Source organism: Embleya sp. NPDC059237 (genome assembly GCF_042754105.1).
GTDB lineage: Bacteria > Actinomycetota > Actinomycetes > Streptomycetales > Streptomycetaceae > Embleya.
In genome coordinates, this window is record NZ_JBHZAE010000011.1 from 227683 (window position 1) to 285353 (window position 57671).

48 protein-coding genes and 2 pseudogenes (1 of these 50 running past the window's edge) are annotated in these 57671 nt (G+C 69.7%); 21 read left to right on the forward strand and 29 right to left on the reverse strand.

The features are described from left to right. The 4 genes from hisC to ACFXKZ_RS31610 all read right to left on the reverse strand — a co-directional run. A protein-coding gene (gene hisC / locus ACFXKZ_RS31595) for a histidinol-phosphate transaminase (protein WP_380004798.1) crosses the window boundary here: on the reverse strand, positions 1-192 show its beginning. The gene continues 909 nt to the left of window position 1, outside the view; only the first 192 of its 1101 coding nucleotides appear in the window; the start codon lies at positions 190-192; its stop codon lies beyond the left edge, outside the window. A gap of 229 nt (positions 193-421) precedes the next feature. After that, complete coding sequence (locus ACFXKZ_RS31600; RefSeq protein WP_380004801.1) at positions 422-907, reverse strand: ABC transporter permease; 486 nt, start codon at positions 905-907, stop codon at positions 422-424. Beyond that, the gene (locus ACFXKZ_RS31605; protein WP_380005024.1) at positions 904-1596 is read right to left on the reverse strand and encodes an ABC transporter ATP-binding protein; all 693 of its coding nucleotides are present in this window, start codon (positions 1594-1596) and stop codon (positions 904-906) included. The genes ACFXKZ_RS31600 and ACFXKZ_RS31605 overlap by 4 nt, the downstream gene beginning before the upstream one ends. Before the next feature lie 452 nt (positions 1597-2048). Further along, positions 2049-2447, reverse strand: a complete 399-nt coding sequence (locus ACFXKZ_RS31610; protein WP_380004803.1) for a hypothetical protein — start codon at positions 2445-2447, stop codon at positions 2049-2051. 967 nt (positions 2448-3414) lie between these two features. Here ACFXKZ_RS31610 and ACFXKZ_RS31615 point away from each other — a divergent pair. Beyond that, the gene (locus tag ACFXKZ_RS31615) at positions 3415-3693 is read left to right on the forward strand and encodes a hypothetical protein (protein ID WP_380004805.1); all 279 of its coding nucleotides are present in this window, start codon (positions 3415-3417) and stop codon (positions 3691-3693) included. Positions 3694-3715: 22 nt separating this feature from the next. Next, positions 3716-3946 carry a hypothetical protein gene (locus tag ACFXKZ_RS31620; RefSeq protein ID WP_380004807.1) on the forward strand — a complete coding sequence of 77 codons (231 nt, stop codon included), beginning with the start codon at positions 3716-3718 and terminating at the stop codon, positions 3944-3946. A 197-nt stretch (positions 3947-4143) separates the two neighbouring features. Here ACFXKZ_RS31620 and ACFXKZ_RS31625 read toward each other — a convergent pair whose 3' ends face one another. Together ACFXKZ_RS31625 and ACFXKZ_RS31630 are read right to left on the reverse strand one after the other, a co-directional pair. After that, positions 4144-4449: a Gfo/Idh/MocA family protein gene (locus ACFXKZ_RS31625; protein ID WP_380004810.1), complete on the reverse strand. Its 306-nt coding sequence runs from the start codon at positions 4447-4449 to the stop codon at positions 4144-4146. Between the two features lie 833 nt (positions 4450-5282). Next, the gene (locus ACFXKZ_RS31630) at positions 5283-5600 is read right to left on the reverse strand and encodes a hypothetical protein (protein ID WP_380004812.1); all 318 of its coding nucleotides are present in this window, start codon (positions 5598-5600) and stop codon (positions 5283-5285) included. A gap of 13 nt (positions 5601-5613) precedes the next feature. On the opposite strand from ACFXKZ_RS31630, the gene ACFXKZ_RS31635 reads away from it, so the two are divergent. The 4 genes from ACFXKZ_RS31635 to ACFXKZ_RS31650 all read left to right on the forward strand — a co-directional run bounded on the left by ACFXKZ_RS31635 (position 5614) and on the right by ACFXKZ_RS31650 (position 9597). Then, the gene (locus ACFXKZ_RS31635; protein WP_380004814.1) at positions 5614-6090 is read left to right on the forward strand and encodes a hypothetical protein; all 477 of its coding nucleotides are present in this window, start codon (positions 5614-5616) and stop codon (positions 6088-6090) included. A 575-nt stretch (positions 6091-6665) separates the two neighbouring features. Further along, positions 6666-7721, forward strand: a complete 1056-nt coding sequence (locus tag ACFXKZ_RS31640) for a helix-turn-helix domain-containing protein (RefSeq protein ID WP_380004817.1) — start codon at positions 6666-6668, stop codon at positions 7719-7721. 347 nt (positions 7722-8068) lie between these two features. Further along, a complete protein-coding gene (locus ACFXKZ_RS31645) occupies positions 8069-8515 on the forward strand; it encodes a hypothetical protein (RefSeq protein ID WP_380004819.1) in 447 nt (148 codons plus the stop codon). 104 nt (positions 8516-8619) lie between these two features. Further along, the gene (locus ACFXKZ_RS31650; RefSeq protein ID WP_380004821.1) at positions 8620-9597 is read left to right on the forward strand and encodes a hypothetical protein; all 978 of its coding nucleotides are present in this window, start codon (positions 8620-8622) and stop codon (positions 9595-9597) included. Positions 9598-10261: 664 nt separating this feature from the next. Here the strand turns inward: ACFXKZ_RS31650 and ACFXKZ_RS31655 are convergent. Next, positions 10262-10582: a carboxymuconolactone decarboxylase gene (locus ACFXKZ_RS31655; protein ID WP_380004823.1), complete on the reverse strand. Its 321-nt coding sequence runs from the start codon at positions 10580-10582 to the stop codon at positions 10262-10264. 502 nt (positions 10583-11084) lie between these two features. On the opposite strand from ACFXKZ_RS31655, the gene ACFXKZ_RS31660 reads away from it, so the two are divergent. After that, on the forward strand, positions 11085-11414 hold the full coding sequence (locus tag ACFXKZ_RS31660; RefSeq protein WP_380004825.1) for a hypothetical protein: 330 nt from the start codon (positions 11085-11087) through the stop codon (positions 11412-11414). A gap of 182 nt (positions 11415-11596) precedes the next feature. On the opposite strand, the gene ACFXKZ_RS31665 is transcribed toward ACFXKZ_RS31660, so the two are convergent. Further along, positions 11597-12538 (reverse strand): DUF1838 family protein, encoded by a 942-nt coding sequence (locus ACFXKZ_RS31665; RefSeq protein ID WP_380004827.1) that lies wholly within the window; start codon positions 12536-12538, stop codon positions 11597-11599. A 698-nt stretch (positions 12539-13236) separates the two neighbouring features. Here ACFXKZ_RS31665 and ACFXKZ_RS31670 point away from each other — a divergent pair. Further along, entirely contained in the window at positions 13237-13884 is a 648-nt protein-coding gene (locus ACFXKZ_RS31670) for a hypothetical protein (protein ID WP_380004829.1), read from the forward strand. 40 nt (positions 13885-13924) lie between these two features. Then, positions 13925-14518, forward strand: coding sequence for an RICIN domain-containing protein (locus tag ACFXKZ_RS31675; RefSeq protein WP_380004831.1), 594 nt, complete (start codon positions 13925-13927; stop codon positions 14516-14518). Positions 14519-14786: 268 nt separating this feature from the next. On the opposite strand, the gene ACFXKZ_RS31680 is transcribed toward ACFXKZ_RS31675, so the two are convergent. The 3 genes from ACFXKZ_RS31680 to ACFXKZ_RS31690 all read right to left on the reverse strand — a co-directional run bounded on the left by ACFXKZ_RS31680 (position 14787) and on the right by ACFXKZ_RS31690 (position 21534). Next, complete coding sequence (locus ACFXKZ_RS31680; protein ID WP_380004833.1) at positions 14787-17267, reverse strand: hypothetical protein; 2481 nt, start codon at positions 17265-17267, stop codon at positions 14787-14789. 1084 nt (positions 17268-18351) lie between these two features. Next, entirely contained in the window at positions 18352-19452 is a 1101-nt protein-coding gene (locus ACFXKZ_RS31685) for a PP2C family protein-serine/threonine phosphatase (protein WP_380004835.1), read from the reverse strand. A gap of 747 nt (positions 19453-20199) precedes the next feature. Further along, positions 20200-21534 carry a GH1 family beta-glucosidase gene (locus ACFXKZ_RS31690; protein WP_380004837.1) on the reverse strand — a complete coding sequence of 445 codons (1335 nt, stop codon included), beginning with the start codon at positions 21532-21534 and terminating at the stop codon, positions 20200-20202. A 61-nt stretch (positions 21535-21595) separates the two neighbouring features. On the opposite strand from ACFXKZ_RS31690, the gene ACFXKZ_RS31695 reads away from it, so the two are divergent. Beyond that, positions 21596-22231, forward strand: coding sequence for a TetR/AcrR family transcriptional regulator (locus tag ACFXKZ_RS31695; protein WP_380004839.1), 636 nt, complete (start codon positions 21596-21598; stop codon positions 22229-22231). A 161-nt stretch (positions 22232-22392) separates the two neighbouring features. Here the strand turns inward: ACFXKZ_RS31695 and ACFXKZ_RS31700 are convergent, their stop codons facing one another. Then, complete coding sequence (locus ACFXKZ_RS31700) at positions 22393-23781, reverse strand: glutamate decarboxylase (RefSeq protein ID WP_380004841.1); 1389 nt, start codon at positions 23779-23781, stop codon at positions 22393-22395. A gap of 762 nt (positions 23782-24543) precedes the next feature. On the opposite strand from ACFXKZ_RS31700, the gene ACFXKZ_RS31705 reads away from it, so the two are divergent. From ACFXKZ_RS31705 to ACFXKZ_RS31715, 3 genes are all read left to right on the forward strand, one after another. Beyond that, the gene (locus ACFXKZ_RS31705; RefSeq protein WP_380004843.1) at positions 24544-25518 is read left to right on the forward strand and encodes an ATP-binding cassette domain-containing protein; all 975 of its coding nucleotides are present in this window, start codon (positions 24544-24546) and stop codon (positions 25516-25518) included. 89 nt (positions 25519-25607) lie between these two features. Then, positions 25608-26369: an ABC transporter permease gene (locus tag ACFXKZ_RS31710; protein ID WP_380004845.1), complete on the forward strand. Its 762-nt coding sequence runs from the start codon at positions 25608-25610 to the stop codon at positions 26367-26369. A gap of 323 nt (positions 26370-26692) precedes the next feature. Beyond that, on the forward strand, positions 26693-29539 hold the full coding sequence (locus tag ACFXKZ_RS31715) for a SpoIIE family protein phosphatase (protein WP_380004847.1): 2847 nt from the start codon (positions 26693-26695) through the stop codon (positions 29537-29539). 116 nt (positions 29540-29655) lie between these two features. Here ACFXKZ_RS31715 and ACFXKZ_RS31720 read toward each other — a convergent pair whose 3' ends face one another. The 4 genes from ACFXKZ_RS31720 to ACFXKZ_RS31735 form a co-directional block, all read right to left on the reverse strand. Next, entirely contained in the window at positions 29656-30942 is a 1287-nt protein-coding gene (locus tag ACFXKZ_RS31720) for a sugar ABC transporter permease (protein WP_380004849.1), read from the reverse strand. After that, positions 30939-31733: an ATP-binding cassette domain-containing protein gene (locus tag ACFXKZ_RS31725; RefSeq protein ID WP_380004851.1), complete on the reverse strand. Its 795-nt coding sequence runs from the start codon at positions 31731-31733 to the stop codon at positions 30939-30941. The genes ACFXKZ_RS31720 and ACFXKZ_RS31725 overlap by 4 nt, the downstream gene beginning before the upstream one ends. A 24-nt stretch (positions 31734-31757) precedes the next feature. Continuing rightward, on the reverse strand, positions 31758-32885 hold the full coding sequence (locus ACFXKZ_RS31730) for a substrate-binding domain-containing protein (protein WP_380005026.1): 1128 nt from the start codon (positions 32883-32885) through the stop codon (positions 31758-31760). Between the two features lie 83 nt (positions 32886-32968). Next, a complete protein-coding gene (locus ACFXKZ_RS31735) occupies positions 32969-35521 on the reverse strand; it encodes a SpoIIE family protein phosphatase (RefSeq protein WP_380004853.1) in 2553 nt (850 codons plus the stop codon). A gap of 415 nt (positions 35522-35936) precedes the next feature. Here ACFXKZ_RS31735 and ACFXKZ_RS31740 point away from each other — a divergent pair. After that, positions 35937-37209: pseudogene (locus tag ACFXKZ_RS31740) on the forward strand (PP2C family protein-serine/threonine phosphatase). Between the two features lie 103 nt (positions 37210-37312). On the opposite strand, the gene ACFXKZ_RS31745 reads toward ACFXKZ_RS31740, so the two are convergent. The 3 genes from ACFXKZ_RS31745 to ACFXKZ_RS31755 form a co-directional block, all read right to left on the reverse strand. Then, positions 37313-38437: an FAD-dependent oxidoreductase gene (locus ACFXKZ_RS31745; RefSeq protein ID WP_380004855.1), complete on the reverse strand. Its 1125-nt coding sequence runs from the start codon at positions 38435-38437 to the stop codon at positions 37313-37315. A gap of 108 nt (positions 38438-38545) precedes the next feature. Next, the gene (locus tag ACFXKZ_RS31750; RefSeq protein ID WP_380004858.1) at positions 38546-38827 is read right to left on the reverse strand and encodes a hypothetical protein; all 282 of its coding nucleotides are present in this window, start codon (positions 38825-38827) and stop codon (positions 38546-38548) included. Between the two features lie 191 nt (positions 38828-39018). Next, positions 39019-39597, reverse strand: a complete 579-nt coding sequence (locus ACFXKZ_RS31755) for a hypothetical protein (protein WP_380004860.1) — start codon at positions 39595-39597, stop codon at positions 39019-39021. Positions 39598-40016: 419 nt separating this feature from the next. Between ACFXKZ_RS31755 and ACFXKZ_RS31760 the strand changes: the two genes are divergently transcribed. After that, positions 40017-40217 carry a hypothetical protein gene (locus ACFXKZ_RS31760; protein ID WP_380004862.1) on the forward strand — a complete coding sequence of 67 codons (201 nt, stop codon included), beginning with the start codon at positions 40017-40019 and terminating at the stop codon, positions 40215-40217. A gap of 221 nt (positions 40218-40438) precedes the next feature. On the opposite strand, the gene ACFXKZ_RS31765 is transcribed toward ACFXKZ_RS31760, so the two are convergent. Continuing rightward, on the reverse strand, positions 40439-40885 hold the full coding sequence (locus ACFXKZ_RS31765) for a hypothetical protein (protein ID WP_380004864.1): 447 nt from the start codon (positions 40883-40885) through the stop codon (positions 40439-40441). Between the two features lie 497 nt (positions 40886-41382). Between ACFXKZ_RS31765 and ACFXKZ_RS31770 the strand changes: the two genes are divergently transcribed. Then, positions 41383-43464, forward strand: a complete 2082-nt coding sequence (locus tag ACFXKZ_RS31770; RefSeq protein WP_380004866.1) for a SpoIIE family protein phosphatase — start codon at positions 41383-41385, stop codon at positions 43462-43464. A gap of 406 nt (positions 43465-43870) precedes the next feature. Here ACFXKZ_RS31770 and ACFXKZ_RS31775 read toward each other — a convergent pair whose 3' ends face one another. The 4 genes from ACFXKZ_RS31775 to ACFXKZ_RS31790 all read right to left on the reverse strand — a co-directional run bounded on the left by ACFXKZ_RS31775 (position 43871) and on the right by ACFXKZ_RS31790 (position 47818). Beyond that, positions 43871-45364 (reverse strand): carboxylesterase/lipase family protein, encoded by a 1494-nt coding sequence (locus tag ACFXKZ_RS31775; RefSeq protein WP_380004868.1) that lies wholly within the window; start codon positions 45362-45364, stop codon positions 43871-43873. A 22-nt stretch (positions 45365-45386) separates the two neighbouring features. Then, positions 45387-46301 carry an MBL fold metallo-hydrolase gene (locus tag ACFXKZ_RS31780; RefSeq protein WP_380004870.1) on the reverse strand — a complete coding sequence of 305 codons (915 nt, stop codon included), beginning with the start codon at positions 46299-46301 and terminating at the stop codon, positions 45387-45389. Positions 46302-46496: 195 nt separating this feature from the next. Then, the gene (locus ACFXKZ_RS31785) at positions 46497-46682 is read right to left on the reverse strand and encodes a hypothetical protein (RefSeq protein ID WP_380004873.1); all 186 of its coding nucleotides are present in this window, start codon (positions 46680-46682) and stop codon (positions 46497-46499) included. Between the two features lie 80 nt (positions 46683-46762). Next, entirely contained in the window at positions 46763-47818 is a 1056-nt protein-coding gene (locus ACFXKZ_RS31790; protein ID WP_380004875.1) for an FUSC family protein, read from the reverse strand. Between the two features lie 967 nt (positions 47819-48785). On the opposite strand from ACFXKZ_RS31790, the gene ACFXKZ_RS31795 reads away from it, so the two are divergent. The 3 genes from ACFXKZ_RS31795 to ACFXKZ_RS31805 all read left to right on the forward strand — a co-directional run bounded on the left by ACFXKZ_RS31795 (position 48786) and on the right by ACFXKZ_RS31805 (position 51043). Next, positions 48786-48908, forward strand: coding sequence for a hypothetical protein (locus ACFXKZ_RS31795; protein ID WP_380004877.1), 123 nt, complete (start codon positions 48786-48788; stop codon positions 48906-48908). Continuing rightward, on the forward strand, positions 48905-50035 hold the full coding sequence (locus ACFXKZ_RS31800) for a protein-L-isoaspartate(D-aspartate) O-methyltransferase (RefSeq protein WP_380004879.1): 1131 nt from the start codon (positions 48905-48907) through the stop codon (positions 50033-50035). Before ACFXKZ_RS31795 ends, ACFXKZ_RS31800 begins: the two co-directional genes overlap by 4 nt. Before the next feature lie 468 nt (positions 50036-50503). Then, positions 50504-51043 (forward strand): hypothetical protein, encoded by a 540-nt coding sequence (locus tag ACFXKZ_RS31805; RefSeq protein ID WP_380004881.1) that lies wholly within the window; start codon positions 50504-50506, stop codon positions 51041-51043. A gap of 285 nt (positions 51044-51328) precedes the next feature. Here the strand turns inward: ACFXKZ_RS31805 and ACFXKZ_RS31810 are convergent, their stop codons facing one another. Next, positions 51329-52282: a DUF2716 domain-containing protein gene (locus ACFXKZ_RS31810; RefSeq protein ID WP_380004883.1), complete on the reverse strand. Its 954-nt coding sequence runs from the start codon at positions 52280-52282 to the stop codon at positions 51329-51331. An 886-nt stretch (positions 52283-53168) separates the two neighbouring features. On the opposite strand from ACFXKZ_RS31810, the gene ACFXKZ_RS31815 reads away from it, so the two are divergent. Continuing rightward, a complete protein-coding gene (locus tag ACFXKZ_RS31815; protein ID WP_380005028.1) occupies positions 53169-54407 on the forward strand; it encodes a phosphatase PAP2 family protein in 1239 nt (412 codons plus the stop codon). Between the two features lie 139 nt (positions 54408-54546). On the opposite strand, the pseudogene ACFXKZ_RS31820 reads toward ACFXKZ_RS31815, so the two are convergent. The 4 genes and pseudogenes from ACFXKZ_RS31820 to ACFXKZ_RS31835 all read right to left on the reverse strand — a co-directional run. Beyond that, a pseudogene (locus ACFXKZ_RS31820) lies at positions 54547-54891 on the reverse strand (transposase family protein); the annotation flags it as partial. Next, positions 54773-55396, reverse strand: coding sequence for a transposase (locus tag ACFXKZ_RS31825; RefSeq protein WP_380005030.1), 624 nt, complete (start codon positions 55394-55396; stop codon positions 54773-54775). The pseudogene ACFXKZ_RS31820 and the gene ACFXKZ_RS31825, both read right to left, overlap by 119 nt. Before the next feature lie 28 nt (positions 55397-55424). Next, complete coding sequence (locus ACFXKZ_RS31830) at positions 55425-56132, reverse strand: hypothetical protein (protein ID WP_380004885.1); 708 nt, start codon at positions 56130-56132, stop codon at positions 55425-55427. Positions 56133-56440: 308 nt separating this feature from the next. Continuing rightward, a complete protein-coding gene (locus ACFXKZ_RS31835; protein ID WP_380004887.1) occupies positions 56441-56812 on the reverse strand; it encodes a hypothetical protein in 372 nt (123 codons plus the stop codon). Positions 56813-56845: 33 nt separating this feature from the next. Here ACFXKZ_RS31835 and ACFXKZ_RS31840 point away from each other — a divergent pair, with 33 nt between their 5' ends. Continuing rightward, a complete protein-coding gene (locus tag ACFXKZ_RS31840) occupies positions 56846-57100 on the forward strand; it encodes a hypothetical protein (protein WP_380004889.1) in 255 nt (84 codons plus the stop codon). Positions 57101-57671: the final 571 nt, after the last annotated feature.

Consider the following 57671-nt stretch of genomic DNA (forward strand, 5'->3'; position numbering starts at 1 on the left):
GAGGTGCTCCGCTGCCGCGACGGCACGCTCCAGAACGCCGGGCAGGGGCGGGTACGGGTTCTCGTTGGATGAAAGCTTGTACGACGGTTTCCCCGACTCGACCCGAGCCGGCCTGCCGGGCGTGTAGGCGGGAAGCGCCGCAAGCGCGTCCTTGAGCCGAGGGCCGCCTGTGTCCGCGTTTTCGAGCGCCACGTGCGTTCTCCTGAAGGTGGTGGGTGGTCGGCGAGCCGAAGCGTCGGCCTGGCAATCGGGGCGAAACGAGCCGGCGGACAACCAACTGCCGAGTGGTGCGGCAAGTCGGTCATGACGACTCCCGAATGTGGAAGAGGGATCACAAGCGGCAGGGGCCCAAGCCGAGGGCCTGAGCGTCATGGAGAGTGACAAATTGAGCAAGTGTTTCTTTTTAAACTGTACAAATCGCCTAGTAATTCTGCGATTTCAGTCGCCGATTTGTGCAGTCTGAACAGTCGCATGGGTGACAGAGGCGCGAGGTGGGGCGGCGCTGTACAGTCCCGCCCAAGCAGTAAAAGGTTTGATTACGGCCTGCTACCAGCGACCGGGATCGTTGCCGGGAGGTCACCGGGCCGATCCGGCGCACCATGTCGACGGCGTCCTCGGGCAGCGGCACTTTGTCGCCGAACATCGAGTCGCCGGGGCCGACCGAGAGCATGTTCGTGCCCAGGCTGCGGATCTGCTCCATCAAGCGAGCCTGGCCGGCCGTGCCGATCCCGAGCATCGCGACCATCGCGGCGATTCCGATCGCGATGCCCAGACCGGACAGGATCGCGCGCATCGGCCGACCGCGCACGCCGAGCAGGCCCACCCGCACCACGTCGGCCGGTCCCAGCCGTGCGGTGTCCGGCAACGATACCGGGGTCGGCCGGATTCGCCCGTCCGTTGTCGTCATCCGGGCGCCCCCGCCGGCTGGGCGGTCGGCGCACCGCTGTCGGCGTGAATGCGGCCGTCCAGGATCTCCACCCGGCGTGGCAGCGACCGGGCGATGCCCGGGTCGTGCGTGATCACCACGATCGTGGTGCCGTCCGCGTGCAGTTCGTGCAGCAGCCGCATCACCGTCGCGCCGGAGCGCGAATCCAGCGCACCGGTCGGCTCGTCCGCCAGGACCAGTGCGGGACGGGCCACCAGGGCGCGGGCGATGGCCACCCGCTGCCGCTCGCCGCCGGACAACTCCCGCGGCACGTGGTCGAGTCGACCGCCCAGGCCCACCCGGGTCAGTGCCTCCGCCGCGCGTTCGCGCCGCTCGCGCACCGGGATCCCGTGGTAGTACAGCCCGTTGGCGACGTTGTCGACGGCGGTGAAGTGTTCGGTGAGGAAGAACTGTTGGAACACGAAGCCGATCCAGTTCGCCCGTACGCCGGAGAGTTGACGATCCGTCAAGCCGGCGATGTCGTGCCCGAGCAGGCGCACCACACCCTCGGTCGGCCGATCCAGGGTGCCCATCAGTTGCAGCATCGTCGACTTGCCGGACCCCGACGGTGCCACCACCGCGAGCAGTTCACCCGCCCCGACGGTCAGGTTCGTGCCCGAGGTCCCGCCGAGCGTGGCGGTGACCTCGCCGACCCGCACCGAGTCGGGCAACACCACCGCGTCCCCGGGATCGAAGCGGCCGGTCTGCTTGTGTCCCACGTCCTTCTGCCACTTCCCCACCGCCGCGGCGGTCGTGTCGGTGAACTTGTCGTCCACGGTGAACCCGCCGTAGCCCAGCGCCTGGCGGTCCTCTCCAACTCGCGCACGTCCACGCCCTTTTCCACGCCGACGTACAACGCCCGCCAGAACGGCGTCTCGCCGTTGAACAAGGGCACCTTGGTCCCGTCCCGGCCGTACACCCGATCACCACGCGAGAACGTGTCGCCCGCCGCGGGCGGTGTCCGGGGGCGAACCGCCTTGCCCGCCGGTCCGACCGGAGCCGCTGCCCGGGCCCTGTGACGGTCCCGGGGTCGTGCCGGTCTGCGGTTTGTTCCCGCCCGCGCCGCTCCCGTTGCTTCCGCTCGGTGGCGGATTCTCCTTGTCCGGGCCCGGTGCGGCGGCGTTCACCGTGTACGTGCCCGCAAACCCGAGCTTGCCGTCCACGTTCTGCCGCCGGCCTGCCACTCCTTGAACTTGGGGTCGTTCGGGTCGAAGTCGCTCTTCGGCTGGAACCTCTCGCACGCCTTCATCGCATCCTCGGCCTTCGACGACCCCTCGTCCGCAGGCATCGCCCCGATCCGCCTCGCACCACCCTCGCCGGGCACCGGGTCGGGCATGTCCACCCCGTGCTCACGCATACAACCCGCGAACTTCACCATCAGCTCCCGCCGTTCCGCGTCGTCACCCTTACCCGAACCCGAACCACCGCCACTGCCCTCGGCCTTCGCAGCACCACCACCGCCACCCGACGCCACCTTGGACTTCGTCGAGCCGTCGTCGTCGCCGCAACCGACCGTTGTCACGGCGAGACCACCCGCCAGAACCACCCTCACGACGAACCGCAACATCAGGGGCGCCCCGAACCCACGCACCCCCGCGACCTCGTTCCTGGTCGGCTGGTGGATGTCCGGTCGCGTACTGCGTCCGGTTCACAGGATCCCGGGTCGGGCCCTCCCTCACCTGCACCTCGCATCGGCAATCGAGGCCAAGACGGCCACGCGCAAGCTCCTCCGGCGTCCTGGCCGCCCACCGCCGCGAACGCGCCGGCATCCACAGCGGGAAGGCAACCCTTTGACCTCAGGGTCCGGCGCGGCCAACCCGGAGCCGGGCGCCTAGAGCGAGCCGACGACCTTGCGCGGGGTGACGCGGACGACGACGCGTCGGGCCTCGTCGGTCGTCGTCGAGTTGTCGCACGTACCAAGGTCCCGGAGTTGCGGCGGCGGCGAATTCCTCGATCTCGGCGAGGCCCTCGTCCGTCAAGGGCTCGGGAGTGCTCATCGGGATATCGGTGCCTTGTATTCGAACGTAGTTGCGTGAACCATGCCATGGCGTGAACCGCGTCGACCAGCGGGAATCCGCGACACGGACGGGACGGGGGCAGATCGGGTGATACCCGCTCCCCGGCGCGGAGGTCACCCATGAGATCAGGTGCGTAAGTCGGCGGTTGTACATCTCGCAGCGAGACAGGGGTCCGGGCTCCGAACGCCGTCGTGTAGTCCCCCGACGGCGGGCCCGAGCACGGATTCCGCACGGCCGGACCTTCGGACCGGCGCCCGGAGCCCGCTTGGTGCGCCCGCTGTCGGGACCCGTCGCAACACCGCCGAGCCGTGGATACCCCACGGATGTTTGCGTGACCTCGGGCTCAGTCTGAGTTCAATCACCCAGACGAGTAATATTCATAGCATCCACGTTCACGAAACGCCCACGATGGGGAAGCCTCTTCCTGCAGAGGGTTCCCCATCGAATAATTGAACGAGGAATGGATGAAGCATGGCAAATGTCGAGCTTATCCGCAGCGGCCTCCTGTTCCTCGCAAACGGCCAGCAGCAGCTATACGAATACGACTTCGGCAAGAACCCGAACCAGTTCTCCTGGATTCGACCGAATGCGTACTTCCACCCCTTCACCGACGCACTCTCCAGGCTCCAGTATGTGACGGAATACTCGTACTGGGAAGGAAACAATCCGATTCCGCCTTACTGGGGCCTGGAACTTCGGGCATTCGGAAACACGCAGTTCGTCATCGTGCTCATGCTTGTCACTGCGTAAAATAGAGAGGACGGTCCGGCTCATGCGGGTCCAAGCGTCATTCGGCGAAGACGGCAGCATCATCGCACTTGCGGAGATCATTGAAGAGGGTGACGATCGCGTCAGGGTTCGCCTTCGCCCCAGCGAGGACCGCAAGATCGCGGAACTCGAAGTACCGCCCGAGTACGCTGACCGGCCCTTCGCGGATCTGGCTGCCCGGTTCAAAGTGACAGAATCTCCTGACGGGCCGGCATTTACCCCCAACGTCTCGTGATTGCGTCAGAACCTTGCAGGGTTTGTTGATGCCGGCATGGATCCCTCCACGGGGACAGGCCGCCGAGTTGCCCGGAGTCGACGATCAGTCGGGATAGGCATGCGGATTTGCCCGTCAGGCCCGATCGTAGACCAGCGATTCCGACCACCCGCGAGCTCATGGGACTTGCCGGAGCCGGTGCTCGGCGGCATCGAGAACTACGAGCGCGAGCACCCCGACCACGTCCTCGTCGAGTCCCCCGTCGGCAAGGTGGCCGCAGGGGCGCTCGCCCCCGGGGACGTGGTCACACCGATGCCCAGCCGCCCGGCCTCCCGACGTAGAGCCGGGAACCGGACTCCCACGCGACGCAGCACGGCGTCGGCGTCGGCGTCCTCCACCGTGGTGACCATCGGCTTCTCGAGGTAGACGGCCTTGCCGGCCCGAAGAGCGTCGATCGCTATCGGGGCGTGGGTGTGGTCGGGAGTCGCCACGAGCACCGCGTCGATGTCGTCGCGGTCCAGCAACCGGCGAGCGGGTGCAGTGCGATCAGCATGTTCGACTGTGCGCGATTCGGCAAAAGTCACGTATTTTCAAGCATGCGTCGACGGGGTCCCATGCGGTCCTTCCGCACTGTGATTTCCAACCCGTCGGTCCACCCAGCAGGCCGGTTCGCGGAGGGTTGCATGGATGTCGGCGCGGATCTCGAAGCGGGTCCGTAGGCGGCGGACGCCGTGGATCCGGGCGTGGGTGCGTTCGACTCCCCGGCAATTGGGCTCTAGCCCGAACCGTGGGGTGTGACGCGGCATCCGATGACCGGGATGGACTCGTCGCAACGGACCTCCGCGCTGCGGCCGATGCCACGTGGGTCGAATCCCACGATGTCGAAACGCTCGCGCAGGGCCGGGGAGTATTTCGATTCGGCGTATATCGCGCCGTCCGCCCCGGGGTTCCCGGGACCACCCGGGTTCGTCATCAGGACACCGATGCGCCGGGCGGGGTCGGTGGCACGGTGGCGCGCCACGAAGACGCCCGTCTTCGGACCTCTGGGGCGCGACCAGTCCACCGGCACCTCGACCGTCGCGCACTCCACCTGCGGACCGGGCTCGGGCAGGGGCGGGTTGGCGGGACACGGACCCCGGCGAATCTTCGAGGGGGCGGCGGCTTCGGCAGTCGTCTCCCGGTCGCCCCCCGTGTCGGCGGCGGCCGTCGCGGTGGGAACGGCCACCGTGGCGGAGACGAGGAAGGCAAGGAGTACGGGCGTAATGCGCCGTCTCCTCTTGGAAACCAAGATCGTTTTCACTTGCGCCGCTGTGGTCGTCCCACGTGAAGACGCGCCGGCCACATCGTCACGACCTCGTCACGCCACCAGCCATCTCCGCAGTGTCACACCAGAGTTCGTCGAGGTGAGCCGCGGCGGGCTCTCGCGCAGGTGCCGCTGCCGGAAGTCGTGGCCGTAAGGGCCCCGGAACGGCCACCGCCCGGTGGGCAGTTCATAGCCGATCACGCCCGACGCGTACACGTCCGCAGCGATCGCCTCCCGCTCCGACGTCCAGATCTCGGGTGCCATGTACGCCACGGTGCCCCAGCCCTTCCGGGTGTTCGTTGCGGTGGCGGCGACGGATTTGGTGCGGGAGGTATCCGTGGGGTCCGTGTGTTCCGCGGACGGCACGGTCATCGGGTACCACACCGTGGGCACGGGCCCGGCGCTGTTGATCGTGCCCGGCGCGCCGGCCGTCGCCGCCGACTACGACGCTCTGGCGGCCGCGCTCGCCGAGCGGTTCACGGTACACACGGTGGAGCGGCGCGGACGCGGCACCAGCGGGCCGCAAGGCGACGCCTACGGCGCGGACGCGGAGGCCGCGGACATCGAGGCCGTGCGCGCCGCGACGCGGGAGACGGCCGCGGGCGACCTCCGCATCCGCGGCGACCGGGTCGTGGTCGTCTGGGCGGCAGCGGCGGCTCGGGAGAACGACATCGGCCCGTGGCCGCCGACCGTGCTCTCGGCCCGACCCGGCTGGTACGCGGTGACCTGCGGATGGCACGAAGGGGCTCGCGGACGGTACATGTCCGAGGCGGAGATCCACACCCCGTCGCCACCGTCTGCCGAGGAGGACTGGTCCTGCTTCTGGATCCGCCTCATTTTCTCCGGGATCCCGAAAACCTGACCCTCCAGGACGACTCACCACACCCCCGGGCCCGGGAAAACCCGAGTGCCCATGACGGGGCGCCCCTTGCCGCGTTTTCGGCCCCGCCCGCTGCCGAAGCGCCGCGCCGCCGGGCTGTGACGAAGACGGACGTGTCGGGCTCGCTGGGCCATGCCACGCACGTCCGGTGCTCTGTGGGATCGCCTTTTCCCGAGCGGCATCACCATCGCGCACTCGGTATTCCACACGAAGGCGAGCGGCCGTCCGGACGAACCGATCGACCACGTCTCGAGCCGCCGTCGATCCGCGACCGAAGCGCCTCCGGCGTCACCGCGAGGGAGGGGTTTTCCGCGGGGCGGGTGGCGCCGCCGCCGGGGGCGTGTGCGCAAGGCGGCTGTTCGGGTCGGATGACCCCGCAGGCATATCCGGACGAATACCCGTAGAACGCGACGCCGACTCTGTCCGGAACACGTCCCGAACAGGCCGCGCCGTGTCTCGGGGGTCCTCGTCGGGTCAGCCTTGCCACATCGATCCCTGTCCCTGGGCCCGGGCGGTGTGCACGAACGCCCCCACCCGAACGAGGAGGAAGCACAGGTATGCCCGAACCATGTCCATCCGCCGTACCGACGCCGGGTGATGCCGTACCGCCGGGCACCGCCGCCCCCCGTGGTGAACCGCATCCACCGCACTGTGCGGCGCCGGCCGAGATCGCCGAGCTGTGGCACCTGCCGGACCTGCGGCCCGGCCGGCCGACTCGGCCGGGGGCGTGCCTGCGGGTCCTGCACCTCGGCGACGTGCGGGTCTGGGTCCTGGTCTGTCCGCGGACCGGCTTCGCCCGTACCGCGCGGCTCATTCACCGACGCGACCCGCAGGCCTTCCACATGCTGCACATGCGCAGAGGGTCCACCAGCCTGGCCATCGGCCGACGGGAAACCCGGGTCGAAGCCGGGCAGTTGGTCATGGTGGACAGTTCCAGCCCCTACCGTGGACGGTTCGACGACCCCGCCGGGGTGCACTCCTTCGTCGTCATCCAGTGTCCGCGCGCCCTGCTGCGCCTGCCACCGCACATCGTGCAACGCGTCCATGCCGTCCCGGTGTCCCTGCGGACGGGGACTGGCGGCGTGTTGGCGCGCTGGCTGACCGATATCACCGCCCGTGCCGACGAGTTCACCCCGACCGACGGCCCCCTCCTTGCCGAGATCACCACGAACCTGCTCGCCTCGGTACTCGGCGGGGCGGCCGACACCATGGCGGACCGGGACCCCCCGGGCAGTCGCCAGGCATTACGAACGCAGATCCGGCAGTTCATCCGGTGTCACCTCACCGATCCCTCCCTCACTCCCGACAACATCGCCGCCGCACACCGTCTGTCGCGGCGCACGCTCTACTCCCTCTTCGAAGAGGACGGCCGGACCATGGCCGCCTGGATCCGGCACGAGCGGCTGGAACGATGTCGACGCGACCTGATCGATCCCCGGCTGGCGGGACGGGCGATCCACACCATCGCCGCCCACTGGTGCTTCCCGGACAAGGCGCACTTCAGCCGGACGTTCCGGTCCGCGTACGGGGTCTCGCCCCACGACTTCCGTCGACGGGCGACGCTGCACGAATCGACAACCGACGTGCACGCGGGGACAACGACGGCCGCGTAGCCGGCCGGCACTGTCGTGTACGGGGACGGTTCACGGTGAGCGACCGGGAACCCGAACCCGGCCGTCCTCCGGTTGTGGCCGCGTCGCCTTGCGTGCAGGGCGGTCGTGTACAGCCGACGGGACTGCCGTCGAGCCGAGCCACGACGGATCCGAGCACCTCGAACCGCATTCCCACCCTGGTTCCCCTCCGCTGTCGGAATCGCTGCGGCAACCGCGCGGTGCACCTGTGATCAGCCTATTCAAGAAGTATTCGAGGACTGCTCACAACGTCTTCGCCACAGTCGTCCGTGCAACGGAAACCGTCGCACGACGACCGAAATCGGATACCTCGAAGGAAAGGAAGCAATATGGGCAACAAGCTCCTGACAGCGGCGCTGGTGGCCGGCCTGTCGGCCACCGCCATGATCGTCGCGCCCTCTGCGGGCGCGGCGGACTCGCCGACGTGGTGCGGCAGTTGGCTGGCGAACCCGGCCAAGGCCACGAACGTCTCGCCGGTCTCGGGTACGCAGACAAACGTGGGTGGATCCACCTACATCCGCGTCAACCAGGGCACTTACAACGGCAAGTGGTTCGCCTGGGCCAAGATGTACAACGAGGGCGCCGACGTGGTCGCGTTGATCTGGGTGAACCAGGCGGACAAGGCGATCTACCAGTGCGGTTCCCGGGACGGGTCGAGTGGCTGGAGCGGCGACTCGTACACCGCGGGTGTCGATGACGCGCACGCGTACAAGGTCCAGGCCAAGTATCGGCACAGCCAAGTAGTGGTCTACGGCCCTGCCGTCGTGTGGCGCTGAGGATCCATCCGGGCACACGCGGTCGACGCGATTCCCGTGTCGCCCGTCCGTACGGGGGCGGGCGGGTGACACGGTACGGAGCGGTTGTGGACGTGGAGGAACACATGCGACTTCCCCGAGTGACGGTCGTGCGGGCCGTCACGTTGTCGATGCTCGTGGTTTCGGCTGCCGACGGTTGTGCGTCGCACGACGGGCGTCCGGACCCGCGGCCGCCGGTGGCCGCGACGGTGGCCCAGGCTCCGGGAGCGGCGGGTGAACTGGGGCTGCCGCTGGACGCCTACGAGCCGACGGCGCAGGAGTACCAGATGATCCAACTGGCAACGAGGCGATCGTTGCGCGCCTGCATGAAGTCCTTCGGCCTGGAGCTCGACGCGCCCGATGTCGGGCCGGTGAAGTACCCGCAGAACGCCACGATCCTGAGCTGGCTCGGCTCGCACGAAGTGGAGCGGTACGGGTACGCGGGGCCACCGGGGTTCGCCGACGAGATGGCGGCGGTGGCCATGCGAGGTACGCGGCCGATTGTGATCGGCCCAGAGCTCGTGCCGATCTTCGAAGGCAGTGTCCGGGAGTTCGCCGGCAAGGTGGTTCCGTCCGGAGGATGCGACGCGCAAACACGCCGCGCCCTCGACGCCGGAGCCGCGCCCGTGCGCAGCGACGATCTCGCACCGGACTCGACACCCGAGCGAGGCATCCGAATCCTGGCCCAACAGGCGGGCGAGCAGGCCCGGGCCGACGCGCGACTTCGCCCGGTGGTCAAGGCGTGGAGCACCTGCATGAAGCGCGCCGGTCATCGATACGCAAACCCCGATCAGGCCCAAGGCGACCGGCGTTGGACGGGCACCGAAGCTGCGGGTGACGGCTCCGCCGCGGTTCCGGTGTCCGCGGCCGAGATCGCTACCGCCGTGGCCGACCGCCGGTGTCGGGAGGAGGTGAATTTTTCGGGGATCCTGAGGATGCTTGTGTCCGAGCGTGAGAGCGAGCTGATCCGAACCAAGGGCGACGTCGTGCGCGCCGTCTCGACCCTGTTGCGCACCAGGGTCTCGAACGCCGCCGCGATCCTGCGCACGTCCCCGCCGACGTGAGCGAACCGAGCGACTGTTCCTCGCTCGGTCGCTCGCCGACGACCGGTTCCTTCGCCGAAATGCACCTGCTCGGCGAACGCGGGAAGACCGCGCTCGGCTACTACCACTACGCGTTCCAGCGCTCTGGATCTCGGTCACTACGACGCCCCGGATGAGGGCACAGGGGAATTCCGGCAACGGTAGTGCCGGAATTCCCCTTCGTGTCATCACCATCCCGAAGCCCCTGTCGGCGCCCGCCGCCGCCCTGTCCATCAGCCGCTCGTCACCTCGCCCAACACGACCGGAAGGGCACCTGTCAGGGCAGGCTGCGCCGGCATCCATCGCTGCCGGGCTCGGCGGTTTCGCTCAAGATGCGCCGCACCGCCCCGGCGAACGCGTCCGCGTCCGCGTCGTGAGGGAGAGACAGTCCCAGACCTCGGCGCCCGCACGCTCCCGGAGCCGAGAATTCCTCCGCTCGCCGAGCGCCGTGATGGTCGGGGCGAACAGGGGCCATCCTGATCCGGTCGGCGTCCCGGCCCGAGAACCGACGCATGGGCGGTCGTCGTGCGGCGGGCTTCGGCGGTCCCGGAGAGCCGCAGCGCCGTGTGTCCGGTCAGGCGGTGGGTACCAGGAGTCGGCCGGGGGCGAGATGGCACGTCGGCCACCCGAAGCGTCCCACCGCAGTTCAGACGTCGGACTCGTGGGCCGAGGCGGTGATCTCGATCCCGAGAGCCTTGGTGATGTGACCGGCCGCCGCCATCACTCGGGCCGTGCCGACCACAGGTGCGATCGCCACGAGGACGTCCTGAACCTGCTCCGGCTGTAGATCGGTCGCCGCGCCGGCCTCGAAATGGGCCACGTAGGACAGCGGAGGGGCGTCCATCGCGACGAGGGCGGCGATGCGGGTGAGGATCAGGGCCTCCGGTGTCAGACCGCATCGCTCCATCGAATCGAGGGTCATGGCGGCCAGGGTGTCCAGGACGGGTGTGTCGTGCGCAGTGGTCATGACGAGCCTCCTCGGCTGATTTCTCATACCCGAGGTGTGCCGCACGCCCGCGTGGGAGAGCCGACACATGTCGGGCTTCTCGCCTCCCTTTGAGCCTAGAACCGCCTGCTCCGGAAAGCACCTCGGCCGGAGACGCCGAGCAAACACGCGATGTCCCGACGGCGGGACACGTGCGAGGACGGGCACCACCGCTGCCGGAACACAATCGCGTGCCGCATGACCGCCCCGGGAATCCCTCCTCGTGTAGTACCTCGAACCGCAACCGCCGGATCCGGGGGCGAGGGCCACGGCGGCCGACCTGTCGATTCCCGGCCACCGGGGTGGCGACCAACGCGTACCCCGCCCACCCCACGCAGGAAGCGGACCATGCCCAGCCCACAGACACAATCCGCCGGAACGACACTGAGTCGGCACCGCTTCGAAAGCCGTACGCGGCGCGGCGGCCGCTCGGTGCCACGATGGAGTGGGGGCCTTTTCAGCCCGGCGATTCAGGAGGGCGATCATGAGCCGCGACCATCACTTTCACTGCGAGCACGCCGGCTGTTCGATCACCGTGGGCATTCGGACGGGCCGGACGCGGGAACTGGAACTCCTCGTGGACGGGAAGGAGGTCGCCGCCGCCCGCGTCCACGGCCACCACGCCCGGACGCACGTCATGACCGCGACCCTGCCCACCGACCCACCTCGCGACATCGAGGTCGAAGTGAGGCTCCCGGGCGCCCACGGCGGCGACCCGGTGAGCACTCTGCTTGTGGACGGCGAACGCAGGACGATGCCCGCCCGGGAGATCCCCCGACGATCACGACCGACGGAAGCCTCCTGGTACTCCTGACAACGTCGGGACACCGATGGGAGCAACACGGCATCTGGTCGCTGTGGCTGGATCCACGCATTCCGCGAGACGAACACGACCCGCACGAACACCGCCGTCGATCAGGCCGACATCAGCTCTGCCCGGCTGCGAGAAGACACCATGTTCCTCGATCCGATCCGATCCGAGCCGATCTCGGCCGATCAGCCGGACGTGTCGCGCCATTGCCGCCAGGTGAGGCCGCGGGGGGCCAGTACGTCGGTGTGGAACGCGGTCCAGGTGGTGGTGTTGGGTCCCGTTCCGGGGGTGTCGGGGGCGCTCGTGTAGAGCGGGTGGCGGGTGCGCACGAGGTCGGCGAGCCACGGTTCGAGCGCATCGAAGTCGTCCAGTGTCCAGGCGCGCGCGTGGTAGACGAGGTTGCCCGGCGTCTCGCTCTCGGCGATGCCCATCGCCGGCACGTAGGGGCAGATCCGGGTCCAGCAGTTGGTGACCGGCAGCGCCGGCGTCGGGGGGCCGGCCTCGGTGTCGGAGTGGGCGCGGGCGTCGTCCTCGTGCACCAGGAAGTCGAACAACTCCCAGGAGGCGTAGGTCGAGTTCGCGAGCCCGAAGTCGTCGTCGATGCCGTATCGGTCGGCGAGGCGGTACACGGGCGGCACGTCCAGGGTCCACACCAGGTTGCGGCGCACGCGCTCCGGGGTGACCGAGCCGGCCAGCGGCACCTCGGCGGGCCCGAACACCGCGTACAGGGCACCCTCCCGGACGCGGTACGACAACTGCACGTGGTCGTTGGCGATCGGTGGGAGGGGGCGGGTGCGCCCGTCCAGCGGGTTCGTCCACTCGGTCAGGACGGTGCCGTGCTTCGGGTCGGTGTAGAAGACGATTTCGCGCGAGACGAGGTGTAGATCCTCGGTGCCCGGCGGGTTGATCAGCCGGCGGATGTTGTAGCCCTCGACGCCGAACACCGCCTGCCCGTGCGGGAACACTTTGCCGTGCACGTCGCCGGGCACGTGGTTGTGCACCGTTCCGCTGATGCGGTACAGCATGTCGTGGCCGTCGGGGCGGCCGAGCAACCGTACGAAGAGCCGGGCGTTCGCGTCGTCGAGCGATGCGATCAGGGCCTCGGGCGATGCCTTGCCGGATTCCATGCGCGGTGTCCGTTCGTCGGTTCGGTGCGTAGCGGTCGTATCCACCGGGGCGTGGTCTCCCGCCCGTGTGGGTGCATCGGGCGAACTCCGGGGCTCACCCCCGTCGTCCGTCCTCCGCCCGGCAGCCTACGCATCGCCGCGGCGCCGCACCGGTCGATGCACGACCTGCCGACGCCGGCGGCCCATACCACCTCGAAAGGTCGTATGTGCCGCCAGGATTGTGAGCGGGAATTTCGGCGCGGCCACCGGCGAGGAGCCCTGCACGGCCCCCGAGTTCGAGTCCGTGTCCTGGCACGCCGTCCCCAGCGGAACAGCGCCGGGATGAACAACGCCAGGATGCGCAGGCAACGCTCCGCGGTCGGCTCCCAGGGCGCGTGAGTGCTACGGCGCGCACATGCCCCACAAAGCGCACATACCCTACAAAACGCGCGTGACACGCAAGTGGCGAACTGTGCCCACAAGATCGCATGATTCGACAATCCTCCGACCGGCTGACACCGCATCCGCATCGTGGTCTCACCGACCACCGACGCATCCTCCGGCGGAACGTCTCCCGCTCCCCTTCCCCGTGCTGATGGGTGACGCCGGTCACCGATGCCAGGCTCACTGCGGGCCACCGACCGCGACGACACGCTCCTACGCCGACGCGGAAAGGTGGTTCCGTCTGTCGCACGTCCGCCGAGAAAAGGAGCCGATCCGTGAATACGCACGTTCCACGTCAGGTCCTCCGCCCGATCTTACGGCGCCCACTCGCCGCCTCCGCCGCGCTCGCGACGCTCGCGTGCCTGGTGGTGGGCCTGCAGGCCGCTCCCGCGCACGCGGACCCGGCCGACTGCAACCCGAACATCACCCGCTACCGCGGCACCCCGGTCACGGCCGTGCTCAGCCCGATCATCACCGAGTGGGACAGCTTCTCCGTCGCCCCGGGCACCACGATCGACGAGACCCACACGCTCAACGAGGTGAACTCGGTCAGCACGTCGGTGAACAACAATCTCGAGTTCTCCTCCGAGGACAAGACCACCCTGGGCAGCGTCGGTACCAAGTTCGGGATCAGTGTCGCCACCAACGTCGGCAGCACCAAGACCACCACCCAGACCCGGACCGTGCACTTGAACCAACCCGGCGTCTACGGGCTCTACCGCGGCACCGAGCGCGTGGAGGGCGAGTGGATCATGGAGATCTGCGGTCGCACCGGCATCAATACCGGCAAGTGGGTTTGGGTCAACGGCAGTTCCGGCACCTACGTCACCTACACCTCCCCCGATCAGGGCACCGTCTCGTGTGCCCAGGCCGAGCCTGCGGGCACCCTGCGCGCGACCGCTCGCGCGCGTCTGCACTGCTAATTCCGGACCGTCCCACCAACCCCGAAATGGTAGGGAACCGATGAAGCGCACCAATCGAACCCTGTTACCGATCCGACGCCTCGTCGCGGCGCTCACCACGACGATCGTCGCGACCGCGATGCTCCTCACCGCCTCTCCCCCCGCCCAGGCCGGCCCGTCGTGGCCGTCGGACATGGATTGCGGCGGCGTCTACGTCTTCCACACCGGCAGCGGCATGATGCTCGACTTCGACCAGAGCGACGACCCCTGGCACGGCCGAGTCATCCAGATGCCGTGGAACGACTGGGACGACGAGAAGTGGACCATGTGCCGCAGCAGGCCGGTCTTCGGCGATCCCGTCTTCGAGTACGAGTACACGTTCGTGACCAGGTGGGCCGGTGGGCCGTGGTGCATGGGCGTGACCGGTGGCCTTCCCGGCGAGGGCGCCATCCTCAAGGTCGAGGACTGCAACAACCTTCCGCACCAGCGGTTCAAGCTGTTCTTCAGCGTCGGCCCCATGGTGTACCCGCGACCGTTCGTGATGCAGGTGCAACACACCAAGATGTTCGTCGGGATGTCGGACTTCACGTCCGTCGGCGCCGTCGCCAAACAATACCGCTACCAGGCCGACATGTTCTGGCTGGAACAGGTCTGACGAGCACCCCGGCCTCGTCGAACCACGCGGGGCGCCGAACCCGGCGCCACTCTAGGCCGAACACATCGCCGAGATGGATGTGCTCGGGGTGTGGTTGACGTGGCGGGGGCAGGGCGGGCCGGGAACCGAACGACGCGGCACCGGCGTTCGGGGTCCTGGTGGGTGAGGTCGAAGCGGTATCCCGCTCGACGAAGAGCTCGGAACCGACGTTCCCTCCCCGTCCGGCTGCCGGTCGGACGGGGAGGGAACGAGGGCGATCAGAGGCGGATCAGCCCTTGTCGGGTACCGCCAGGATGCACAGCAGCGAGCAGGCCACCGCGGCGGACGGGGCGGTGGTGCTGCGAGGGGTGCCGGCGGGCGAGTTCGCGGCGACGAAGCTCGCGGACGCGGTGTTCTTCAGCGGCAGCGCCAGCAGCAGGGAGTCGCAGTGAACCTGGCGACTGCTCCCGGCGGCGAGGGTGAAGGTGCCGGCGGCCTGCCGACACGAGGGTGTGGTGGGGTCGTTGACGGTGACGGAAGCGGCGTCCACGGGGCCCGCGTTGGTGACGGTGATCCGCCAGTGCGCGGTGCCGAGCAGACCGAGTAGGCCGACGGGACTGGTCTTCGCCCAGGGTCCGGGTCCGCCGGGTGCGCAGTCGTGCGAGTTGGGGGAGCCGCAGATCTCTTTCTCCACGCTGACCTTGGGTTGGCAGCCCGCACCGGGCGCGACGGCGGTGGTGACGGTGTTGGACGTGAAGGTGCCGGTCGAGTCGGTGCCGGTCGCCGTGTTGCCGATCGAGGTGGTCGCGCAGTCGGCGGTGACGGTGGTGCGGAAGCAGATCTGTGGCGCGTCGCCCCGATACTCGACGACCAGCGCCGGGTGTTTGTTCGAGCCGAAGTCGTCCGCCGTGGTGAGGACGAGTTGGGCGGTGACCGTGATCGCGGGATGCGCGACGGGATCGATGCCGGTCAGGTCGACGGTGCCGTCGCCGGCCAGGCCGGGGGTGGCGATCGTGGTGCCGTCGGGGTCGGTGACGGTCGCCCGGGACGTGGCGAAGTCGATGTGTGTGAGGTCGAGGCCGGTCAGCCGGGCCCGGGTGTAGCCCTGGATGTTGCCGCTGCCGCCGTCGCAATAGAAGTCGGTCGGCTTCAGCGTGACGCTGGCGCCGCCGTGCACGCAGGGGCTGGCACCGGTGGTCGGGTCGAGGGAGAACAGGTAGCCGGCGTCGCCCAGGCCGATCAGGCAGCGGGAGGTGGCGTCGTAGGTGTAGCCGTAGTCGCGGGTGGCGCCGCCGTTGACGCCGGGGTGAGTGGCGGGCAGCGGGAAGCCGGCGCAGGGCGCGGCGAGCGTCCAGTCGTGGCAGATCGTTCCCCCGGCCAGGCCGCCGCCCCAGGCGGGGAAGTAGCTGCGGGTCCCGGCGGGGGTGGTGACGGTCTCGGGACTGAAGGTCAGGGTGTTGCCGCCGAGGGAGGAGAGCGTGGCGGGCGCGGCGTGCGTGGAGCCGTCCAGCCCATAACAGGTCGTCAGGACGTTGGGTCCGCCGGATGCGCTGGTGCACACGCCGTCGGCGTGCCCGGCGGTGTCGTAGGAGGCGAAGGCGTCATAGGTGTAATAGGCGCTGCTCGGGCCGGCGGTGTGCGGGGTGGTCCAACCCGCGCAGGTATTCGCGGTGGCGGTGTCGAAGCAGCCGAGAGCGGGCGGGCCGGAGACGGTGGAGCCGCCGCCCTGCGGCGAGGAGGAGGCGAACACGCGGTTGCCGACCGTGGTCAGGCCGCCGAGGTAGAGGGCGGCGGGGGTGTTGGGCAGGTCGTGGTTGGCGGCGACGATCGGCGCGTACGGCTGGCCGGCGCACGGGGTGCGGGTGGCCAGGGTCAGGCACAGCACCTGCCCGGTGTTCGCTACGCCGTACAGGTTGTCGCCGACCCGGACCAGGCCGGCCAGGTTGTTGGCGCTGCTGGGCGATCCGCCCATGGTGGCCAGTGGGACGAAGCCGCAGTTGGCGTGTGCGGCGAGATCCAGGCAGCCGACGCCGACGGCGGACGTCGTGACCGCCGGGTAGAGCAACTGGTCGGGGTGGAGCGGGTCGAGGACGTACTGCGGGGTCAGCGGGCTCCCGATGTCACCGGTGGCGCCGCTGCCGAGTGGTCCGGGCGTGGTGTTCAGCGGGCGCGGCCACGGGCCGCCGGTGCAGGGCTGACCGAGCGTCAGGTTGAGGCAGACGGCCTGTGGGGCGTTCGGCGCGGCGTGGTGGTAGATGTTCCAGGACTCGATCTCGCCGCCCCCCGTGCGGTGCAATACGGGCGTGAACCCGTCGCCGCCGGTGGGTTGGGGGGTCGGCTTCACCGGACCGAGGGCCAGGGTGGCAAGCGAGGTGCCGCCGGCCAGGGCGAGCGAGTTCTCGGCGCGGACCGCGGTGGTGGCCGTCCCCGGGTCGGCGCCGGTGAAGGTACTGCCGTCGGTGGACCAACTCGGGGTCCACCCGGGCGGGACGCGCAGCGAGCCCGGCACATAGGTCTGGGAGCCGCCCGCGCCTGCCAACGGGTCCGTCACGGAGGCCGGGGCGGGAGTGTCGCCGGCGGTCGCGTTCCGGTAGCGGACGGTCCAGTCGAGGGTGTCCCCGTGCTCGACGGCCGCTGCCCCCGGGTGGGTGACGTCCCGAACGCTCTTCACCAGCGTGGACGGGGTATCGGCGGCGCCGGCCGGGGCGGGGGCGCCCAGGCCGAACATCAGCAGTCCGGCGGCGATCAGGGCGGCCGTGGCGGCGCGCACCGGGCGGATCGCGGCGGACGAGCGGGTCAAGGTGAGCCGACGGGTCGGAACGGGCGGATGTGGACGCGGGCTTCTCGGCACTGGTTCCCCACCTCGGATCGACGAAGGGCCTGACGGAAGGTCAGGCGGCCGTCGATCAGGCTAGGACGGCGAACTGTTCGCACCGGGGCAAGTTTTTCCTATTGGTCACATGATGAAGGAATATGATTCTTTATCGACCGACTGTACGAATCAGCAAGCGGCCACCGGAAGCCGGCGGGCGAAATGCGCCCCGAGCCCTCTCCGCCGACCGGCACGACGGGCGGGTGGCCCCGCCGGGACCAGGTCCGTGTCTTCGGCGGACGCAGCGTCCGTCCCGCCTCGTCCGCGAAGCACACCCAGGCACCCCGGTCCCTCACCGTCCTTCCACGCGCGGCCACGTCTCCTTGTCCAGCCCCCGGCGGGCACCGCCAGGCCGATCGTGGCGTTGTTCACCGCGCCGGTACTGGTGTTGGTGTAGCCGGCAGTCACCGTCTCGGTGCCGCCGGGCCGGACCTGCTCCGGGCCGTCGACCGTGACCGGGGCCCTGACCTGTTCCGGCCGGCCGTAGCCCTGGAAGTCGATCTGCGACGTGCCGCCGGAGCCGGTGGCGGTGGCGGTGGCGGTGGCGGTGTAACGATGCCCGGAACCGCTTCAGCCGGGCGAAACACCTTTTCCACGACGTTGCGTTCGCCGTACACCTGCCGGTCGAACGCCGGCGGACGCCCGCCGACGCGCCCCCCTGCCCCGGGGCGAGACGATCGACAACGGCAACCCCACCCGTCCACCGCGAGATGCGGCCTGGCGCGGGCTTGGGAGCGGGAGGTGGTGTGGCCGCGTCTGCCGCACCCGGTGGTGGGCGAGGGCGCCGGGGACGGCTTCGTGTGATGTCGGGAGGCGGTCGTCCGTGGGCAGGTTCGCCGGCGGGCTTGGGGCACTGACGGCGTCGGACGGTGTCACAGGTCCCGGGCGTGGCCGCGGCGTCGACGCGCCGATCACCGAACCGGGCACCCCCGGTGGGAGCTCGTCGCCGGTGATTCCGCACCGGATCGACACGACTGCGACGTCATTCCGCAGCGGCAGGCGGCGCCGAGGGGGTGTCGGCTTCCCCGTCGAGCCGTTCCGCGAGGATCATGGCCACATCGTCGACCAGGCGGCCCTGGGTATGGCGGAGCAATCCCCGGTGCAGTTCTTCGAGGAACTCCGACGGGGCGCACATTGGCACCGCTTCCATTGCCTCGGGTAGGGCGAAGAAGTCGTTGTCCCGGTTGCGTGCCTCGAGAACGCCGTCGGTGTACAGCAGTAGACGGTCGCCGGGGAGGAACACATAGCTCTCCGCCTTGCCCAAAGGACTGGTGATCAACTCCTCCAGGCCGAGGGGCGGAAGTGGCGAGGGGGGCGTCAGAGCGTGCACCGTGCCCCGGCGCAGCACCAGCGGTGGCGGATGGCCGCAGTTGACCATCTCGACCACGCACCGGTCGGGTACTTGTGCCACGAGCACGGTGACGAACGACTCCTCCTGCTCCTCCTCGTCGTCGTCCCGATCGATCGCCCACGGCATGGCGCGTTCGCGTCGCAGCGCGGCCGCGCAGTGAGCCACGACCTCCACCAGGTCGTCCTCGTAGTGCACGGCCTCGCGGAACGCGCCCAAGACCACCGCGGCCGAGCGCACGGCGGGCAGCCCCTTGCCGCGGACGTCTCCGATGATCATCCGGACCCCGTACCGCGTCTGCACGGCCTCGTACAGGTCACCGCCGATCTGCGCGCCGCTTTCCGCCGCGAGGTACATGCTGGCGGTCCGCAGCGGCCCCAGGCGCGCGGGCACCGGCCGGAGCAGGACTCTCTGCGCCGCCTCGGCGATCCGGCGAATCCGCTCGAGTTCGTTCCGTCTGCGTGTACGCATGAAACGACTGGTCATGACACTGGCTGCGGACACCAGGAGAATGGCCAGGAAATTCGTGTAGACCTGTTGGCTGCCCCACGCCTGGTTGTAGGTGGCAGTGCTCACGCTCACGGCCAGAGCGACGGCCGCCGCCGAGATCGTCCCCCTGGGACCCATCGTGACCGCGGCCAGCGCCGGCGTCGCGGTCAGCAGGGGCCCGGTATACAGAAAGTGCGCGGGCGAGAACTCGATCCCCACCACCAGGAGTGCGATGGCGAACGGCACACACCGTGCGAGTGTGGTGAGGGCCCGGCTGCGACCGCCGACTCCCGATCCGGGAGCCGAGCGTTGGAACGACCGCATACATACAGCTTGACCCTTCGAGGCGTCCGAAACGACCGCATGGGAGGGCCGGCCGCGTCTCGTCGCCCGTTCGGGTCGGCGAAGATCGTCGAACGCCGGTCGCGGCGAGAGCTGCGACGCGGGCGGCCCGAACGTCATCGCGCACGTTCTCACACCGCCCCGAACAGGGCGTCGACGTGGTGGACCCGTCGTGCGGGGAAAGCGCGCTTGCCGACTTCCGCGCCCCGGACCTGGGTCCGCCGAACAAGACGGCGGGCACGATCTCCGCCGGCGTCACCCCTGGGCCGGCCAGGCCCGAGGCACCGTCGAACCCCGGTGCACACGACCCCGCGACCGCGCGACCCGGTCAGGCCCGCGTCGCGGCCCCTCCGCGCGGTACCGCGCCGCCGTCGACCGGGAACACGATGCCGGCCCCGCGGTGGCGCTCGCCCGCTGGTCGACCGCAACGCGACCGGACGAGTGGCGACTCGCAGATCGCAGACTCGGATCCCTCACAATGGCGCCACTGCTCCTCACCGTGATGGCCCTGGTACTCGGCCCGACGCCCGGCTCCCCGGCGGAGCCGAACTGGTGGAACCCTTCCGCCGAACCGGCGAGCCGCCGAACCCGTCGACGTCCGGGATCCGCCGAAGCTCGCGGTGTCCGCGCGAGCTTCGGCGGACGGGCGGCTCAGCCGCGCCGGGCGCGGATGAGGTCGCGATACCAGGCGAAGGAGGCCTTCGGGGTGCGGACTTGGGTGTCGTGGTCGACGTGGACGAGGCCGAAGCGCTGGTGGAAGCCCTCGGCCCATTCGAAGTTGTCCATCAGGGTCCAGGTGAAGTAGCCGCGGACGTCCACACCTTGGGCCACGGCCGCGTCGACAGCCCGCAGATGGGTGTCCAGGTAGTCGATACGGTCGAAGTCGGGGACGGTGCCGTCCGCGGTGACGACGTCCTCGACCGAGCAGCCGTTCTCGGTGATGTAGATCGGCGGGAGCGCCGGGTAGCGCTCCTTGAGACCGACGAGCAGTTCGCGCAGACCGTCGGGGACGACGGGCCAGTCGAAAGCGGTGCGGCGATAGCCTTCGATCGGGGCCTCTTCGAAGGGCAGGCCCTCCGACGTCGGCGCCTGGATCCGGGTCGGGTTGTAGTAGTTGACACCGAGCGCGTCCAGCGGGGCGCTGACGAGTTCGAGGTCACCGTCGCGAACGGAACCGCCGAGGGTGGCGTCCGCGCCGTAGGCCGACAGGTCGGGGTAAGTGCCCGTGAGGATCGGGTCGTTGAACAGGCGGTTGTGCAGGTTGTCGTAGGCCTGCGCGGCGGCGCGGTCCGCGGGGGCGTCCGAGGCGGGCCAAACCGGGGTGCAGTTGTTGGCGATCATCACCTGGAGGCCGCGTCGGCGCAGTTCCCTCAGCGCCAGGCCATGGCCGAGCAATTGGTGGTGGGCCACCGGCAGGCAATCGAGGAACAGGGTACGGCCCGGCGCGTGGGTACCCAGGCCGTAGCCCCAGACCATGTGGATGAACGGTTCGTTGAGCGTGATCCACTTCCGGACCCGGTCCCCCAGCCTGTGGGCCACCGTGGCGGAATAATCGGCGAACCGGTACGCGGTGTCGCGGTTCAGCCAGCCGCCGTCGTCCTCGAGGCCCTGCGGGAGGTCCCAGTGGAACAGGGTCGGGACGGGCTCCACGCCGCGCGCGAGCAGGCCGTCGACCAAGCGGTCGTAGAAGTCCAGACCCCGGGGGTTGACCTCGCCCCGGCCGGTCGGCTGGATCCGAGGCCAGGCGATCGAGAAGCGGTAGCCGGTGAGGCCCACCTCGGCCATCAGCGCGAGATCCTCCTCGTACCGGTGGTAATGGTCGCAGGCCACGTCACCGGTGTGCCCGTCGCGGATCACGCCGGGCCGCGCGGTGAAGGTGTCCCACACCGACGGGCCGCGGCCGTCCTCCGTGGTTGCGCCCTCGATCTGATAGGACGCCGTCGAGGCGCCCCAGACGAAGTCTGCGGGCAGGTGGTCGAGTGCCATGCGCAACTCCTAAAACATGAGTTCCGCTCATGTTAATCCCTATGGATGGAATGATGAAAGCGTGAGAGATCGCACCGTGGGCACGACACGCCGCCGCCCCGTCCAGAAACGCAGCGTCGAACGTTTCGAACGACTGTTGGACGCCTGTGCCGAACTCCTGGACGAAGTCGGCTACGTCGCGCTGACCACCAAGGAAGTGGCCGGCCGGGCCGAGGTGCCCATCGGCACCCTGTACCAGTTCTTCTCCGACAAGGAGGGGCTGATCGGCGCACTCGCCGCCCGCAACCTTGACGCCTTCCTCGAACGGGTCTCGACCCGACTGGAGCACGAGAGGCCCGCAGACGTCTCGGGCATCGTCGAGGTGACCGTCGACGAGTTCGTCACCATGCGCCGGACGATCACCGGCTTCGGCGTGGTCGACTTCGGCGCGGTGGGCCGCGACCACACCCTCGATCCGGCCCTGGACAACAACACCGCGGTCGCCCGACGGCTGCGCGAACTGACCGCGACCCTGACCGGGATCCGGGACGACACCGACCTGGAGTTCGTCCTCCGAGTGGCCCTGGAATGCGCGGACAGCGTGCTCAAACTGGCCTTCCTCACCGATTCGCAGGGCGACCCCCGGTTGATCGCCGAGTGCAAACGAGTCCTCGACAGCTATCTGAACGACCGAATCCGCTCGTCGACAACGAGTTAGTGCCATGACGCGCCTCGCCGCCGAAAGACACGAACGGCGCTGCGACTTCGGCTTCCGCCCGGACGCGGCCCCCGGCCCTGCCGGCGGTGGAGTCGGCGCGCGGGAGGGGCGGGTGCGCGTCGGGTGCAGGGCGGTGGCCGTCGCCCCGTCGGCCGAGGCCGTCAGTGGTGGAAAGCCACGCGGTCCGCGTCGTGCGGGCGGCCCTCGTGGAGGTGTTTGATCGCTCGGCGCATGTCGTCGGCCAGGAGTTCGATCTGGTCGTGGTCGACGCCGTGGCGGACCAGGACGCGCTGGATGACCGTCTCCTGGCGGTCCGGTGGCAGTGGGTAGGAGGGCACCTGCCAGCCGCGCATCCGCAGCAGGTCGGACAGGTCGTACAGGCTCCAGCCCGTCGAGTCCGGGTCGGTGAGCGTCCAGGATACGGCGGGCAGGGCACCGACGCCGTCGTAGAGCAGGGTGAAGGGACCCATCTCGGCGACCTGCCGGGCGAGGTGCCGGGCGGTTTCGGCACAGGCCTGGTAGACCCGGCGGTACCCCTCGCGGCCGAGCCGCAGGAACATGAAGTACTGGCTGACGACCTGTCCACCGGGGCGGGAGAAGTTCAGCGCGAGGGTCGGCATGTCGCCGCCGAGATAGTCGACGTGAAACACCAGGTCGTCCGGCAGGGCGTCCTGATCCCGCCACAGCGCCCAGCCGACGCCGAGCGGGGCCATGCCGTACTTGTGGCCCGAGGCGTTGATCGAGGCGACCCGCGGCAGGCGGAAGTCCCAGACCAGGTCACGGTGGAGGAACGGCGCGATGAACCCGCCCGAGGCGGCGTCGACGTGCAGCGGTACGTCGACGCCGGTCGCGGCCTGCATGCGGTCGAGCTCGGCGGCGATCTCCGCGACCGGCTCGTAGGTGCAGGTGTAGGTCACGCCGAGGATCGCGACGACGCCGATGGTGTTCTCGTCGACGTACTCGCGCAGCTGGTGCGCCTGGAGGCCGGTTGCTCCGGACTCCACCGGCACCTGGCGCAGCTCCACGTCGAAGTACCGGGCGAACTTCTCCCAACAGACCTGCACCGGTCCGCAGACCAGGTTGGGCCGGTCGGTGGACTGGCCGGCGGCCTGCCGGCGATGGCGCCAGCGCCACTTCAGGGCGAGGCCGCAAAGCATCGCGGCCTCGCTGGAGCCGGTGGTGGAGCAGCCGACCGCGTTGGCCTCCCCGGCGCCGCCGGGTGCGTTCCACAGGTCGGCAAGGATGTTCACGCAGCGCGATTCGATCTCTGCGGTCTGCGGATACTCGTCCTTGTCGACGATGTTCTTGTCCAGGCACAGGTCCATCAGCCGGTGGACCTCGTCGTCCGCCCATGTGGTGCAGAAGGTGGCCAGGTTCTGCGCGGCGTTGCCGTCCAGCAGCAACTCGTTGCGCAGCAGTTGGAAGACGACGGGGGGCAGTGAGGGCAGGTCGGGCATGGACCTTTTGGACAGGGGCTGTTCACTCAGCGGTGATGCGAAAATGTCGACGGCCGGATCGGCCGCCGGTTCCTGAGCGTTGTGCAGAGCCATCAGGGCACCTCGCGTGTCGGTCCATCGGTCCGCATCGGACACTACGGACAGGTTCGGTGGGCGGCATGCGGGCGTGGGCCATCCGGCGGTGCGACGCGGCCGTTGTCGTCGGGCGGCGGCATCGGGCCCGCGTACGCCGGCCGCCGCGGTGCAGGCCCTGGACGGCCACGGAACCGGCCGGGCGCCGACCGCTCTGTTCGTCCATCTGGGTGTCGCCGCCGCCGTCCACGTCGTGCTCGACCTACGCCGCCCCGGAGTCGACGTGCCCGTCGACGCCACCGAGGTCGAACCCGGCTCACCCGGCACCCGCCCGGCGGCGGCACCGCCATCTGCGAATCCCGGCTCGCCCGGCGCCGCGAACTCGTCCCCAGGATCGTCAAGAGAGTCGCACGCCCTCGGACTCCGCCGCCGGTGGACCGGCGCACCCCGTCGGGGCGACTGCTGCCGTACTGGCAGTCCCCGCATCCGAGGAGCGACGTCACAGGCGGTGCGGTGCCTCGATCCCGCTGGACCGAGGACCGGACCGAGCCGAGATCGCGGTCGCCGCGAAGGCCGACCGCCTTGCCGAACACGTGCGCCGGACGCCGGTGCGTCGATCCCGACGCACCGCGAGCGCGTCCGTGAGGAACATCGCGAGCAGCGTCGACCCGGCGCCCCCGGGCCGCGAAGGCGGCGGCGGGACCGCTGTCCGGGGCTGCGAAGGGTCGGGCGGCGGTCGAGAATGGACGAGACGGGTGTCCTCCACACGAGGGAGAAGGCCCCGTGAACGAGGCGATTGACGTCGAGGGCCTCAGCAAGCGATTCGGCGCCGTGACAGCTCTGGATTCGGTGGACTTCCGTGTCCCCGCCGGAACGGTTTTCGGCCTTTTGGGCCCGAACGGCGCAGGCAAGAGCACCGCGATCCGCATCCTGACCACGATCGTGCGCCCCACGGCCGGTCGTGCCGCGGTATTCGGGTACGACGTGGTCCGCGATGCCGGCACGGTCCGGAGTCTGATCGGGCTGGCCGGGCAGTACGCGGCGATCGACAAGAACCTGACCGGCCGTGAGAACCTGCGCCTGATCGGGCGCCTCACCCACGTCCGGCGCTCGCGTGTCCGGGCCCGAGCGACAGAGCTCATGGAATGGTTCGACCTCGCGGAGGCCGGTGACCGCCCCGCTCGAACGTACTCCGGCGGCATGCGCAGGCGCCTGGACGTCGCCGCGGCGCTGGTGCCCGACCCGCGTGTGCTCTTCCTCGACGAGCCCACCACCGGACTGGACCCGCAGAGCCGCAACGCGTTGTGGGAGATGATCCGCGGCCTCGTCGCCGACGGGACCACCGTCCTCCTCACCACGCAGTACCTGGAGGAAGCCGACCAACTCGCCTCGCGGGTGGTGGTCATCGACCGGGGGCGGGTCATCGCCGACGACACGCCGGCCGCGCTCAAGGCGCGGCTGGGCAACACGATCATCGAACTCGACGTGGAGGAGGCTCGCCGCGCGGCGCGGGCGGCGGAACTCGTGAGCGCCCGGTTCTCCACCCGCCCGGACGTCGAAGGCACCCGGCTGCGCCTGACGTCGCACGACGGGTCGCGTCCGCTGCTGGAGATCCTGCGCGTTCTCGATGCCCACGGTTTGGTGCCCGGTGCCGTGGCGGTCCACGAGTCCAGCCTCGACGATGTGTTTCTGGAACTCACCGGCCGCCGCGCGGGCGATGCCCCGGACTCCGGGCGAACCTCCGCGGAGGGATCGTGAGCGGGCCGGGCGGGTCCCCGACGTATGCCGCCCGGCGCGGCCGGCAATGGGGACCCTCGCCGCCGGCTGCGCGCGGCGCGCCACCCCTCGTGCGTGCCGCACAGGACGGACTCGCCGTCGCATGGCGGAACCTGATCGCCCTGCGCCGCGTGCCGCGTCTGCTGATCTTCTCCACCATCCAGCCGCTGGTCTTCGTGCTGATGTTCCGGTACGTATTCGGCGGCGTCGTGCAACCGGCCCTGCACGGGATCGCGTACGTCGACTTCCTGATCCCGGGCATCTTCGTGCAAACCGCGGTGTTCGGCGCCATGAACACCGCGATCGGCCTGGCCACCGACATGGACACCGGCCTGATGGAGCGGTTCAGGTCCCTGCCCATGGCCCGCTCCGCGGTACTCGTCGGCCGCACCACCGCCGATCTCGCCAGGAACGTCTTCGTCGTGGCGCTGATGGCCGCGGTGGGCTTCGCCATCGGATTCCGGATCCACGCCGGGGTGTCCGCGTTCCTCGGGGCCATCCTCCTGGTCCTGGCCTTCGGCTTCGCGATGTCGTGGATCTTCGCGGTCGTCGGTATGGCGGTCGGCGATCCGGAGACCGCCCAGGCCGCGGCCTTCCCCGTGCTCGCTCCCCTGGTGTTCGCGTCGTCGGCGTTCGTCCCGGTGCAAACCATGCCCGGCTGGCTGCAAGCCTTCGCGGAGCATCAACCGGTCTCACGCAACGCCGACGCGGTACGCGCCCTCGTACTCGGTGGCCCGACCGCCACCGACGTCTGGCAGGCGTTGGCGTGGGATGCGGCGATCATCGCCGTGTTCGCGCCGATCGGGGTGTGGCTGTACCGCAGGGAACCCTAGGCACAGGGCCTGTCCCGTTCATGCCGTCCTGCGGCGCCGGCGCCCGATCGCGCATCCGCCCCCGGCGGCCTTTCCTGTGGGAGGTTTCAGCCAAGCGGCAATACGGATAACTACCTATAAAATCAATAAATAGACACTAATGTGATATTTTTCTCCTGGGAATCATGCATATCAGGTGTTGAAGGAGCCGAGCCGTGCAACACGGATCCGACGGAAAGGCCGGCCCGACCGCGGGTCCTGGCAGCCCCTCGGGCCCGGGAAGCAGGACGGGGACGGGGACGGCGGGGACGGCACGAACCGACAGATTGTGCCTGCTCACGGCTTTGGACGACCAGGCGACGGACACCGACGTGTTGACCGCCGCGGCGCAGCACGCGACCGCGGCGCTCGGTGGATTCGGCGCCATGGGACACCTGAGCGCAAGCGCCTCCCGGGGCTTGCACCTGATCGCGAGCAGCGGACTGCCCCGGGCCGTCACCCGCAACTGGGAGGACATCCGCGTCACCGATTCGGTGGTTCCGGCGCGCGCCTTCCGAACCGGCGAGTTCGCGTTCGCGCCCACCGCGCACCGCCCCGAACGCAACCCCTGGGACCCGCCTCACCCGTCGCCCGCCGCGGACCTCTCGGCGCGCTCCGCGATGGCAGCCATACCGCTGTCCGGACCGGACGGACCGCTCGGCGTCCTGTCGGTGCTGCTACCGGTGACCGACGCGCTCTCCGTCGGGCAACGAACGTTTCTTCGGGAGGTGGCCCGGTGGGCGGCGGAACGGCTGCGCCTGGCCCCGCCCACGCCGGACACCGTCTCCCGCACTCTGCTGGGGACGCCGCCGGAGCGCGCTCCCGGACAGGGCCCCGATGTGACCTCCACCGAATTCGAGTTCGAATTCGATGTGCAGGCGAACGAGGTCGTCCTCGACGAGCGGTTGCTCGACGCCATCGGCATCGAGCGCGAGACATTCGACGGACGGCTCTCGACCTTCGACGACTACGTCCATCCCGATGACCTCCCCTGGGTTGTGGGAGACGTCGAACAGGCGCTCAGGACCCGTGGTCGGGCGGACAGCGAGTACCGGGTCCGCCGCTCGGACGGGACGTATGCCTGGGTGCGCTTCCGCGGCCGGGCGGTCTCGAACCGGGGCAGCGAGCCGACCCGGCTGGTCGGCACCATGTCCTACACCACCGAGACCCATGCCGCGCTGGAATCGGTGGGGCGTGCCCTGGCACACATGAGTGACGGTTTCCTGTCCGTGGACCGCGACGGGCGGATCGGATTCGTCAACGTGGCCGCCGAGCGTCTGTTCGGCCGGCCGCGCGACCTGGTGGGGCGGTCGTTGTGGGGCGTCCCCGTCGTGCGGAAGGTGCCCCTGCTGGAGGAGCGCTCCCGCCGAGCCGTCGCCACGGGGGTCCCCGACGGGTTCGAGGTGCCGTGGCCGGGCACCGATCGCTGGTACCACCTACGACTGGTCCCCCTGGCCGACGGACTCACCTTCTACATCACGGATGTCACCGAAAGACGCCTGCGCGAAGCGGAGCGCGCCGCCGCCGAACGCGCCGCCGCCGAGCGCGCCGCCGTCATGACCCGACTGACCCGAGCACTCGCCGAGGCGACCACCACCCGGGACGTGACCGCCGCCGTGGCCGAGAGCGTCCTTCCTCCCCTGCACGCGACCGGACTGGTCATCCTCGCCCTGGGGAACGAGCGACTGGACCTTGTCGGCTCCGTCGGCTATCCGCCGGCGCTCCTCGATCGCCTCCACGGCATGCCGGTCGTCGCCACCACACCTCTGGGAGAGGTTCTGCGCACCCGCGCACCGAAGTTCATCGACTCACCCGACGACCTCGCCGCCGACCATCCCGGGCTGGTGGACTGCCCGGTCACCGAAGGGAAACAGGCCTGGGTCTTCCTTCCGTTGATCGTCTCGGGCCGCGAGATCGGTGTGGTCGTCGTCTCCTTCGACCAGCCGCGACATCTCACCGGGGACGAACGGAGTCTGCTGACCGTGTTCGGCGGCCAACTCGCCCACACGCTCGAGCGGGCCCGCCAGTACGACGTGGCCACGACTCGCGCCCGTGACCTCCAGAATGCCCTCCTGCCCCGGGCCCTGCCGCCGCTCCCCGCAATCACCGCCGCCGCCCGATATCTGCCCGCCGGACACGGTGCGGACATCGGCGGCGACTGGTACGACATCATTCCGCTGTCCGGCGACCGTGTGGCTCTGGTCATCGGCGACGTCATGGGCCACGGCATGCCCGAGGCCGCCACCATGGGCCGCCTGCGCACCGCCGTGCGCACGCTCTCCGACCTCGAACTGCCTCCGGACGACGTCCTGACCCGACTCGACGACATCGTCGGCGAACTCGGGGAGGAGTCCTTCGTCACCTGTCTGTACGGCGTCTACGACCCGACCACTCAGATCCTCACGTACGCCAACGCCGGACATCTCCCGCCCGTGGTCGCCCACCGCGACGGCACCGCGTCCCTGCTGACGTTCGATCCCGACCCGCCACTCGGGATCGCCGCCCCGCCCTTCGGCGTCCACGACGTGTCCCTGCCCGACGGCAGCTTCGTCGTCCTCTACACCGACGGTCTCGTGGAGACCCCGGGTCTCAACATCGACAAGGGCCTGCGTCACCTCACCGAGACCGTCGCCGCCGCTCTCGCCGACCGTGACGGGCCGGCCCAACAAGAACCCGACCGGCTGTGCGACGCCGTCACCACCGCCCTGCTGCCGGCGCACCGCCACACCACCGACGACACCGCCCTCCTCGTCGCCCGCACCCGTTCCCTTTCGCCGAGTGACATCGCCACCTGGGCCCTCCCCGAAGACCCCACGGCCGCGGGCCAAGCCCGGCACCACGTCCACGAGCAGTTCCGGATCTGGCATTTGGGCGAGGAACTGGAAATGGCCACCGAACTCATCGTCAGCGAACTCGTCGGCAACGTCATCCGCCATGCAACGGGTCCGATCCAGTTGCGCCTGCTGCGCAGCCGCACCCTCATCTGCGAGGTCACCGACGGCAGTCTGACCACGCCCCATATCCGACACGCCCGCGCGACGGACGAGGGTGGACGCGGCCTCCAACTCGTCGCCGCCATGGCCCAACGATGGGGAACGCGCTACACCCTCACCGGCAAGTGCATCTGGACCGAACAGGCACTCGACGCGTGAACGGCCGACACCGGGCTGGGCCGGACAGACCTGGGCCGACAATCTGTTCATGCTCGGCCTGCTCGGCGTCGGCAGCCGACTCGGCCTCGCGACGGGCCCGGCCGAACCACGTACGACTACCGCACCACACCGTGCGACTTCCGGGAGTGGCGGGAGAGCGAGTCGAGGACCACCGCGGCGAGCAGCACGCCACCGGTGATCATCGACTGCACCGACGTCTGGATGCCGATGAGCACCATCCCCGAGGCGATCGATTGCACGACCAGCACACCGAGCAGCGCGGACCAGGGTGTGCCGCGTCCACCGAAGAGGCTGACGCCACCGATGACGGCCGCCGCGATGGCGTCGATCAGTAGGTTGGTGGAGCCCGAGGTCTGTCCCACCGAGGCGACGCGCGAGGCGAGGAACAGCCCGCCGAACGCGGCCAGCGTCCCGGAGACCGCGAACGCCGAGGCGCGGATCCACACCACGTTGATACCGGCGAGGCGGGCCGCCTCGACCCCACCTCCGATCGCGAAGATCTTTCGCCCATATCTGGTGCGCCGCAGGACGAAGTCCAGCCCGACGACGAAGAGCAGGAAAATCAGCAGGGCGAAGGGCAGGCCCTCGAACTGGTTCAGCACGTACGCCGCCGCGAAGCCGATCACCGCCACGGTGCCGGTACGCACGGCAATCCCGCCGAGCGAGCGGGACGAGACCCGGGCCGCCCTGCGGCGTCGCTCGTCGTGGTACGACGCGAGGAAGTACCCGGCCGCTCCGATCGCCGCGAGCCCGTACGCGACGGCCTCATCGTGGAAATAGCGTTCGGTCAGGGCCGAGACGAAGCCGTCGGAGTGCAGGTTGATGGTGCCGTTGGCGCCCAGGACGTAGAGCATCAGGCCGTTCCAGACCAGCAGTCCGGCCAGCGTGACAACGAAGGCGGGTACGCCGACCCTGGCGAAGAAGAACCCCTGAAGGGCACCGATCCCGCCTCCGACGAGGGCAGCGGTGACGGCCGCCAACCATTCGGGCATGCCACTGTTGACGTTCATCACGGCGAACACCGCCGCCGCGAGTCCGCTGACCGCACCCACCGACAGGTCGATCTCGCCGAGCAGCAGAACGAAGACGAGCCCGACCGCGATCAGCCCCGTGCCAACGATGTCCACGCTGAGGTTGGAGAGATTACGCGGGGACAGGAAGTGGTTGTCCAGGAGTTGGAAGGTCGTCCAGATCACGATGACCGCGCACACACCGGGAACCGAGCCGAGTTCACCGTTGCGCAGCCTGAGGACGAAGTCGCTCGCGTAGCCCTTCGGGCCGGATGGGCGATCCCCGGTCCTCGGGTCGCGAGCACCGGGCCGATCGGTGACGGCCCCGGCCCTGTTGCGACCGATGTCGCCCGATGTCTTCGTACCGGTCACAGCGTCGCCTCCCACGGCTGCGTCTTCCGATGGGTCACGGCGTTGTCCGTGGCGCCGGTGATGGACGAGACGATCTGCTCCTGCGATGTGGTCAACACGTCGAAGAACCCGTTGTTGCGGCCGAGGCGCAACACCGCGACGTGGTCCGCGACGGCCTTGACGTCGCCGAGGTTGTGGCTGATCAGCAGGACACCCAGTCCGCGTTCCCGCAACCGCTCGATCAGATCGAGGAAGCGCGCGGTCTGCCCCACGCCCAGCGCCGCGGTGGGCTCGTCGAGGATCAGGACCTTGGGCTCGCTCAGCAGCGTCCGGGCTATCGCGACAGCCTGCCGCTGCCCTGCGGAGAGCGAGGCCACCGGCACCCTCGTCCTGGGGATGCTGACGGACAGCACGTCCAGCAGGTCGAGCTCCCTCGCGCGGCGCTCCATCGCCACCTCGTCGAGCACGCCCGCCCGGCAGATCTCGTGACCCAGGAAGAGGTTGCCGACCACGTCGAGGCTCTCGCACAGGGCCAGTTCCTGGTAGACGCTCGCGATGCCCAGCGACTGGGCATCGCGGGGCCGGGCGATCCGCACCGGCCGACCGTTCCACTCGATGACACCCTCGTCGGCCGGGCCGGCGCCGGTGATCACCTTGACGAGGGTGCTCTTGCCGGCTCCGTTGTCGCCCACCAGGGCGACGACTTCCCCGGCGTTGATCTCCAGTTCGACGCGCGTGAGCGCGTGGAGGGCGCCGAATCGTTTGCAGATGCCGCGCAGGGCCAGCAGCGGCGTCGTTGTCACGTGGACCATCTCCTTCGCCGCGACCGGTGGCGACTAGGTGGTGAGTCCCGCCTTTTGGCAGGCGGCCCGGAGATCCGGGGTGCAGATCTGCGCGATCGTGTACACCCCGTCCTTGACGAGGGTGCTCGCGATGGTGTCGACGGTCACGGGCGTCAGGGGACCCAGAACGGCGGGTATCGCGTTGCTGGTGTCGTTGCCGACGCGGTCCTTCGCGATGGCGTCGATGGACGCGCCGCGGCCCAGGGCGAGTGCCATCTCGACGGCGGCCCCGGCTTCGGAGACGAAGGATTTGTAGACGGTGACGTACTGCCGGCCCGCGACGATCCGCTGCACGGCTTCGCGATTGGCGTCCTGGCCCGTGATGGGGGGCAACGACTTGACGTCGGCGGCCTTGAGGGCGGTGAGGACGCCGAAGGCGAGGCCGTCGTTGGCCGAGTAGACGCCGTCGAGACGGTCCGGGCCCACATCGGCGATGGCGGCGGACATGTTGGTGAAGGCGTTCTGCGGTATCCACCCGCCGGTGTAGTACGACTTGACGATCTTCGCCCTGCCCTCGAAGGCGGAGAGCGCACCCTTCTGTAGAGCTGCGGTGTTCGGGTCGGTGGGGTCGCCGTTCATCATCACGATCCGCGGTTCGTGCGTCCCGTGCCCCATCGCCGTGAGCAGTGCCTCGGCCTGGAGCCTGCCGATTTGCTCCGAGTCGTAGCCGGAGTACGCCGAGATGGGACCTTCCGCGAGGCGGTCGTACGAGACCACCGGGATGCCCGCGTCATGCGCCCGTGTGATCGAGGGGCGCAGCGCCTTGTAGTCGACCGGGTCGAGGATCATGGCTCGTACCCCGTTGGCGATCATGGAATCCATCTGCTGCTGCTGGGTGGCCACATCCCCCGAGGCGTTGGCGTACTTGACCACACAGTCGGGGCACAGCTCCCCCACCTTCGCCTGGATCAGGGGCTTGTCGGAGGCGGCCCAGCGCGCGGTGTGGGTGTCGGGAAGCAGCAGGCCGATGGCGAAGCCCCTCGTGTTCGGGTCACCCCCGCCGGGTGTCGCGGCGGGTTGCAACGCGCCGCACGCGACCACACCGGCGACGAGGGACGCCACCGCGGCGGCCAGGACGGCACGCCCGACGGTGCCTCCCACGGGGCCGGGTCGTCGGATCATGGCAGCCATCCAGAGGAACATCAGGACACCTCATCCGACCATACTCCGCCGCGCTGTGGCAGGCCGTTCGAATCCGTCGCGCCTCACACCCCCTGTGGCGAAAGCAGTACCTCCCCCCACACCTGCTTGCCGCCGCTCAGCGGCACCGAGCCCCATGCCTCCGACATCGCCTCGACCAGCAACAGACCCCGCCCCCCGGTCACCTCCCAGTCGACGCTGGCCGGCTTGACGGGTGTGCGCGGCGAGGAGTCGCTCACCGCGACCCGGAGGCGATCGCCTGCGAGCGTGAGGTCGAGGCGTACCTCGCCCTGCGTGTGCGCGATGGCGTTGGTGACCAGTTCGGAAACGATGAGCAGGATCGCGTCGGTCTCCTCGGTCACCTGCCAGGCACGCATCGTGCGCGCGGTGAAGCGGCGCGCGTGCATGACCGCGTCGGGTAGCCGCCACACCGTCCAGCCGGCGCGCCGCGGACGCGCGGTCAGCCCGTCGTAGCGCATGAGCAACAGCGCCACGTCGTCGTCGCGGGCCTCGGCGCCGCGGATCAGCTCGTCGGCCATCCGGTCCACGTCGGACGGATCCGCCGCCGAGAGCGTTTCGCAGACCCGCCGGACACCGTCCTCCAGCAGGAGCTTGGAGGACTCGACCAGACCGTCGGTGAGCAGCGTGAGCACCGACCCCGGGGACAGCGGAGCCATGGTCAGCGGGAACTCCGCGTCCGGGAGCACCCCGAGCGGGGGCCCACCCTCGGTCTCCACCTCCCGAGTCGTGCCGTCCGGCTCGCGCACGACCGGCAGCATGTGCCCGGCCCGCACGAACCAGGCGTCGCCCTCCTCCGTGTCCAGAGCCACATAGCAGCAGGTGGCGAAGGCGTCGGTCTCCATGCCGACCAGCAGGCGGTTCGTGTGCGAGACGACCACGTCGGGCGGGTGGCCCTCGACCGCGTAGGCACGGATCGCGGTGCGGATCTGGCCCATCACCGTGGCGGCTTCGGCGCTGTGCCCCTGCACGTCGCCGATGACCAGCGCGACGAATCGGTCCGACAGCGGAATGACGTCGTACCAGTCGCCACCCACCGCGAGGCCCGCGGTCGCCGGTAGATAGCGCGCGACGGTCACGCAGCCGGGCAGCGACGGGAGCTTGCGGGGCAACAGGCTGCGCTGGAGCATCGCGGCGAGTTCGTGCTCGGCATCGAACGCCCGGGCGCGTACGAGGGCCTGCCCCACCAGACCCGCGGTGGCGGTCAACAGGGAGCGCTCCTCTATGCCGAACGGGTGCGGCTTGTCCCAGCCCAGCAGGCACAGGCCGACCACTCGGTTGCCGTACGGCAAGGGCAGTATGGCGAGACCACCGCGGCCGAGTTCGTCGAGGCCGGGCTCAAGGCCGGTACTGGTCGCCCACAGGCATGTGGTGCCGGCGCGGAGCGCGGCCGTCAACGTCGGCAGGGCACCGGTCAGCGTGTCGGGCCGCTCCAGCCGCCACTCGCTGCGCCAGTTCTCCGGCCACGCCGTCGGCTCCGGCGGGTCCAGCAAGGTGACGACCAGCCGGCCGGCGTGCAGTTGCGACAGCGCCAGCCGGTCGGCCCCCAGCGGCTCTCGAAGTGCGCTCACCAGGCTCCGACCGACATCCCGCACGGCAAGCGCGGTCGCCAGCAGGGCGGACAGCCGCTGCACCATGGAGACCTCATCGGTGCTCGACCGCAGGTGGGAGGCATCCACGAGCACGCCCAGCAGCCTTTCCGGCCGGCCCGAGGGGTCCAGCAGCGCCCGACAGCGCAGCCGCAACCACCGCAGTTCGCCCGTGGACCGGCGGATGCGAAACTCCAACTCCCGACCGCCCGGCATCGCATTCCCCGGCTCGACGACCGACATGAGTGCGGGCAGGTCTTCCGGGACGGTGCGCGCCAACAGAGTCTCCACCCGACCGTCGAAGTCATCGGGAGCGATACCGACCAGGTCGAGCACGTGCTCGTCCGCCTGGATCCGCCCCGTGCTCAGGATCAGGGTGAACGACCCGGCGCGGTCATCATCCGCAGCCGAGGCGAGTCGCTTCTCCGGCCGTCTTCGGCCGACCGCCGCGTTTGCATCCGCGTCGTGGACGGCTCCACCTGCGGCTGCCACGCCCGGGAGGCCGCTCGGCAGGTCGCGTCGCACTCGACCGTGCTCGGTCAAGCCGGCCGACGCACCGGCGAGGGCTCCGCCGGATTCGGAGCCGCCGCTCGCCGGGCACCCGGCTTCGACACGCAAGGCGACCTGGCCTGCGTACAGCTCCAAAAGGCCGCGCCGCCGGGCGTCGAAGCCGTCACCCGTGCAGTCCACCACGACCAGGCACCCCAGGCGCCTGCCGTCCACGTCGAGGGGCAACGCGCCCAGCGAGGCTCCGGCAGCGGACACGATGGCGTCGCCGTCCGGAGCCGCGATCTCCTCCGAGGACAGCCACAGCGGCCGACCGGCGCGGAACGCGTCGGCGATGGGCGACCCCCCGGACAGCGGGTACCACGGCCACAGCCCATACGCGGCGCCGGAACTCTCTCCGACCGTCTCGGTCAGGCGCAGCCCATGCGCCTCCTCGTCCACCACGTAGACGGCGAGCATCGCCACCCCGGCGGAGGCCAAGACTTGCTCTGTCACAGTGGGCAACGCCCTCTCAGCGGTGGGTCAACGGTGGACTTCCCGGGCCATCACGGCAGATGAAGCCGGGATGGCCTCCTCCAACCTCCTGCCTCATTCCAGTGTGCGTGTAACCCCACTGCAGGTGCCCTCGGTACAGGGACGGGACGACGCGGGAGTATCGCCGGCCGAGGGCCCGGGTGGATCCGGTCACGAACCGTCGAACGCCGCGTCCCGCACGCGTACGGTGGAATGGCGAGCAGGCCCACCCACAGCCACAGGCACAGGCACAGGGGATGCCGCGCCGCCGTGATCACGCGGATACCGTTTCGGCCCGGGGCCGTTCGATGCTTCCGCGGCGCCTTCCGGTTCGGCAGCACCAGGGCCCGAACCGACGGGCGACCCACGTTCGACGGACGATCCGGGTTCGGGCGGGGGAACGCCCGTGCACGACGGGAAGCCCCCGTCGCCGGTGGATTTCCGAGCGGTGTTCGAGGCGCTGCCGGCCGGGGTGGCGCTGCTCACGCCGGACCTGATCCATGTGGAGGCGAATCCGAGGTACCTGCGCCTGGCGGGACGCCGACGCGAACAAGTCGTCGGCCGGTACATCTTCGAGGCGTTCCCCGACAACCCCTGCAAGGACGCGCTCGGAACGCACCGGCTCGCCGCCTCACTGCGCCGGGCGGCCGGCGGGCAGCGCGACATGATGGCCATCCAGCGCTACGACACCCAGCGATCCGACGAGCCCGGCGTGTGGGAGGAGCGGTACTGGAGCGTTCTCAACGTCCCCGTCCTCAGCCCCGACGGCCGGGTGCGATGGGTCCTGAACCGCGTCGAGGAAGTCACCGAACTCCTGCGCGCCAAGAACGAATGCCCCGCCGAGCGCGCGAACTTCATGGAGGCGGAACTGTACAACCACGCGCGTGAACTCCAGGACATCAACGAACGCCTCCGCGGCGCCTACGCACGCGAACGCGAAGTGGCCCTCGTCCTGCAGGGCGCGATGCTGCCCGCGCCGTCACCGTCGCCGCACGCCGGTCCCCACGCCGCGGCGGTACGCTACCGGCCCGCGCAGGGGGGCGCTGAACGTGTGCGGCGACTGGTACGACCTGGTGGACCTGCCCGAGGGACGCACCGCCGTCGCGGTCGGCGACGTGGTCGGGCACGGCCTCAAGGCCGCAGCCGTCATGGGCCGGCTCCGCAGCGCACTGACCGCGACCCTGCGCATCGCCGACGGACCCGCCCACGCCCTGGAGGCGCTCGGGCTGCACGCACGCTCGGTACCCGGTGCCGAAGACGCGACCGCCGTCGCGGTGATCGTCGACCCCGCACGCCACGACCTCCACCACAGCAGCGCGGGACACCTGCCTCCCGCCCTCCTCGCCCCCGACGGAGGGGTAACCCTCCTCGACCGGGCCACCGACCCCCCTCTCGGCGCCCACCCCGAACACCTCCCCCGCCTCCAAGCGGCGCTCGACTACCCCACCGGCGCAACCCTGGTCCTGTACACCGACGGCCTGATCGAACGCCGCGACGAAGACATCGACACGTCCGTGGCCCGCCTCGCCCACTCCCTCGCCGGCCACCGCGCCCTCGACCCCGAACCCCTGGCCGACGCGCTCCTGGCCGACCTCCTCCCATCCGACGGCGCCACCGACGACACCGCCCTGGTGGTCCTGCCGCTGCGCGATCACCACACGAGGACGCAACCCCGGTGATCCTCACCCACGGCGGGCCAAACACGTTCGTCGCACCGGCGACCCCCGCTCCAACGCGAGCCGAGCTTCGCCCGAGGGGCCTGCGGAGATGACTCCCTCGGTCTCAGGACAGTTTGGCTTCGGGAGCGAAGGCGGGGAGCTTGTCGAGACTGCTGCGCACGACCTCGGCTCCGTACTCGAACATCTGCCGCTCGTAGTCGTCGACCGCGTCGGGCAGATCCCGGCGGCCCTCGTTGGCCTCGACCAGGCAGCGGCGCAGCAGGTCGGCATCGCGCAGCGCGGTGTTCGCGCCGTTGCCGCCGGTCGGAGAGGTGGCGTGGATCGCGTCGCCGAGCAGCGTGACCGGGCCGGACGCCCAGCGCTCGCCGGGCTTGACCACCCGGATGGACAGCAGCGTGCTGTTGTCCGGGTCGGCCTGCTCGATCAGCGCACGCAGTTCCGGGTGCCAACCCTGCATCCTGGACAACACGGCGTCCTGCACGGTCAGGTCCGCCGGCGAGCCGTTCGGCGGCAGGATCATGGCCCAGCGCACATAGTCGCCGATGTCGGGCAGCGTGACTTCGGGGGCCAGTTGCTCGGCGGCCTGCTTCGGCGGGGTTCGGAAGCGCATCGCGCCGAGAAGCAGGCTGACGCCGTCACCCGCGATCTTCGAGCCGTAGGCCTTGGACAGGCCGGCGAACTCGTCGGTCAGCGGGGTGCGGCCGATGACGAACCGGACGCCGGTGTCGGTCGGGATGGTCTGCGGCGACAACACCCCGCGCACCGCGGAGGTGACGCCGTCGGCACCGACGAGCAGGTCGGCGGTGGCGGGGTCTCGGCGGGCGAATCGGGCTCGGACCTTGCCGTCGGCCTGCACGTCGTAGCCGGTCAGCGCGGCATCGGTGTGCACGGTGAGGCCGGTCAGCAACAGGTGTCGTAGCACCTGCCGGTCGACCACGATGCCGGTCCGGCCCGCGCCGAGCCTGCCGATCTCGTTCAGCCGCGGGTCCAGGATCAGCTGCTCGGCGGAGGCGTCCATGACGATCTCGTCCAGCAGTGGATGCCAGCGTGTCGGCAGGCATCGGCGTACCGCCTGGAAGCCGATCGGGTTCAGCACGAGCCGGTAGCCCTGGAAGCGTGCGACGATCCCCGGGTCGCGCTCGAACACGTCGGCCTCGATCCCGGCACCACGCAGACCCTGTGCAAGAGCCAGACCACCCAGACCCGCACCGACCACGGAAACTCGCATCACACACCTCCGGAACATCGACACGAACTTAGTTCGTTCTACTGATGATCTAAGTTCTATGCAACGAACTAAGATCGTGTCAAGCGGTCCGGTGCTCTGCGGTGCTTCTCATGCCTTGGATACCCCGACCTTCAGTCCCTCGGTGACGCCGTCGCCGGTGACCTCGACCCGGCCGCCCGCGAACATGCCGAGTTCGACCTTCAACAGCCGGGTACCGCCGTCGGGTTCGACCGCCTCCACGCCGTAGCCGCCCTCGGCCAGAGCGAGCAGCGCGTTGACCGGGACGGTGAGCACACCCTTCCTCTCCTTACCGGTGAACCCGACGGTGACCGGCGCGCCGTCCAACGTGCCCGCGTCCTTGGGCTGATCGAGCGCGATGTCGACCGCCACCGCCGTCAGAGAGCAAGACCGCGCCCGCACCACCCGCCGAGGCCAACACCACAACCGCGGCAAGAACCCGCCCCCGACGCCGCCGCCGTTCGCGCGGAGAGGGCGTGTGGTCCGGTTCGCTCGGGGTACGCGCCGGTGCCTCGTCGTACTCGTAATGCCGTGGGGTGTCGATCGAACCCACGAGATCGCCCCTACTTCTTCTTCGGCAGCGGCGGAACCTTCTTGTCACACAGTTCCATCGCCTTCTTCACCTTGTCGTCGCCCAGGTCGAGGGCGACCATCCCGCCGCCCGGACCATCGCCCATGTTCACGCCGTTCTCGCGCATGCACGCCGATCGTTTGGCCTGCCACTCCTTGAACTTGGGATCGTTCGGGTCGAAGTCGCTCTTCGGCCGGAACCTCTCGCACGCCTTCATCGCATCCTCGGTCTTCGACGACCCCTCGTCCGCAGGCATCGCCCCGATCCGCATCGCACCACCCTCGCCGGGCTCCGGGTCGGGCATGTCCACCCCGTGCCCACGCATACAACCCGCGAACTTCACCATCAGCTCCCGCCGTTCCGCGTCGTCACCCTTGCCCGAACCCGAACCACCCTCGCCACCCCCGGACTTCGCCGCGCCGTTGCTGCCACCCGAGGCAACCTTCACCCCCGAGCCGCCGTCGTCGCCGCAACCGACCGTCGTCACGGCGAGACCACCCGCCAAAACCACCCCCACCACCAACCGCAACATCAAGGGCCGCCCCGAACCCACGCGTCCGAACCTCGTCATCACTGCCGCTCCCGTCGGTAGTCCTCTGTCGGTCCTGTCGCACCTTTCGTCGTCGCCGCCGTGACGACGAAAAGTGCGACACCAGGTCTACGCGCCCGTGAGTTACCAGGACGTCACCCGAATCGGTTACCGCGAGCCAACACGAAGCCGCGTATAACGGGGTGACGGCCGGTTCGAAGTCCCCCGGTTCGAACCATTGCCTTTCGCCCCCGAACCCTGCTCCCGACCCGGCCTTCCTGCCCCCACGCTCATCGGCGTGCTCCGCGCGAGGGGTCCGAGCCAGAGCGGCACTCCGAGGTCACCTCGGGCACGTTCCCATGGCGGAGAGGGCTCGGCCATCACGCCCCCAAAGCTCAGCACCGCACGGCGGTTCGTACCGCCGCCACTACGCCTACACCGACGCACTCAAGAGGTTTCCCATGGTCGTACCCCTGCTCCTGACCCGCCGTGTTCTCGCCTCCGCCGGCCGTCCGCCCAGGTTGCCCGACCACCACTACGATCCCGACCTGTGCGCCAACGTCGTCGCCGACGGCACCCTGCTCGTCCACGCCACGGACGCGAAGCTGGTCGCGGACTACACCTCCACCCAGGAGCCCTCCGGGCTCAAGGCAGACGACTGACCTTCCGGAGGATCTTCGCCATCGAACCGGTGAACAGTGGACTGCCCATCCACATCGGCGCGGCTCTGATGGGCCACCTCGGCATCGAGACCACCCGCGGCTACGTCGCCGTCTTCGACGAGGACGTCATCCGGCACTACCAACGCACGCTCACCTTCCTCCGCGCCAAGCGCGAGGAGACCCGACGACGGGCCCGCCGCTCTGCCGTCGACCTGGAAGGACTATCTCTGAAGCGCCGCCGACTTCTTCACTACAACATCGGTCGCCCTTGCATACCGCTCCCGCTCACCAGACCGAGCCCGTCCCGACGCCCCCACGCTCTCGCTATGCGCGACGAGTCTGAAGATCAGTGCACGAACCAGCATCTGCTGCCAGTCGGGATGACCACCGCTACCGGTCAGCAGGTCGGACGGAAGATCGAACCACAGCAAACCGTCCGCGACCACGATCGCCTCCGCGAACACCGGAGGCCGCCAATACGGCGAAAAGTCGATCACAGCAGGCACTTCGTCCCCGGAGAAGAGCACATTGCCGGTGAGATCGCCGTGAATGAGCTGAGCGGCATCCTGCTGTACCGGGCGCCTCAGCTCCAGCAGAGCCGAGAACGGCGCGGAGAGGTCGTCGATCACGTCGACGACCTGCTCACCCCAAGCGACCCGGTCGCCCACGGCCCAAGGATGGGTACGCCGGTCCAGGAAATCCGGCCGGGGCACCTGTCGCAAGGCAGCGTGGAAGGCACGACCGGCACTGAGAACGCTTCGTCCCCGCCCACCAACCAGCGGGACACGAGGGCCCTTCGCACCGAAGGCATCAAGGACGGCACGGGGAGGGACAGCGTTGCTCGGCAACTCGGTCACGCAGGGCATCCTGCCGCCGCCACCTTGCCTGACGCACCTACTTTTCGCCCAGCCCAAGCCTTCGCACCAGGCCGCATCACTCTTCCGGGTGCGGTGCAGAGAAGCGGACACCGCGGGACCCGGCCGGGACACCGACCGTGCCCGCGCGATGGACTCCGGAGCGACCACGCGGGAGACGGCGGATCGTTCGGGCGGATTACCCGTCCACGAAATGGGTTATTTATTAGGAAAGAACTATTTAACGCATATAAGTGACTTCATCAATCGAAAGTTTCCACGCCGATACGCACGACCGGGCAGGTGAGGTGATGAGTCCGGACGGACGGAGCCCACAGGAGCGGCGGGGTACGGAGGATGACGGCGGCCGGGCCCGCGTCGCGATGTGGGATTGGGACGTGGCCGAGGGCACGGTCGCCTGGGACGATTCCGCCGCGGCCGTATTCGGCGTGGAGCCGGATGAACTGCGATGGGAGGCCACGGCCTGGCAGCGTCTGATCCACCCGGTGGACCTGCCGCGGGTGCTGGAGAGTGTCGAGGACGCGTCCCGTGCGCGCGGTGCCTACAGCGTGGCGTGCCGGATACGGCGGCGCGACGGCGGCTACCACCGGGTGGAGTTTCGTGGCCATTGCGCGCTCGACGGGCAGGGCGCACCGAACCACATGATCGGCACCGTGAGTGACGCCACCGATCGGCACGCACGGGATGTGGCGGCGTCGCCACCGCCCTCCGGTCGAATCCCGCGGGACGAAGCGCAAGAGGTGGCCGCGGACCGCACCGAACGGATCGCCACGATGACCACGGCCCTCGCCGCCGCGGTGACCGGGCGGGACGTGGTGAATGTCGTACACGACCACATGCTGCCCCTGTTCGTGGACGCGACCGGGGTGGGTATCTGGGTCGAGGAGGCGGGGCGGGTGTACGCGGTGGGTACCGCCGGATACTCGCAGGAGTTCATCGATTTGTTCGAGGGGCACCCCACGGAGGACACCCCGCCGGCAATGGACGCCAAACGGGATCGTGTTCCGATCTTCGTCTCGTCGCCCGAGGAGTACCTGCGTCGCTACCCGAATCTCGACCACGTCGTCGCACTCAGCGGCAAGAATGCCTGGGCGTTCCTGCCACTGATCGCCTCCGGACGGGTGATCGGCTGCGCCGTCATCTCCTACAGTCGGCCGCACCGGTTCGCGCACGAGGAACGCACGCTGTGCACAGCGCTGAGCGCCCTGGTCGCCCAAGCCCTCGCGCGCGCCCGGCTCTACGACGCCGAGCACGACCGGGCCCGTCAATTGCAACAGGGGCTGCTGCCGCGTGCTCTTCCCCCGACTCCGGCCCTCACCGCGGCGGCCCGCTACCTGCCCGCCACCGAGGGAATGGAGGTCGGGGGAGACTGGTACGACATCATCCCCCTGGCGGGAGACCGGGTGGCCCTGGTCATCGGGGACGTCATGGGGCACGGACTGAGGGAAGCGGCGACGATGGGTCGACTGCGCACCGCCGTGCAGACCCTCGCCGACCTCGAACTACCGCCGGACGAACTGCTCCACCACCTCAACGACCTGGTCTGCGGGCTCGGCGACGACTTCTACGCCACCTGCCTCTGCGCCGTCTACGACTCCACCGACGGCACCTGCTCCCTCGCCACCGCGGGCCACCCACCACCCGCAGTCGCCGACGACACCGGACACGTGCGCTTCGTCGACCTGCCCGTCAACCCGCCGCTCGGTGCCGCGGCCCCACCCTTCGACGCGACCGAACTCGCCCTCCCCGACGGTGCTCTCCTTGTGCTCTACACCGACGGACTGGTCGAATCCAGCGCGCGGGACATCGACCGGGGAATGGCCCACCTCGCCGAACGCCTCCGAACCGTCCTGACCAACGGACCGACCGACCCCGACGCCATCTGCGACGACCTGCTGAAAACGACGGGACCGGACCAACAACCGACCGACGACGACACCGTGCTGCTCGTCGCCCGCACCCACCGACACGCCCCCGAGGACATCGCCACGTGGCGCCTGCCGGCCGAACCACAGGCCGCCGGCGCCGCCCGCCACCACATCCGCGACCAACTGTGCGCATGGGACCTGGAGGAACTGTCCTTCGTCACCGAGCTCCTGGTCAGCGAACTGCTCGGCAACGTCGTACGACACGCCAAGGGACCCGTCTCCCTGCGGCTGCTGCGCAGCCGCGCCCTGATCTGCGAAGTCACCGACGGCAGCGCCACCATGCCCCGCATCCGCCGCGCGACCGAGACCGACGAGAACGGCCGAGGGCTGCAACTGATCGCCATGCTCGCCGAATGCTGGGGCGCCCGCTACACCCCCGACGGAAAATGCATCTGGACCGAACAATCCATGCCCGACGACGCACCCCGCCCGCCGACGCGGTAGGCCGCGGGCCGGCGCGGGGGCTCCCACCGATTCCTCCCGCGACTCGGGTCGGCTATAGATGCGATACATCGTGCGGCCGGATCCGGTGGCGGTGACGCCATCAGGCATCGCGGGGCCCACCCGCTGCACCGTTCGGTGCCGCTTCGACACGGCAACACGTCCGCCGTGGTCGCGCACCGCGGCTCGCGACAGACGCTCATGGCCGTCGGCAAATGGGCGTCCACCTCGGTGGTGGCGGCGACCGAGCAGGTGTTCACGATCGGAGTGACGAGCCAGGGACCCATCGGGTTGAAGGTCTCGCAGGACTTGCCCAGGTCCCACTGGCCGGAGTATTCGAGGTGGCTGTGTCAGTCGTCCGGCACGGCCAGGGCGTCGATCTCCAGAGGAGTCCCTGCGGGAGCGGGCGTCAGCACCAGGCCTGTCGTTCCCGGCTGCGGGGGTCGTCGATCCGGATCCACTGGGCGTCGATGTGCATCGTGGCCCTGCGATCGGTGTCGTAGGCGTCCCAGCCGGGGTCACCGGTGGCGGCGAACCGGATCCAGGTCTCGTGCATGCGGCCCGCGAGATCCGCCGCGGGCTTGTCGGGGCCGAGCAGGGCGTTCGGACCGTTCAGCTCGGGCCGGTCCGCGAGGTCGAAGACGAAGGGCAGCTCGACGGCGTGGGTGGCGCCGAGCTGTCCGTCCAGGGCCCGGGAGCGCCAGGCGAACTCGTACGCGTAGGTGGCGGACTGCGGATGAGCGGCATGGGCGCCGGCCAGAGCGCGGGTGCCCGCGCCGAACAGGGCGTCGGCCATGATCGCCGAGCGCAGCTCCGCGTAGGAGGCCTCGGGGCGGGACTTACGGTAGGTCTCGACGAGCCGCGCCGGATCCGGGTGCGAGCGCGCCGCCGCCTCGTCGACGTCGGCTGCGGTCGAGGTGGCGTACTTGCCCACCGGAACCAGGTAGAGGTTGCCCTCTTCGGTGTTGGTGCCGACGAGCAGGTCGACGCCGGCGGCGCGGCCGGCGGCGACGGATGCCGCGGGCTGAGTGTCGAGGACCAGGCTGAAGGGGCTGAGGCCGATCAGCGGGTCGCGGTGTTCGGCGGTCTGCAGGTCGAGTCCCGCGAGCTTGGAGGCGGCCTCCACCAGACGCTCGTCGGAGATCTCCGCGAAGGCGTCCACGTGCGGCTCGACGCCCAGGACCTCGGCGGCCGCGGCGGTGACGTGGGCGGCCTGCTCGGTGCTGAACGCGCCCAGGCCGCTGCCGCTTTGCACGATCGCCCTGCGGAACAGACCCGTGGCCTCCGCGGTGGCGAGGACGCCGCCGACAACGGTGGCCCCGGCCGACTGGCCGAAGAGCGTGACGTTGTCCGGGTCGCCTCCGAAGGCGGCGATATTCTCCCGCACCCAGCGCAGCGCGGCGACGACGTCGAGCAGACCACGGTTGGCGGGGGCCCCGGGCAGGTCCAGGAAACCGACGATGCCGAGCCGGTAGTTGAGCGTGACGAGGACGACGCCGTCGCGGGCGAAGGCGGAACCGTCGTACATGGCGGACCGGGTCGATCCGGCGACGAATCCGCCGCCGTGCACGAACACCATGACCGGCAGGTCGCTCTGTACAACCGCGGGCGTCCACACGTTGACGGTGAGGTAGTCCTCGCCCCGGCTCCAGCCGGTGCCGAAGTAGGGAGCCATGTCGATGTTGCCGAGCTTGCGCTCGGACTGCGGCGCGTTGGGTCCGGGGACAGTGGCGTCCCGTACGCCGTCCCACGGCTCATGCGGCTCGGGCGCCGCGAAGCGGCCGACGCCCAGGGGCGGGGCGGCGTAGGGAATGTTCAGGAAGGCGGCGGTGCCGTCCTCCCGGCGCAGACCGCGCACGGCTCCCTGCGCGGTGGTCACGACGGGTTCGGGGTGGTGGTTCATCTCTGGTGCCTTTCCGCGGGCTTCAGCCCTGCTCGGTGTACGGGGTGAAGGGCGCCCAACCCTTGACGGCGAAGGTGCCTCCCTCGCGGACGACTTCGGTGGCGCCGTGCCCGCCCAGGTGCGCGGGGATCACGAGCGCGTTGTTGTCGGCCGCCCAGCCCAGCACCTTGCGGCGGGTGGCGCGGGCTTCGGCGGGGTTCTCGCAGAAGCAGCTGTTGGCATCCGGCTCCAGGATCTGCACCGGGCTGTGCAGCATGTCGCCGACGAACACCGCGCGGTTTGTGCCGGAGGTGAGAGTCAGCACGGAGGAGCCGGGGGTGTGTCCGGGAGCGGTGTCCAGGCGCAGGTTCGCGTCGATCCGGTGGCTGTTCTCCCACAGCTGTGTCAGACCGGCCTGGTGCACCGGAGCCACGCTGTCCTCGAAGACGTTCTGGTTGCCGCGGCCGAGCAGCGGCTGGTGGCCGTTCTCCGGGTTCCAGAAGTCGAAGTCGTCCTTCGGCATCAGGTAGGTGGCGTTGGGGAACGTCGGCACCCACTGCCGCCCGTCCAGGTAGGTGTTCCAGCCGACGTGGTCGATGTGGAGATGCGTGTTGATCACGATGTCCACGTCCTCCGGCTGGACACCGGCCCGGGCGAGGTTGGTCAGGAAGTCCGTTTCGAGGCGGCTCCAGACCGGGGCGTAGGGACGCTCCTTGTGATTGCCCACGCCGGTGTCGACCAGGATCGTCCTGCCCTCGCTGCGCAGCAGCCAGGTCTGGATCGCCGAATTCACGATGTTGGTCTCGGAATCCAGGAAATGCGGGACAAGCCAGTCGGCACCGTTCTCCCAGATTTCCTTCGAGCTTTCCGGGAAGAAGGTGTCGGGCGTCATTTCGACGGAACCGTAGTATTCCCACACCCGCGTGATGGAGACATTGCCGAGGGTGATTTGATCCATGGGATCTCCTTGGAATTCGGGGGATTTGCTCAACCGTACGAGCGGCCCTGGTGGGTGCGGTATCCGTCACGTGACTGCACCTGCGTGTACAGCTACGAACAGGGACTTCCCTTGGTGGGCCGGCGAAAGGCGGCCACCGTTGCGCGTTCCATTCCTGGATACCTGTTCCACGGGCACATGACGATGTCGCTGCGGTCACGAGACCGGGGCCGAGATCGCGTGGACGGCCTTCCGTTTTTCGGTTTCCTGCTCGGCTCGGACGCGCAGCTGGTCGGCCGGGCGCTCGCACCGGGTGCCGCCATGACGGACACCACCTGCCCGATCAGCGAACAGCACCTGCACGAACGCCTTGCGCTCACCGGTCTCGACGACGAACCGCACAGGCTCTCCGGCGTTTCGACAACATGCTCGACCGGCTGGAGAAGTCAATCGAGGGCCGGCGCTGCTTCGTCGCCAACACCTCACGCGAGTTGCGCACCCCGCCGGCCGTGCGGCGACGGGTGGTCCACGCTTTCAGAGGGGGCCACGGTGGTGCGGTCGGGGTCCACGGCTCGTACGAGCGCGGTCAGGGTCGCGTCGAGGCGATTGATGTGCAGCAGCATGCGGTGCTCCGGCGACGGCCGGTCGCGGCTCACGCGTTGCTCCTCCGAGAGCCGGGACAGCGCCCTGATGATCGTGGGGCGCGCCGTTTGTGAGGCGCTTTCCGATCGATGACCGGTGATCTGGATCAGGTGGGTCACGGTCTCGTGCGCGCGGGCGGCGGCAGCCGTGAGACGGGTGGCGCACTTCGGGACGTGGCCCGCCGGGAGACGTGCGGCCGTGGCGGCGAGGCTTCGTGCGTGGTACGCACCGGCCCCGAGGAGTTCCAGCAGGTGGCGGGCGCGGTGACGGCGGCGGCGCTGCGGATTGAGCGAATGGGTGAGAGGCAGACAGGACTTGCGGAAGGATTCCAGTGCCTGGTCGAGGTCGCGTGCCGCGCGGACCCGGCTCGTCGGGATCTCCGTGCCCGTGCTTCCTGCCGCGACGGTCCGAAAGAGGCGGTCGAGGACTTGCGGGAAGCCGACCAGTTCCTCGTCGCCGGCGCGGCGAACCGTGGTGGGAAGGACAGGGACGGCGGCAAGGATCCCGCAGGACACTCCCAGTGCGGTCTCCTCGACGCGCAGGAGCAGCACGTGCGTCGAGAAGGTGTCCATCAGCGCGAGCAGCATGCCGAGCGTGCCGGTGATGAAGAACGTCACGGCCCAGTAGGCGTGCGACGGTGTGTAGAACATTCCGAACATGCACAGCAGGAGCAGGATCAGGAGGACGGGGCCGTCTCCGCCGACCAGGGCGGCGAGGCCGTAGCCGAACACCACGCCGAGGACCGTGCCCGCCGGCCGCCGCAGGCTCTGCAGCAGTACCTTGCCAGTGCTCTCGTTCTTGATGAAGACGACCCATGCCGCCGCGACGGCCCAGTACCACAGGTGCGGCGACAGGAGATGACCGCCCGCGGAGGCGAGAGCCGAGGCAGCCGTCACCTGAAACGCCTGACGGGTGGCTCCCCGCTTCAGGCTTTCGGTGTCTGCGTCCCTACGCGGCAGCGCCCCGAAGGCGGGCGAGGCGGGCTTGCGTGGAGGTGTCCGGTGTCCTGCCGGGCGGTCACGCGGGCCGAGAACCCGCAGGGCTTCGGCGAGTTCGTCGACCGCGGGAAAGCAGTCCAGCACGAGGGCGGAGCCCGTCGGCCGGTCCGCCTTCGTACCCCTCCTCGCACCGCTCGGCCGCGCAAGCCGTTCCCACGGTGGGCTGGTCCCGGAGATCCCTGATGCGCTGCGCGAGCCGCTGTCGCGCCGTGATCCGCCTCGGCGAGGTCGCGTCCGTCGGCTCCGGCGAAGCGGGGCACCGTCCGCCGTCGCTCGCCGCGGGGGGAGCCCCATTCTCTGCCCACCGCCGACATCTCGCGGGCGGACGCGGTCGGTTCGTCACGTCGGCTCGGCATGTGACGCGGGAGCACCGGGATCCCTGTCGGGAGCGTGCCCAGACGCGTTCGCATCCGCGGTGGCTTCGCCGCTCCTACCTCGTCCCCCTGCAGGGGGTGCGGGGTAGGCGGCCCGCCGGGAGTCCGCGGGCGGTCCCGGTGCGGTGTTCGGTTCGCTGCGGGGCCCGGCGGGGCCGTCGCCCGCTCGGGTGATTCCCTCCCGGCTCGCGCGCTGCGCCGAGGCGGCACGCATCATCCGCGGTTCACCCACACGTTCACGTCCCGCCCGGCGACACGCCCTTGGTGGCCTGCGCGCGTTCGAACCGGCCGACGCACGGCGCAGCGGCCGAGGGCCGGGTGGGCCGGACCGGATGGTCCCGGCAAGGTGGTGTCGAGAGGACGTGCCGGGCGGCGCGGCGAGAGGCCGGGTCGGCAGCCGCGTGCGGTTCGGGTGACCGCGGTATTGCTTCGGCCGGTGCGGCCCGCCATGCTCGATGGAGCGCTGACTGTCGGTAGGCAAGGGGGTTGCCATGGGTGAGCATTCGAAACCGAACGACGGGAAGCCGGACGACACGCCGCAGCCGACCCGGGACCAGGACGGGCAGAACCCGGACGTGCAAAAGCCCGGCGGCGGCAAGCACAAGAAGCCGTGACCGCGCACGAGGACGCGCTGCGCGAACTCGACGCCCAGGGCGCGTTCTCCGGCGCGCCGTGGATACGTGAGGCGATGGACGCGGTGCGGCGCGAGGCGTTCGCCCCCGACGTGATCTGGCGCGACGACGGCCACGTCTACATGCGTGTTGACCGGCGCACCGATCCCGCCGGGTGGTCCGCGATCGTGGACGGACGCGGACCGGTGGTCACCCAGGTCGACGACGGCGCCGACACCGAGCACGGCGAGACGGCGACCAGTTCGATCAGCGACCGGCTCGCCGTCGCGAGCTTCCTGACCGCCTTGGATGTGCACCCGGGGCAGCGGGTGTGGGAGGTGGGCACCGGCTCCGGCTGGACCGCCGCGCTGCTGGCCCACCGCGTCGGCCCGAGCGGGCGGGTGGTGACGGTCGAGATCGACCCCGTCCTCGCCGACGCCGCCCGCGCACGCCTGATCCCCTGGACGGACACCGTCGACGTTGTGACCCGCGACGGCGAGGACGCCGCCTTGGACACCGGGGCGGGCGCGGGGTGGGACCGTGTCCACGTCACCGCCGCCGTCACCCGACACCTGCCCCACGCGTGGATCGAACACGCCGCGCCCGGCGCGGTGTTGGCGGTGCCGTTCTCCCCGCCCTTCGGGTCCGGCGGTCTGCTGCGCCTGGTCGTCGACGAACACGGCGTGGCGAGCGGGCGGTTCGTCAAGAGCGTGGCGTTCATGCCCCTGCGCGGGCAACGCGGCCCCGGACACGAGGTGTTCGAGGCGATCCGCGCCGCACACCCGGCACATGCCCGCACACCCGTGGACTGGCACCTCGCCGCCGTGTCCGCGGACGGCAACTACGTCCAGGCGCTGGCGCTCAAGCTCCCCGACGTGCACCGCGCCACTGCCGCGGCCGGTGCGAAGTGGTGGCTGCACGACGGCAAGGACTCGTGGGCCCTGGTCGAAGACACCCCCGACGCCGGACACGCCCTCCAAGGCGGTCCCCGACGGCTGTGGGACGAGGCGGCCGCGGTCATCGCCTGGCAGGACGACGCCCAAATCCACGCCTACGACTTCGGCATCACCCTCGAACCCGACACCCAATGGGCCTGGGCCGGCACACCCGACCAACGCTGGAGAATGTGAACCCACGGGCACGGCGGCGGAGCAGTGCCAGATCGACGCGGCCGAGAGCAGTATCGGCCCGCAACGGCCGGATCCGAACGGGTTCATCCCCTCGAAGCAATCCCTCGAGGAACGCATTCCCGTGCGGCGTCCCGGGCGGAGTCCGGGGTGAACGGTGGAACGTCGCCGTCGGGCGTGGCCGCGTTGCCCGGCAACGTGCCGATGAACGCGTGCAGTCGCCGCCGGCGCAGGTGTTGCTCCACCCGGTCCCGGAGGAGGACTTCACCGCTGGAGTGGGACTCGCGCCACAGGGCGGCGACCTGCTCGAGGGTGTCGTTGCACGGGCCGTCGCCGTGGCCCGGGTCCGCGATCGCCTCGCTCTCGAAAACGCCGGGGATCTCGCCGGGGCACGGGGCCGATGAGCATCGTGGTACGCCACACCGCGCCCGTCATGGTCACGGTCGGCGCCCCGGGATCGGAGGCCGGGTCGTGTGCGGCGAGGCCGGCCGATGCCCATCGTGCCGTCGCCATGACCAGGTGTCCTCACCGATCCGGTGCGCGGTCCCGTTCGTCACGTCGATGAGCCTCGCCACGGGCGTGCCGACCCATTCGCCCGAAAACCCGGGGGTATCGGGTGCCACCGGGATGGTCGAGGTCGACCGCGGACCAACCGTTGCGGAGCGGCGGTCGTGCACCGCGGCACCGGCGGCCTTCACCAAAGCCTCGTCGGACACCAGCGGGTCCACGAACGCGGTCCCCTCGTCCGGGGCATCGACCGGCTTCGTCACCGCTCCGATGGCCGACTCCAACGAGGCCAACAGCGTGAAACGGTCGCGGTGGCGGGACAGATCCCGTTTCACCACCGACGCGAACGACGTGCCGTCGTCGAAGTCCTTCCTGTTCGCGCTCACGAAGTACACCTCGTCGCGCGAGTTCCGGTGCAGGAAGTCGACCACCGTCAGCCAGATCGCCACGTCCCGCGCGCCGCCCTTGGCGTTCTCGTCCGGCTTGGCCGGCTTGTCACAGTAGGCCTCACGTTCGAGCGCCGCGTCCGCGGCTCCCCCTCTCGCGGATCGCGTGCGTTCCTCTCCCGCCGCGCGAGGCCGCCGTCCTCCGGCGACGACGCTCCCGCGAGGCACGGAGCCCGGTCGTTCGCCCGCTTTGCCGGCCGATGTGAAAGCCCGGTGTGCGCGAGCGGCAACTTCCGCGAGGTCACGCCGCCCGGCGAGCCGACACGCGAGCTCGACCACGTCCGGGATCGCGCCGGAAGCTGCCGGAACCACCCGGAGAACATGATCGCCGCCGCAGGGCGGGTCAGTCGACGGGTGCCCCGTCCCGGCGCAGGGGTCGTCCCAGGATGTGGTGCATGTCCTGTTCGATCGTGTTCAGGAGTTCCGCGCCGAATACGCAGAGGGTGTGTTCCCAGGGATGCCCGAAGGTGCCGAATCGCAGGTCCTGCGCGAGGAAGACGTGGTGGTCGCCATCGGGGTACGGGCCGAAGGACCGGCCCTCGCGCGAGCGCCCTTCGAGGACGCGCGGCAGGAACATGTCGGTCTCCGGGACGTCCGGGCGGAGCCGGTGGCAGGTGTGTTGCCAGTCCAGGAGCCACAGGAACTCCCCCGGCGCACAACGGTCGGCGAGCCCGTCCTGGACCCGACCAAACGGTCGAGGTTCCGGTCGCCGGGGTCGTCGCGCAGGGCGTCTCGCTCGGCCGACCAAGCTGCGCTCGAAGGCTTTCAGGTCGTCGATGCGGCCTGAGGATTCGGCGCCGCCCGCAACCAGGCCGCCATCGCGGCCCCGGATGTCTGCCTGATCGGTAAGCAGTCTCGTGAGCATCGTCTTCGTCTGGTCGCGCCAGGCGTGCGGGTTTGCCGTCGGGGGGAGTTCTCCGATGCCGTCGAGGCCGGCCAGGCGGGCTTCGAGGGCCTGTGCGCAGGTGGTGAGGGTGGTCTCGGTGACGGCATCGATCGCGTGGACGGGTCGGGTCCCACGCCTGCGGCGAGGATGGTCAGGGCGGCGAGGGCCGCGAGGGCGTCGGGCAGTCGGTCGGGCCGGGGCGGTGCGTCCGTGGGCGGTGGTGCGGTACCAAATCGCCCAGGGTTTCGCGGGCGTCCATCGGTCGTGTTCGGCTGCCCACAGCACGTCGTCGGGATGCAGCGGCAGATCCACGACGTGTTCGCGCAGGAGCAATCGGATGTCCTGGCGGGCTTGTTCTAGGGTGAAGTCCGGTCGTTGTCGGTCTTCGGTGAGCACGTGCAGCAGTGCCACGGTGCCGAGAGGCTGGGGACGTCGATGGCGTGGAGGAGGGCGCGCATGGCCGCGTCGTCGCACCACAGCGGGGCGGCTTTGTCGACAAAACCCGGGCCACGCGCTCAAGATCCAAAGTCCCGGATCCTGCAAACCCAAGGGTCGACACATGACCGATCGACAGGTGAGGCGTTCGACCGACCCTTGGTGGAAGAGCCGATACAGCAGGGTGTCGTTGGGGTCGGGGATCGCGCGGACGGCGCCGGGGCGGTCTCGAACGATCCCCGCCGCAACACCGTCGGCGGCCCGCTCGACCGCGGTGCCCGGAACAGCGAGGCCCGGATCGGCGAACGGGCACCCGGTCGACACCACCACCTCCTCCGCCTCGCCCTCGCCGGTCGGATGGATCGGCGCTCCGGTCGAGCCGACGACCTGCCACCACCCACCGCCAAAACACACGCGCGCCGATCGGCACCGCCGGCCGACCGCCGCGCCGCGCCGCGTTCCCGCGTCTGTTCGCCCCACCCGCACGCGTCGTGTCTTCGCGGCGAAGGACGCCGGGACGCATTCGTGCAACGGCCCGTCCGGCGGCGCCGTCGAGCGCCTGTGCCACGGGGCGTGATCGGCGAATCGCAACAACGCGGTCAACGGCCGGGGGCCCGCAACCGATGTGCGCGCCTCGCCGGAAGCCCCCGAGAACCCGGGGTCGGCCGTGGCCGCGATACTGGGGCACGGCTTCAGTGCCGTGGTGGACTCTGATCCGTTATCAAACTATGACAAATTGGCCAAGTAATTGACATACATAATACCGCGGATAAGTCGCAGAATCACAGTCGTCGTGCAGCGCAGGCCGCAGGCGATTCCGTTGGTCGCACTCGGCGTGGCGGTCCTCGGATTTCTCGTGACCATGGAGACGTTCGCGCGTCGCTACGGCCTACCGGGGCCGATCACCAGCCAGGCGCGCGAGATGATATTCGCTCCCCGTTCGGGGCAGCTGCTGTATGCCGGTTTGACGTTGATGATGGTGGTACTCACCTGGCGACAACGGTTTATTGCGGTGAGTGCGGCAATCGGCATCGACATCGCCTTCTGGTTGGTGCGATCGGCGGTCGGCGCCGAAATGAACTACGGCAACGGCGCGCTGTGGGTGATTTTCGGCTGTGCGATCTTTGCTCTCACGCGCCGCACCGGCCGGGAACGCGTCCTGATGCTCAAGGGCGCCGGACTGGGACTGCTGCTGGTGGCCGGCCACAAGACCGGCGCCACCTGGCTGCTCATCACGTCGGAGACCCGCCCGGCGGTGCTCGACCAGTACGTGGCGACTGCCGATCACGCGCTGGGTGACCCGTCGTGGGCGGCCGGCCGGCTGGTCGCGGCCACCGACCCGATCAGCTCCCATGTCCTCGGCACCGTCTATGGTCAACTTCCCCTGGCAGCGGCCGTCGTTGCGCTGTACCAACTTCGAAACGTAGTGGTCGAGCGCCGCTTCCCGGGCCATCATCTGGTGCGCACCTTCCTGGCCATCGGCCTGCTCGGGCCGAGCATCTACATGCTCTTCCCGGTGGTCGGTCCGGTCTTCGCGTTCGGCCCCGACGGCGGGCCCTGGGCAGTGGCCGACCTGTGGCCGAACACGCCGCCGTCGATCGGCGCTCCACTCTCGATGCAGTTCGACGAAATCACCCCTCGCAACTGCATGCCCAGCCTGCACACGGCGTGGGCCACCATAATTTTCGTCCACTCCCGCAAGGGCTCGCGGTTTATCCGATTCGCAGGAACGTTTTGGCTGATTGCCACGCTCGCGGCCACGCTGGGATTCGGCTACCACTACGGCGTGGACCTCGTGGCCGGTGTGGTCTTTGCGCTCACGATCGAGACCGCGACGCGCTCGCTCGACCGTGGCTGGGATTGGCAGGGAATTCGCCTGGTCATCCACGGCACGACGGTTTTCGCTGTGCTCCTGGTGGCGTACCGCTATCTGCCGACGGAGATGGCCCGATATCCGTGGGTGTTCGGACCACTGCTTATTCTGGCGATGGCCTCGGTCGTCTACGCCTATGTGCAGACCACCAATGCGTGGGACCCGAAGACCGCACCGGCGGAGCATCTCCACGCAGTACGCCAAGAGGTTCGCCGAGGCAGTTCGTGAGTGGAGTGCTCCGATCTACCGGGGCGACCTTGTCCGGAGCCCGGCGAAGCGGCGAGGTTCGTCGACCGAACGGCTCGGTCGGCCCGGATGTCTGCTCGACGAACGTCCTGCGCGAGCACGATGTCATCGCACACACGAAACGGCGGACCGACAAGTCGACCCAGGTCGATCGTCCGACTGTCGCGAGATCGGCCAGGCGCTGCCGACAGCCGCCATGGATGCGGTCGGAAACCGCGCCGCAGCCGGGGCAGGGCGCCTGCTTGGTCGAACTCCGCGCCGAGATGACCACGGTCTCGGCGGCCACGACGACCTCCTCGGCGCTCACGAGAGCGAGGTGGGAGAACGCCGTCCGGAACACGCTGCAGTCACCCGGGCGTTGATCTTTCCGCGGCCGGGTGACGCACCGTCGGCACTCCACAGAGAGGATGCTGTTGGTGATCCTTCGTGGGGTCGGTTCGTTCGCGAGATCGCGAGCTCGTCGCATAGTCGCTGGAAACGGCTGGGAACTCTGGGCGTTCGGTCGGGCATCGTGCCCGGGAGTAGGCGTCCGCTGAGCCGCTCGGTGTCGGTGCCGGCGGCGGTGAGGATGTGTTGGACGTGTGTCTTGGCGATGCCACGGTAGCGACAGTCCGTATCCCGTGGGCTCGGACGGTCTCGGAGATGGTCGCCTCGCAGCCGGCCCGCATCGCGTATTGCCGCCGCCATTCCGGGGTCTGCCGTTCGCGGCGGGCTCGGCTCTGGACCTCGTGCAGAAGCCGGGGCATCAGGGTCGGATGACGTCCGTGGCCACCGGTGTTGCCAGTGCACCGGAACCGGTCCTTGCAGGCCCTGCAGGCGGCTTTGGGGATCACGACCGAGAACCGGGGCTGCTGATCGCCGAGGGTGGGCTTCCACGGCGGACTGGTGATCCCACGCGGGCGGATCGCGGTGCGGTTGTCCCGGTCGAAGGTGAGGTCCTCCTTGGTGAAACCGGGTCGGGGGGCGTGGATCGACCCGGACCGGACCGGACCGGGCCGGTCAGGTCGATGCCGTGCGTGGCAGCCGCGTGCCGGACCGTCTCCGCGCCGACGTAGCCGGCGTCGACCAGGTGCTCGGCGGGGCCGGTCGGCGGGCGGCGGGAGCCGTGTGGATGTCGTCGAGCGCCTCGATGTCCTGTTCCGGGGCGGGCGCGGTGGCGACGTACACGATCACGTTCGACCCGCCCGTGTCGCAGGTCTCGGTCGGGCGGGCGCGGTAGCCGACCCACGCGGCCTTACCGGCCTTGCGGCAGAACCGGGCCTCGGGATCGTGCGGCGTGACAACCTCAACAACCAACCCCGCAAGACCCTCGGTTGGCGGACCCCCGCCCTCCCATTTGCCACGGCCCTGACACCATGACGCTGCAACGTTGCGACGCTTACTCGAAACCACCGCCACGGTACCTCGGTCGTCCGGCGGATCGTCGAGGCCGGTAACGCGCAGGAAGGACGACTCGTTCTCGGCGTCCGCGTCGGCGGTGGCTTCGATGTGGCGGGCGGCGTAGACGTCGCCGTGGGACTCGGGATCGTTGCGGCAACCCCGTCTTGGTCCGCGCCGTTGGCCTTCCGGTCGATCGGGGTGCTCATCAACTGCCCCATCAGCGGGGCGTTCTGCAACCGGTGGCCGCTGGTGCCCCGTGCCCATGTAGAAGCCGTCCGGTTCGGTCCGGCCGTCGATGGGCGTCCAGTCCTCGGCAACGTCGTACACCCCGACCACGCCGCGTGCCCGGTACGGTCAGCCCACCGGGCCGCCCGGATCACCTGCGCCTCGACCACGTTGAAGCCACCGGACGCTCGGAGGTGGCCGCCTTCCTGTGGCCGCGGTCGCGCCCCGCTGGTGAAGTCCGAGCCCACCGCCGAGTCGTTGGTCCGCCCGGACCAGGGACCACCTCGCAGCCCCGATGCTTCTCCCAGGCAGCCAGGATGCATCGTTCGCACTGGTTGGTTCCCCGACGTCTGCCACGCCTTCCCGTCATCCGCAGCCCCAAGGCTGGTCTGCGACGGCGGCGGGCGGTGTCAGAACCGGGCTGGGGCGACGGTTTCGACGAGCTTCCCTTCGCTGTGCCGTGGCAGTTCGTGGGTGGCATGGAAAAGCGCCATCGTCTCCAGGGTCCCGGTCCAGAGCCGGCACGTCGCCCCTGGCCAGTCTGGTTCCCAGCCCGGCCGCAGGCCGCGGATGCCCCAGCCGTCGGGGCGCCGGGAGGGGAGAAAGCCGGTGCCGTGGTGGTGGATCGCCTGGGTGTAGACGTAGCGGGCCGCAGCCAGAGCGTCTTCGGCCGTGGCGGCGTTTCCGGTGAGTACGTGGATGCCGCGCGCGTCGGTCCTGGGATCGCGGATGGGGACGTCGACCTCGTAGACGGGGTGCGTTTCGTAAACAGGGCGGTTCATGACGATTCCTTGAGGCGCGGTGTGAGGGGGTCGGTGACGAATCCCGAGGTGATGCCGGCGTCGGCGTGGGGGGACGCGGCCGGTGCGATCGCCGACGCCGATGCCGCGCGGGCCGAATGTGGTACCGGCCACGCTCGTGGCGGGGTCGGCGGACAGGGGGCAACCACGATGTTCATCGACCGGACCGTGCTGAAGCCGATCCCGGCGCCGCAGAAGGCAACGGTGTCCGAATCCGTGGCCGCCGTTGTCGTGGCGACCACCCGCGCTCGGCCATGGCGTCGCTTCTGAAATCTGGCCCGGGCGACCACTTGAGACGGCCAGGCGTACTTGTACCGTATAGATACCGTACACGTACGATATCATGTCGAGGGGAAGCACACAAAGGCTGACACTGCAATGTCGAACCTGTCCGGCGAACCGCCTCCAGCGTCGTTCTTGCGACGGGTGGAGCCGAAGAGCAGCCACACCCGTTGTCCTGCCGGGATCCGCGTGTGATCGATATCAAAGGCACGACCTCCCCCGGTGTAATCCCGCCCGTGTCGGCCTCGGTTTGGCCGGCGGCCAACCACGACCCCGGGCGCACCGCGTCTGCGGTAACGACGTCATTGAGGAAGGCGAACATCGCGGCGGCTGCGGGCCTTGCGGCAGCGCGGCGGCCGATGGCCGAACCGAACAGGTCGAACGTGGCCGCAGCGTTGCCGATCGGCGAGTCGCGGGTCGTGGCCGGGAGTCCCATCGGGTGCAGGACGACGTCGACGACCGGAGTTTGCGCCAAGTCCCGGGCGGCGTCGAACGGTTCGCGTTCGACGAGTTCGCGCACCAACTTGTCCGCGCGCCTGTGCACGTCGACGGTGAGTGT

What these genes read in the sequence shown, in the direction of transcription:
- ACFXKZ_RS31760 (WP_380004862.1), top strand. Translation starts at nt 40,017, where the DNA reads ATGGTCGTACCCCTGCTCCTGACCCGCCGTGTTCTCGCCTCCGCCGGC.
- ACFXKZ_RS31780 (WP_380004870.1), bottom strand. Translation starts at nt 46,301, where the DNA reads ATGGATCAAATCACCCTCGGCAATGTCTCCATCACGCGGGTGTGGGAA.
- ACFXKZ_RS31815 (WP_380005028.1), top strand. Translation starts at nt 53,169, where the DNA reads ATGGAGACGTTCGCGCGTCGCTACGGCCTACCGGGGCCGATCACCAGC.
- ACFXKZ_RS31745 (WP_380004855.1), bottom strand. Translation starts at nt 38,437, where the DNA reads ATGCGAGTTTCCGTGGTCGGTGCGGGTCTGGGTGGTCTGGCTCTTGCA.
- ACFXKZ_RS31725 (WP_380004851.1), bottom strand. Translation starts at nt 31,733, where the DNA reads ATGGTCCACGTGACAACGACGCCGCTGCTGGCCCTGCGCGGCATCTGC.
- ACFXKZ_RS31795 (WP_380004877.1), top strand. Translation starts at nt 48,786, where the DNA reads ATGGGTGAGCATTCGAAACCGAACGACGGGAAGCCGGACGACACGCCG.
- ACFXKZ_RS31770 (WP_380004866.1), top strand. Translation starts at nt 41,383, where the DNA reads ATGAGTCCGGACGGACGGAGCCCACAGGAGCGGCGGGGTACGGAGGAT.
- ACFXKZ_RS31700 (WP_380004841.1), bottom strand. Translation starts at nt 23,781, where the DNA reads ATGGCTCTGCACAACGCTCAGGAACCGGCGGCCGATCCGGCCGTCGAC.
- ACFXKZ_RS31675 (WP_380004831.1), top strand. Translation starts at nt 13,925, where the DNA reads ATGAAGCGCACCAATCGAACCCTGTTACCGATCCGACGCCTCGTCGCG.
- ACFXKZ_RS31660 (WP_380004825.1), top strand. Translation starts at nt 11,085, where the DNA reads ATGAGCCGCGACCATCACTTTCACTGCGAGCACGCCGGCTGTTCGATC.
- ACFXKZ_RS31730 (WP_380005026.1), bottom strand. Translation starts at nt 32,885, where the DNA reads ATGATCCGACGACCCGGCCCCGTGGGAGGCACCGTCGGGCGTGCCGTC.
- ACFXKZ_RS31650 (WP_380004821.1), top strand. Translation starts at nt 8,620, where the DNA reads ATGCGACTTCCCCGAGTGACGGTCGTGCGGGCCGTCACGTTGTCGATG.
- ACFXKZ_RS31755 (WP_380004860.1), bottom strand. Translation starts at nt 39,597, where the DNA reads ATGACGAGGTTCGGACGCGTGGGTTCGGGGCGGCCCTTGATGTTGCGG.
- ACFXKZ_RS31615 (WP_380004805.1), top strand. Translation starts at nt 3,415, where the DNA reads ATGGCAAATGTCGAGCTTATCCGCAGCGGCCTCCTGTTCCTCGCAAAC.
- ACFXKZ_RS31665 (WP_380004827.1), bottom strand. Translation starts at nt 12,538, where the DNA reads ATGGAATCCGGCAAGGCATCGCCCGAGGCCCTGATCGCATCGCTCGAC.
- ACFXKZ_RS31620 (WP_380004807.1), top strand. Translation starts at nt 3,716, where the DNA reads ATGCGGGTCCAAGCGTCATTCGGCGAAGACGGCAGCATCATCGCACTT.
- ACFXKZ_RS31600 (WP_380004801.1), bottom strand. Translation starts at nt 907, where the DNA reads ATGACGACAACGGACGGGCGAATCCGGCCGACCCCGGTATCGTTGCCG.
- ACFXKZ_RS31655 (WP_380004823.1), bottom strand. Translation starts at nt 10,582, where the DNA reads ATGACCACTGCGCACGACACACCCGTCCTGGACACCCTGGCCGCCATG.
- ACFXKZ_RS31630 (WP_380004812.1), bottom strand. Translation starts at nt 5,600, where the DNA reads ATGACCGTGCCGTCCGCGGAACACACGGACCCCACGGATACCTCCCGC.
- ACFXKZ_RS31835 (WP_380004887.1), bottom strand. Translation starts at nt 56,812, where the DNA reads ATGAACCGCCCTGTTTACGAAACGCACCCCGTCTACGAGGTCGACGTC.
- ACFXKZ_RS31645 (WP_380004819.1), top strand. Translation starts at nt 8,069, where the DNA reads ATGGGCAACAAGCTCCTGACAGCGGCGCTGGTGGCCGGCCTGTCGGCC.
- ACFXKZ_RS31640 (WP_380004817.1), top strand. Translation starts at nt 6,666, where the DNA reads ATGCCCGAACCATGTCCATCCGCCGTACCGACGCCGGGTGATGCCGTA.
- ACFXKZ_RS31690 (WP_380004837.1), bottom strand. Translation starts at nt 21,534, where the DNA reads ATGGCACTCGACCACCTGCCCGCAGACTTCGTCTGGGGCGCCTCGACG.
- ACFXKZ_RS31775 (WP_380004868.1), bottom strand. Translation starts at nt 45,364, where the DNA reads ATGAACCACCACCCCGAACCCGTCGTGACCACCGCGCAGGGAGCCGTG.